General features: G+C 66.6%; 48 protein-coding genes and 1 pseudogene (1 of these 49 cut by a window edge). 27 read left to right on the plus strand and 22 right to left on the minus strand.

Annotation, left to right across the window (positions count from 1 at the left end):
- From IFT58_RS09315 to IFT58_RS09330, 4 genes are all read left to right on the plus strand, one after another.
- On the plus strand, window positions 1-982 hold the 3' portion of the coding sequence (locus IFT58_RS09315) for an N-acetylmuramoyl-L-alanine amidase (protein WP_192094540.1). The gene continues 644 nt to the left of window position 1, outside the view; only the last 982 of its 1626 coding nucleotides appear in the window; its start codon lies beyond the left edge, outside the window; its stop codon occupies window positions 980-982.
- A gap of 256 nt (window positions 983-1238) precedes the next feature.
- The gene (mutL, locus tag IFT58_RS09320; RefSeq protein ID WP_192094541.1) at window positions 1239-3128 is read left to right on the plus strand and encodes a DNA mismatch repair endonuclease MutL; all 1890 of its coding nucleotides are present in this window, start codon (window positions 1239-1241) and stop codon (window positions 3126-3128) included.
- Between the two features lie 53 nt (window positions 3129-3181).
- Window positions 3182-4102, plus strand: a complete 921-nt coding sequence (locus IFT58_RS09325) for a DUF1684 domain-containing protein (RefSeq protein WP_192094542.1) — start codon at window positions 3182-3184, stop codon at window positions 4100-4102.
- Between the two features lie 20 nt (window positions 4103-4122).
- Complete coding sequence (locus IFT58_RS09330; RefSeq protein ID WP_192082655.1) at window positions 4123-5049, plus strand: TraB/GumN family protein; 927 nt, start codon at window positions 4123-4125, stop codon at window positions 5047-5049.
- Window positions 5050-5166: 117 nt separating this feature from the next.
- On the opposite strand, the gene phaR is transcribed toward IFT58_RS09330, so the two are convergent.
- From phaR to gluQRS, 3 genes and pseudogenes are all read right to left on the minus strand, one after another.
- Entirely contained in the window at window positions 5167-5742 is a 576-nt protein-coding gene (gene phaR, locus IFT58_RS09335; protein WP_249405208.1) for a polyhydroxyalkanoate synthesis repressor PhaR, read from the minus strand.
- A 203-nt stretch (window positions 5743-5945) separates the two neighbouring features.
- Complete coding sequence (gene phbB / locus IFT58_RS09340; RefSeq protein ID WP_188326804.1) at window positions 5946-6686, minus strand: acetoacetyl-CoA reductase; 741 nt, start codon at window positions 6684-6686, stop codon at window positions 5946-5948.
- 19 nt (window positions 6687-6705) lie between these two features.
- Window positions 6706-7621, minus strand: a pseudogene (gene gluQRS / locus IFT58_RS09345) (tRNA glutamyl-Q(34) synthetase GluQRS); the annotation flags it as partial.
- 93 nt (window positions 7622-7714) lie between these two features.
- Here gluQRS and htpX point away from each other — a divergent pair.
- Window positions 7715-8590, plus strand: a complete 876-nt coding sequence (gene htpX / locus IFT58_RS09350) for a protease HtpX (protein ID WP_192082649.1) — start codon at window positions 7715-7717, stop codon at window positions 8588-8590.
- A 142-nt stretch (window positions 8591-8732) separates the two neighbouring features.
- Here htpX and IFT58_RS09355 read toward each other — a convergent pair whose 3' ends face one another.
- Both IFT58_RS09355 and IFT58_RS09360 read right to left on the minus strand, forming a co-directional pair.
- The gene (locus IFT58_RS09355; protein ID WP_192094544.1) at window positions 8733-9413 is read right to left on the minus strand and encodes a hypothetical protein; all 681 of its coding nucleotides are present in this window, start codon (window positions 9411-9413) and stop codon (window positions 8733-8735) included.
- An 84-nt stretch (window positions 9414-9497) separates the two neighbouring features.
- The gene (locus tag IFT58_RS09360; RefSeq protein WP_192081405.1) at window positions 9498-10325 is read right to left on the minus strand and encodes an inositol monophosphatase family protein; all 828 of its coding nucleotides are present in this window, start codon (window positions 10323-10325) and stop codon (window positions 9498-9500) included.
- Window positions 10326-10440: 115 nt separating this feature from the next.
- Here IFT58_RS09360 and IFT58_RS09365 point away from each other — a divergent pair, with 115 nt between their 5' ends.
- From IFT58_RS09365 to IFT58_RS09375, 3 genes are all read left to right on the plus strand, one after another.
- Window positions 10441-11205, plus strand: coding sequence for an RNA methyltransferase (locus tag IFT58_RS09365; protein WP_192081404.1), 765 nt, complete (start codon window positions 10441-10443; stop codon window positions 11203-11205).
- Window positions 11206-11282: 77 nt separating this feature from the next.
- Window positions 11283-12215, plus strand: a complete 933-nt coding sequence (locus IFT58_RS09370) for a phosphate/phosphite/phosphonate ABC transporter substrate-binding protein (RefSeq protein ID WP_192081583.1) — start codon at window positions 11283-11285, stop codon at window positions 12213-12215.
- Window positions 12212-14338: a GGDEF domain-containing phosphodiesterase gene (locus tag IFT58_RS09375; protein ID WP_192094545.1), complete on the plus strand. Its 2127-nt coding sequence runs from the start codon at window positions 12212-12214 to the stop codon at window positions 14336-14338. Before IFT58_RS09370 ends, IFT58_RS09375 begins: the two co-directional genes overlap by 4 nt.
- Before the next feature lie 79 nt (window positions 14339-14417).
- On the opposite strand, the gene epmB is transcribed toward IFT58_RS09375, so the two are convergent.
- The gene (epmB, locus tag IFT58_RS09380) at window positions 14418-15422 is read right to left on the minus strand and encodes an EF-P beta-lysylation protein EpmB (protein ID WP_192081403.1); all 1005 of its coding nucleotides are present in this window, start codon (window positions 15420-15422) and stop codon (window positions 14418-14420) included.
- A gap of 120 nt (window positions 15423-15542) precedes the next feature.
- Here epmB and efp point away from each other — a divergent pair, with 120 nt between their 5' ends.
- From efp to IFT58_RS09405, 5 genes are all read left to right on the plus strand, one after another.
- Window positions 15543-16109, plus strand: a complete 567-nt coding sequence (gene efp / locus IFT58_RS09385; RefSeq protein WP_188326812.1) for an elongation factor P — start codon at window positions 15543-15545, stop codon at window positions 16107-16109.
- Between the two features lie 156 nt (window positions 16110-16265).
- Window positions 16266-17609: a TRZ/ATZ family hydrolase gene (locus tag IFT58_RS09390; RefSeq protein ID WP_192094546.1), complete on the plus strand. Its 1344-nt coding sequence runs from the start codon at window positions 16266-16268 to the stop codon at window positions 17607-17609.
- Between the two features lie 42 nt (window positions 17610-17651).
- Window positions 17652-18368, plus strand: coding sequence for a bifunctional 2-polyprenyl-6-hydroxyphenol methylase/3-demethylubiquinol 3-O-methyltransferase UbiG (gene ubiG, locus IFT58_RS09395; protein ID WP_192094547.1), 717 nt, complete (start codon window positions 17652-17654; stop codon window positions 18366-18368).
- Window positions 18365-19060: a phosphoglycolate phosphatase gene (locus IFT58_RS09400; RefSeq protein ID WP_192094548.1), complete on the plus strand. Its 696-nt coding sequence runs from the start codon at window positions 18365-18367 to the stop codon at window positions 19058-19060. Before ubiG ends, IFT58_RS09400 begins: the two co-directional genes overlap by 4 nt.
- Before the next feature lie 10 nt (window positions 19061-19070).
- Window positions 19071-19775, plus strand: a complete 705-nt coding sequence (locus IFT58_RS09405; protein ID WP_192094549.1) for a squalene/phytoene synthase family protein — start codon at window positions 19071-19073, stop codon at window positions 19773-19775.
- A gap of 821 nt (window positions 19776-20596) precedes the next feature.
- Here IFT58_RS09405 and IFT58_RS09410 read toward each other — a convergent pair.
- The 4 genes from IFT58_RS09410 to IFT58_RS18800 all read right to left on the minus strand — a co-directional run bounded on the left by IFT58_RS09410 (window position 20597) and on the right by IFT58_RS18800 (window position 24170).
- Window positions 20597-21439: a M23 family metallopeptidase gene (locus IFT58_RS09410; RefSeq protein ID WP_192094550.1), complete on the minus strand. Its 843-nt coding sequence runs from the start codon at window positions 21437-21439 to the stop codon at window positions 20597-20599.
- Entirely contained in the window at window positions 21439-22785 is a 1347-nt protein-coding gene (locus IFT58_RS09415; RefSeq protein ID WP_188326818.1) for a dihydroorotase, read from the minus strand. Before IFT58_RS09415 ends, IFT58_RS09410 begins: the two co-directional genes overlap by 1 nt.
- Before the next feature lies 1 nt (window position 22786).
- Window positions 22787-23041 (minus strand): membrane protein insertion efficiency factor YidD, encoded by a 255-nt coding sequence (yidD, locus tag IFT58_RS18795; protein WP_223203044.1) that lies wholly within the window; start codon window positions 23039-23041, stop codon window positions 22787-22789.
- 244 nt (window positions 23042-23285) lie between these two features.
- Window positions 23286-24170: a hypothetical protein gene (locus IFT58_RS18800; protein ID WP_249405658.1), complete on the minus strand. Its 885-nt coding sequence runs from the start codon at window positions 24168-24170 to the stop codon at window positions 23286-23288.
- Window positions 24171-24309: 139 nt separating this feature from the next.
- Between IFT58_RS18800 and dksA the strand changes: the two genes are divergently transcribed.
- Window positions 24310-24672, plus strand: coding sequence for an RNA polymerase-binding protein DksA (gene dksA, locus IFT58_RS18805; RefSeq protein WP_245625236.1), 363 nt, complete (start codon window positions 24310-24312; stop codon window positions 24670-24672).
- Between the two features lie 252 nt (window positions 24673-24924).
- Here the strand turns inward: dksA and IFT58_RS09430 are convergent, their stop codons facing one another.
- The 9 genes from IFT58_RS09430 to ccmA are packed head-to-tail and all read right to left on the minus strand — an operon-like array spanning window position 24925 to window position 31703.
- A complete protein-coding gene (locus IFT58_RS09430) occupies window positions 24925-25929 on the minus strand; it encodes a cytochrome C biogenesis protein (RefSeq protein ID WP_342029548.1) in 1005 nt (334 codons plus the stop codon).
- Window positions 25926-26357 carry a cytochrome c-type biogenesis protein gene (locus IFT58_RS09435; protein ID WP_249405659.1) on the minus strand — a complete coding sequence of 144 codons (432 nt, stop codon included), beginning with the start codon at window positions 26355-26357 and terminating at the stop codon, window positions 25926-25928. The genes IFT58_RS09430 and IFT58_RS09435 overlap by 4 nt, the downstream gene beginning before the upstream one ends.
- Window positions 26358-26394: 37 nt before the next feature.
- A complete protein-coding gene (locus IFT58_RS09440; protein WP_192081393.1) occupies window positions 26395-27012 on the minus strand; it encodes a DsbE family thiol:disulfide interchange protein in 618 nt (205 codons plus the stop codon).
- Window positions 27013-27026: 14 nt separating this feature from the next.
- The gene (locus tag IFT58_RS09445) at window positions 27027-28946 is read right to left on the minus strand and encodes a heme lyase CcmF/NrfE family subunit (protein WP_188326823.1); all 1920 of its coding nucleotides are present in this window, start codon (window positions 28944-28946) and stop codon (window positions 27027-27029) included.
- Entirely contained in the window at window positions 28947-29408 is a 462-nt protein-coding gene (ccmE, locus tag IFT58_RS09450; protein ID WP_192081392.1) for a cytochrome c maturation protein CcmE, read from the minus strand. It abuts the gene before it with no gap.
- Complete coding sequence (gene ccmD, locus IFT58_RS09455; RefSeq protein ID WP_188326825.1) at window positions 29405-29581, minus strand: heme exporter protein CcmD; 177 nt, start codon at window positions 29579-29581, stop codon at window positions 29405-29407. Before ccmD ends, ccmE begins: the two co-directional genes overlap by 4 nt.
- Window positions 29578-30327, minus strand: a complete 750-nt coding sequence (locus tag IFT58_RS09460) for a heme ABC transporter permease (protein ID WP_192081391.1) — start codon at window positions 30325-30327, stop codon at window positions 29578-29580. Before IFT58_RS09460 ends, ccmD begins: the two co-directional genes overlap by 4 nt.
- A 48-nt stretch (window positions 30328-30375) precedes the next feature.
- Window positions 30376-31071, minus strand: coding sequence for a heme exporter protein CcmB (gene ccmB, locus IFT58_RS09465; protein ID WP_188326827.1), 696 nt, complete (start codon window positions 31069-31071; stop codon window positions 30376-30378).
- Complete coding sequence (ccmA, locus tag IFT58_RS09470) at window positions 31068-31703, minus strand: heme ABC exporter ATP-binding protein CcmA (RefSeq protein ID WP_192094554.1); 636 nt, start codon at window positions 31701-31703, stop codon at window positions 31068-31070. Before ccmA ends, ccmB begins: the two co-directional genes overlap by 4 nt.
- A 129-nt stretch (window positions 31704-31832) precedes the next feature.
- On the opposite strand from ccmA, the gene IFT58_RS09475 reads away from it, so the two are divergent.
- The 3 genes from IFT58_RS09475 to IFT58_RS09485 all read left to right on the plus strand — a co-directional run bounded on the left by IFT58_RS09475 (window position 31833) and on the right by IFT58_RS09485 (window position 34352).
- Complete coding sequence (locus tag IFT58_RS09475; RefSeq protein ID WP_188326829.1) at window positions 31833-32981, plus strand: pyridoxal phosphate-dependent aminotransferase; 1149 nt, start codon at window positions 31833-31835, stop codon at window positions 32979-32981.
- Window positions 32982-33010: 29 nt separating this feature from the next.
- On the plus strand, window positions 33011-33823 hold the full coding sequence (locus tag IFT58_RS09480) for an amidohydrolase (RefSeq protein WP_188327234.1): 813 nt from the start codon (window positions 33011-33013) through the stop codon (window positions 33821-33823).
- Window positions 33824-33914: 91 nt separating this feature from the next.
- Window positions 33915-34352, plus strand: coding sequence for a hypothetical protein (locus IFT58_RS09485; protein WP_188326830.1), 438 nt, complete (start codon window positions 33915-33917; stop codon window positions 34350-34352).
- Between the two features lie 56 nt (window positions 34353-34408).
- On the opposite strand, the gene IFT58_RS09490 is transcribed toward IFT58_RS09485, so the two are convergent.
- The 3 genes from IFT58_RS09490 to IFT58_RS09500 are packed head-to-tail and all read right to left on the minus strand — an operon-like array spanning window position 34409 to window position 37935.
- Entirely contained in the window at window positions 34409-36133 is a 1725-nt protein-coding gene (locus IFT58_RS09490; RefSeq protein WP_188326831.1) for a pseudouridine synthase, read from the minus strand.
- A complete protein-coding gene (scpB, locus tag IFT58_RS09495; protein ID WP_188326832.1) occupies window positions 36126-37028 on the minus strand; it encodes an SMC-Scp complex subunit ScpB in 903 nt (300 codons plus the stop codon). Before scpB ends, IFT58_RS09490 begins: the two co-directional genes overlap by 8 nt.
- 13 nt (window positions 37029-37041) lie before the next feature.
- Window positions 37042-37935, minus strand: a complete 894-nt coding sequence (locus tag IFT58_RS09500) for a ScpA family protein (RefSeq protein ID WP_188326833.1) — start codon at window positions 37933-37935, stop codon at window positions 37042-37044.
- 642 nt (window positions 37936-38577) lie between these two features.
- On the opposite strand from IFT58_RS09500, the gene IFT58_RS09505 reads away from it, so the two are divergent.
- The 10 genes from IFT58_RS09505 to IFT58_RS09550 all read left to right on the plus strand — a co-directional run bounded on the left by IFT58_RS09505 (window position 38578) and on the right by IFT58_RS09550 (window position 52478).
- Window positions 38578-38877, plus strand: coding sequence for a YciI family protein (locus IFT58_RS09505; RefSeq protein ID WP_188326834.1), 300 nt, complete (start codon window positions 38578-38580; stop codon window positions 38875-38877).
- A complete protein-coding gene (locus IFT58_RS09510) occupies window positions 38874-39152 on the plus strand; it encodes a BolA/IbaG family iron-sulfur metabolism protein (RefSeq protein WP_192094555.1) in 279 nt (92 codons plus the stop codon). Before IFT58_RS09505 ends, IFT58_RS09510 begins: the two co-directional genes overlap by 4 nt.
- A 145-nt stretch (window positions 39153-39297) precedes the next feature.
- On the plus strand, window positions 39298-40353 hold the full coding sequence (locus IFT58_RS09515) for a LacI family DNA-binding transcriptional regulator (protein WP_188326836.1): 1056 nt from the start codon (window positions 39298-39300) through the stop codon (window positions 40351-40353).
- Window positions 40354-40427: 74 nt separating this feature from the next.
- The gene (locus tag IFT58_RS09520) at window positions 40428-43490 is read left to right on the plus strand and encodes a TonB-dependent receptor (protein WP_192094556.1); all 3063 of its coding nucleotides are present in this window, start codon (window positions 40428-40430) and stop codon (window positions 43488-43490) included.
- A 238-nt stretch (window positions 43491-43728) separates the two neighbouring features.
- Window positions 43729-45333 (plus strand): glucoamylase family protein, encoded by a 1605-nt coding sequence (locus tag IFT58_RS09525; RefSeq protein ID WP_188326838.1) that lies wholly within the window; start codon window positions 43729-43731, stop codon window positions 45331-45333.
- 61 nt (window positions 45334-45394) lie between these two features.
- Window positions 45395-46672 (plus strand): sugar ABC transporter substrate-binding protein, encoded by a 1278-nt coding sequence (locus IFT58_RS09530; RefSeq protein WP_188327235.1) that lies wholly within the window; start codon window positions 45395-45397, stop codon window positions 46670-46672.
- A complete protein-coding gene (locus IFT58_RS09535) occupies window positions 46669-47550 on the plus strand; it encodes a sugar ABC transporter permease (RefSeq protein ID WP_188326839.1) in 882 nt (293 codons plus the stop codon). The genes IFT58_RS09530 and IFT58_RS09535 overlap by 4 nt, the downstream gene beginning before the upstream one ends.
- On the plus strand, window positions 47547-48383 hold the full coding sequence (locus IFT58_RS09540) for a carbohydrate ABC transporter permease (protein ID WP_188326840.1): 837 nt from the start codon (window positions 47547-47549) through the stop codon (window positions 48381-48383). Before IFT58_RS09535 ends, IFT58_RS09540 begins: the two co-directional genes overlap by 4 nt.
- A gap of 41 nt (window positions 48384-48424) precedes the next feature.
- Entirely contained in the window at window positions 48425-51547 is a 3123-nt protein-coding gene (locus tag IFT58_RS09545; protein WP_342029551.1) for a discoidin domain-containing protein, read from the plus strand.
- A 4-nt stretch (window positions 51548-51551) separates the two neighbouring features.
- A complete protein-coding gene (locus IFT58_RS09550) occupies window positions 51552-52478 on the plus strand; it encodes an endonuclease/exonuclease/phosphatase family protein (RefSeq protein WP_192081387.1) in 927 nt (308 codons plus the stop codon).
- Window positions 52479-52645 lie beyond the last annotated feature (167 nt).

A 52645-nucleotide genomic window follows, 5' to 3' on the forward strand; every position in this document is an offset into this window, starting at 1 on the left:
CAGCAGCGGCACCGCCGCCGCATCGCCGGCTGCCATTCTCGCCGGCCAGCCCACCGGCCAGCGACCGCCCAATACCACCATCGCCGGTACGATGCCGACCCGCACCGGCGCGGCCGCGGCCGCCGTGGCCACTGCACCGCCTGCACCCACCCCGGAAGCCGCACCACCGCCGCGCCCGGCGATGCCGAGCGAGGCATCGCGTGTGCGCATGCAGGCGGGCATGCGCCCGCTGGTAGTGGCGATCGATCCGGGCCACGGTGGCCAGGATCCGGGTGCGGTCGGACCCAGTGGCAAGCGTGAGAAGGACATTACCCTGGCGGTGGGCCGTGAACTGGCGCGCCAGGTCAACGCCATGCCGGGGCTGAAGGCCTACATGACCCGCGACAGCGACGTCTTCATCCCGCTGCCGATGCGCGCGCAGAAAGCACGCGCTGCGAAAGCGGACATCTTCATTTCGATCCACGCCGATGCCGCGGAGAACCGCGCAGCACGCGGTTCGTCGGTGTACGTGCTGTCGACCAAGGGCGCGTCCTCGCAACGCGCTCGTTGGCTGGCCGACAAGGAGAACGCGGCGGATCTGATCGGTGGCGTCAGCCTGCAGCGTACCGAAGGCACGCTCGCGAACGTGCTGCTCGACCTGGCACAGAGCGGCTACATGAAGGCATCCGAAGATGCGGCCAGCCACGTACTGGGTGGTCTGAAGCGCATCGGCAACAACCACAAGCCGAACATCGAGCGCGCGAACTTCGCGGTGCTGCGCACCTCGGACATGCCGGCGATGCTGGTGGAAACCGCGTTCATCTCCAACCCGGACGAAGAGCGTCGGCTGATGGACCCGGCCTACCAGCGCAAGATCGCCGCAGCGGTGCTGGACGGTGTCAATGTGTTCTTTACCCGCCAGCCGCCTCCGGGCACGCTGTACGCCGCGCGCGCACAGGCGGAAATGGAAGCAGCCAGCACCGTCGCCGGCGGCAGCAAGTAACGCCCGACAACGCCGGTAGCGCCGAGCCACGCTCGGCGAGCGCGCAGCGCGGCCCGCGACAGGCATCCGCATCCCCCAGGTAGCGCCGAGCCACGCTCGGCGACCGCGCAGCGCGGCCCGCGTCAGGCATCCGCACCCCCCGGTAGCGCCGAGCCACGCTCGGCGAGCGCGTAGCGCGGCCTGCGTCAGGCATCCGCTATCATCAGCAGATGAAGTCAGATCTCCGTTTCCCCTCTTTTTCGTTCCCGCCCGCATCATGCCGCCGGGGGCCTGCGTGAGCGCCACCATCCGGCCCTTGCCGGACATCCTGATCAACCAGATCGCCGCCGGCGAAGTCGTCGAGCGGCCGGCATCGGTGGTCAAGGAACTGGTCGAAAACGCGATCGATGCCGGTGCGACCCGGGTGGACATCGACCTCGAAGAAGGCGGTGTGCGGCTGATCCGCATCCGCGACAACGGCAGCGGTATCGCGGCCGATCAGTTGGCGTTGGCCGTGTCGCGCCACGCCACCAGCAAGATATTCAGCCTCGACGACCTGGAAGCCGTGGCCACGCTTGGTTTCCGGGGGGAAGCCCTGCCGTCGATCGCCTCGGTCAGTCGCTTCACCCTGTCCTCGCGTCGCGCCGATGACGAACACGGTGCCGCGCTGCAGATCGAAGGCGGCAAGCTGGGCGAAGTAATGCCGCGCTCGCACGCACCGGGCACCACGGTCGAGGTACGCGAGCTGTTCTACAACGTGCCGGCGCGGCGCAAGTTCCTGCGCGCTGAGCGCACCGAGCTGGGCCACATCGAAGAATGGCTGCGTTCGCTGGCGCTCGCCCGCCCCGATGTGGAACTGCGCGTGTCGCACAACGGCAAGGCCTCGCGCCGGTACAAACCGGGTGATCTGTATTCCGATGCGCGCATCGGCGAAACACTGGGCGAGGACTTCGCCAATCAGGCGGTGCGTGTCGATCACAGTGGCGCCGGCCTGCGCCTGCACGGTTGGATCGCCCAGCCGCATTACTCGCGCGCCAGCACGGATCAGCAGTACCTCTATGTCAACGGCCGCTCGGTGCGCGACCGCAGCGTCGCCCATGCGGTGAAGATGGCCTATGGCGATGTGCTTTTCCACGGCCGGCAGCCGGCGTACGTGCTGTTCCTGGAGCTGGATCCCACCCGGGTGGACGTCAATGTGCATCCCGCCAAGCATGAGGTGCGTTTCCGTGATGCGCGCCTGATCCACGACTTCGTCTACCGCACGTTGAAGGACGCGTTGGCCGACACCCGCGCTGGCATGTCGGTGCAGGAGATCGGTGCTGGCGGAGGTGCGGCCATCGCATCAGGTGCGCCGCTGCAGCAAGGCGCAGGGTGGGGCCTGACGCGGAGTGGATCGGGCGCTGGCGGCGGCTCCTGGGGGGCGCAGCAATCACCGCTCGGCCTGCAGGTCGCTGATGCGCCGGCCGCCTACGCTGCCTTGTATGGCGGGCCTGCGGAGCGGGGGATGGGCCAGCAGGGCGACACGATGCTGCAGACCCGTTCCGGCGAGTACGGTCTGCCGGTGACCAGCGCCGACGCGGGCGTGCCGCCGCTGGGGTACGCGATCGCGCAGTTGCACGGTATCTACATCCTGGCGGAGAACGCCGAAGGCCTGATCGTGGTGGACATGCATGCCGCCCACGAGCGCATCGGCTACGAGCGGTTGAAGACCGCGCACGATGGGATCGGCCTGCACGCGCAGCCGCTGCTGGTGCCGATCACCTTGGCCGTAGGAGAGCGCGAAGCGGACACCGCCGAACGCGAAGTCGATACGCTGGTCGCGCTGGGCTTCGACATCACCCGCGCCGGTCCCGGCGCGCTGCATGTGCGCAGCATTCCCGCGCTGCTGGCCAACGCCGAGCCGGAAGGACTGCTGCGCGATGTGCTGGGCGACCTGCGTGAGCACGGGCAGTCGCGCCGCATCGCCACGGCCCGTGATGAGCTGCTGTCCACGATGGCCTGCCACGGCGCGGTACGTGCCAATCGGCGGTTGACGGTGCCGGAAATGAACGCCCTGCTGCGCGACATGGAGATCACCGAGCGCTCGGGGCAGTGCAACCATGGACGCCCGACCTGGGCGCGTTTTTCACTGGCAGAAATCGACCGCTGGTTCCTGCGCGGTCGTTGAAGGGGGCGGCAATGGGGATGCAGCACAAGAGGAGGCCGCGGGGAGTGGCGTCCATGGCGGTCATCGCGATGGCGATGCTTCTGGCGGGGTGCGGCGGCAAGGCACCGGAGCCGGCTGCCGCAGTGCCGGACGATCCCGCGTTCGCCGCACAGCAACAGCAATGGCGCATGCAGCGCTACACCGAGCTCACCGCCGCTGACGGCTGGACCGCCCTGGCCGGACTGCATTGGCTGGAACATAAAGCGCACTACATCGGTCGCGGGCCCGGCAGCGGCATTCGCCTCGCCGTCGGTCCAGACAAGCTGGGAATGGTCAGCCGGCAGGGCGATCGCTGGTCATTCACACCCGAGCGCGGGGTGGCGCTGAGCGTGGACGGCAAGCCCCTGACGGGGCGCATCGCCTTCAACAGTGACCACGACGCGCAGCCCACGCGCATCGCCTTCGACCAGGGTAAAGGCCAGCTCAGCCTCATCCATCGCGGTGAACGCTTCGCGCTGCGCATCAAGCACGCCGAGGCGGCATCGCGCACGGGCTTCACCGGACTGGAGTACTGGCCGGGGGGCACCGACTGGCAGGTGCGTGCCCGGTTCCTGCCGCACCCCCCCGGCCGCACCCTGCCGATCGTGGACATCACCGGCCTGACCACCGCCATGCCCAACGCCGGCACGGTGACCTTCGAGCGCGACGGGCAGGCCTATCGGCTGGAGGCGATCGCCGAACCCGGCGCGCCGTTGTTCCTGATCTTCGCCGACCGGACCAGTGGCCACGGCAGCTATCCCGCCGGACGCTACCTGGATACCGACGCGCCGGGGGCGGACGGCCGTGTCCTGGTGGATTTCAACCACGCCTACAATCCCCCCTGTGCGTTCACCCCTTTCGCGACCTGTCCGCTGGCGCCACCGGAGAACCGGCTGGACCTGCGTGTCGAGGCGGGCGAGCGCGCTTACCACCTGCCCAAGGAGAGTGCTGAGTGAAGCGACCTGTTTCCCGCTGGATGAGTGCATCGCTGCTGATGTTGGCTGCCTGCTGCAGCATAGGCGCGGTAGCGGCCCCGGCAACAGCAGCAAAGCCTGCCGGCACCACCCGGCCAGCCCCGCCCGTGCCGTTGCTGTGGAAGGTGACCGGCGCAGGCGATGCGCGGCTCTACCTGCTGGGTTCGTTTCACCTGTTGCGCGCTGACGACTACCCGCTGGCGGCGGAGGCGGACAACGCGTTCGACGCCGCGAACCGCGTGGTCTTCGAGCTGTCGGCGGCGGATATCGAGTCGCCCGATCTGGCGAAGAAGATGGTGCAGGCCGCGGTGCGTACCGACGGCACGGAGCTGCGCAGTGACCTGGGCGATGCGACCTGGGCGAAGCTGCAGGACTATGCGACCAAGCACCCGCTGCCGCTTGCGCAGATGCAGGGCATGAAGCCCTGGTTCGTGGGCGTGAGCATCAGCATCGGGCAGATGCAGGCGATGGGCCTGGATCCTGCGCTTGGGCTGGACAAGCACTTCATGGAGCGCGCGGCAAAGGCCGGAAAGCCGATTTCCGGCCTGGAGAGCATCGACACGCAGATCGCGGTGCTCGCCGGCATGAGCATCACCGAGCAGCGGCAGATGGTGGAAGAAGCGCTTGAACTGTCGGACAAGGGCAATGCGGAGATCCGCGCGCTGCACGACGCGTGGCGGCGCGGTGACGATGCCCTGATGTGGAACCGCATGGCGGTGGACATGAAGCGCCAGTACCCGCAGCTCTACCAACGCATCAACACCGATCGCAACGACGCTTGGCTGCCCAAGCTGCAGCCATACCTGCAGGCGGGGCAGGGCGGTACCCTGGTGGTGGTGGGCACCCTGCATCTGTTGGGCAGTGATGGCGTGGTCGAGAAGCTGCGTGCCAAGGGCTACAAGGTGGAGCGGGTGCGCGCCAAGCGCTGAGCTGCTGGCGTGTAACCCGCAGCGCCGACGTCAGTCGACGTCGCCTGCTGCGTGATGGCCCCACGAAAAACGGCGCGCCTGCCAGGGCGCGCCGTTCGTATCTGCGCAGCGGAGTTGTCAGCGACCGCGCGGCTTGCTGCCCGTCGGGCCAGGCGCTTCACCGGGCTTGTGCGCGGTGGGGCCGGAGGACTGGCCCGGACGCGGGCCCAGGCCGGGGCCTGGATTCGGTGCGGTGCCGCCCGGACGCGGGCCACCAAAGCCGGTGCCCATGCTGCGCTGGAACTCCTGCCAGAGTTCCAGGTTGCGCTCGGTCAGCTGGTTCATCATGGCCCAGGGCGTCTGGCCCAGCAGGTTGCCCATCTGCTGGCGGAACTGCTGCTGCTGGTCGAGGAACACCTGCATGCTGCGCTCCAGGTAATTGCCCATGAAGCCCTGCAGGGAATCGCCGTAGAAACGGATCAGCTGGCTGAGCAGCTGGGTGGAGAGCATCGGCTCACCGTCCTGCTCCTGGTCGGCGATGATCTGCAGCAGGACCGAACGGGTCAGGTCGTTGCCGGTCTTGGCATCGCGGACTTCAAAGTCCTCGCCATCCAGGATCAGCTGGCGCACATCCTCTATGGTGATGTAGCTGGAAATCTCGGTGTCGTAGAGACGGCGATTGGGATACTTCTTGATGATGCGTGTAGCAGCCATGAAGCAAGCACTCGTCACAATAGATGCGCAGCATGGCGCAGCGCAGCAGCTGTTGCAACGGCCGAATGCCCCTCAAACGTGCCGGATGCGTCTAACAATGTTGCGCAACAAGGGTTTTCATGTTGCGCAACATTTCATGCCCGTTGCCACGGCGGCCGGCCCCATGGCGGGCCACCTGCCGCTGCGCGGCGGGCATCCCCGTGTCACCAGCCCATGTGATGGCCGCCGTTGATGTCCAGGTTGCTGCCGGTGATCCATGCCGCCTCTTCGGCTACCAGGAAGGACACGCCGTACGCGATCTCCCCGGGCTTGCCCAGCCGCCCCGTGGGGATGTCGGCAATGATCTTTGCCCGCACTTCCTCGGGTACGGCCATCACCATGTCGGTGGCCACGTAACCGGGCGAAATCGTGTTGACAGTGATGCCGAACCCAGCATTCTCGCGCGCAAGCGAGATGGTGAAGCCGTGCATCCCGGCCTTGGCAGCTGCATAGTTGGCCTGGCCGTACTGGCCCTTCAGTCCGTTGATGGAGCTGATCTGGATGACCCGGCCCCAGCCGCGGCGGCGCATGCCCTCGATGACCGGGCGGGTGACATTGAAGACCGAGTTGAGGTTGGTGTTGATGACCTCGTGCCACTGCTCGGCGCGCATGCGGTGGAAGGTGGTGTCGCGGGTGATGCCTGCGTTGTTGACCAGGATCTCCACCGGGCCCAGTTCGGCCTCGACCGCCCGCACCATGGCCTCTGCGCTGTCCGGGGTGGAAACATCACCGGGAAAGATGCCGATCGACAACCCGCGCGCTGCCATGGCGGATTGCCAGGCCAAGGCTTTTTCATGGTCACGGTAATTGGTGGCGACCCGGTGGCCCTGGTCGGCCAGGCGTTGGCAGATGGCCGTGCCGATGCCGCCGGTACCACCGGTGACCAGTGCGACGCGTGGAGTCATGCTGCGCTTCCGATTCAGGAGGGGAAAGGGGATTCTGCATGATCAGCGCACCGCGTGCGCCTTCAGGTCAGCAGAATATCGTGATCGTGAATCCGCCCGGCATCGAACGCCGATGCTGCGCGCCGCAGCAGATCATCCCGATCAGTTGCATCGAAAAGGGCCTCGGGTGCCTGGCCGAGCAGATGCCATAGCTGCCTCAGTACAGGGACAGGGTCGCCTGCGTCCACCGGCAGTGCGGCATCTGATTTGGACAGCTTGCGGCCGTCTGTACCCAGCAGCAGCGGCAGGTGCGCATAGCGCGGGGTGTGCAGTCCCAGCGCGCGCTGCAGGAGCACCTGCCTTGCCGTCGACTCGAGCAGGTCGGCACCACGGACTACGTCGGTGATGCCCTGCGCCGCATCGTCCACCACGACGGCCAGTTGATACGCCCAGCAGCCATCTGCCCGGCGCAGCACGAAATCGCCCACCTGCGCATGGACGTCCTGCTGCTGCGGTCCACGCACGGCGTCGTTGAACGTCACCACGCTGCCAGGCGGCACGCGCAGGCGCACGGCGGGGTCCGGTCGCGGTCGGCGGCTGATGCAGCGATGGTGGATGCCGCCGTTGGCGGCCAGCTCGGAGCGGCTGCAGTGACAGATGAACGCCTCGCCGCGGGTCAGCAAGGCATCCAGGGCCTGCTGATAGGCCAGGGCGCGCTGGCTTTGCCAGAGCACGGGGCCATCGCTGCCCAGGCCGAAATGATCCAGCACGCGCAGCTGCGCCTGGGCTGCTCCGACGACGGTACGAGGGGGATCCACATCCTCGATGCGCACCAGCCAACGGCCCCCGGCGTGGCGAACGGACAGCCAGCCAGCGAACGCCGCCAGCAGCGATCCGGTGTGCAGGGGGCCGGTAGGCGAGGGCGCGAAGCGGCCGCAGTGAATAGGGGGCGTCATGGAGGCTGAATCGTCGGTCAGGTTGGCGCTTGAATTCAAGCTGAAGTCACCGCAGATTGAGCGTCGACATCCTCATCAGAGCTTACCTTCCCCATGTTCAGTCGTATTGGCTTGTTCCTTCTGACCAACCTCGCAGTGCTGGTGCTGGCCGGTATCGTGATGTCGGTGCTGGGGGTCAACCCCAACCAGATGAGCGGCCTGCTGGTGATGGCCGCGATCTTTGGCTTTGGTGGTTCCTTCATCTCTTTGCTGTTGTCCAAGTGGATGGCCAAGCGCTCCACCGGCGCAGTGGTGATCACCGAGCCGCGCAACGAAACCGAGCGCTGGCTGCTGAAGACTGTGGAGCGCCAGGCGCGCGAAGCCGGCATCGGCATGCCGGAGGTGGCGGTGTACGACGGTCCGGAAATCAACGCGTTCGCCACCGGTGCCAATCGCAACAAGGCGCTGGTCGCCGTGTCCACCGGCCTGCTGCACAACATGAGCGAGGACGAGGCCGAAGCGGTACTGGGCCATGAAATCGCCCACGTGGCCAACGGTGACATGATCACCATGGCCCTGCTGCAGGGGGTGTTGAACACCTTCGTGATCGTGCTGGCCCGCGTGGTCGGTGGCGTGATCGACAGTGCGATGTCGGGCAACCGCGAAGGCGGTGGGCGGGGCATCGGGTATTACGTCATCGTGTTCGTGCTGGAAATGGTCTTCGGCATCTTCGCCACGATGATCGCGATGTGGTTCTCGCGTCACCGCGAGTTCCGTGCGGACGCGGGCGGTGCGCAGTTGGCCGGTCGCCAGAAGATGATCGCGGCGCTGGAGCGTCTGAAGGCCAATCATGGCCAGAGCACGCTGCCCACGCAGGTGGCGGCCTTCGGCATTGCCGGCGGCATCGGCCAGGGCATGCGCAAGCTGATGCTGAGCCATCCGCCGCTGGATGAGCGCATTGCCGCACTGCGTGCTTCTACCGCCGTCTGAGGTGGGTTGGTCGAACGGGTGAGCCCCCCTCGCGGGTGGCTGCTGCGAAAAGCGGATTACGTGTTAGGGGCCGGGCGGTGGGGCTGGGCGGGGGACGGCAAAAGCCGCTCCTGCGTGCCTCGTTTCGCGCCATCCATGGCGCTCAACGCCCCCGACCAGCCCCACCGCCCGGCCCCCTGACAGGTTCCGTGGCCGCCAGCCGCGTGATGAAGAAAAAGGAAAAGCGGTAGCGCCGACCCATGGTCGGCGGGCGCAGCGGGCCGTTGGCGGAAACATTCCGCCGAGCACGGCTCGGCGCTACCCATGTCGGTATGCCCGACGGCTCCTTGTCCACCATGGACGTGTCGATCCTGCTGTTGCACCGGACGACCAGCCAGATGTTGAAGCGGTAGCGCCGACCCATGGTCGGCGGGCGCAGCGGGCCGTTGGCGGGAACATTCCGCCGAGCACGGCTCGGCGCTACCCATGTCGGTATGCCCGACGGCTCCTTGTCCACCATGGACGTGTCGATCCTGCTGTTGCACCGGACGACCAGCCAGATGTTGAAGCGGTAGCGCCGACCCATGGTCGGCGGGCGCAGCGGGCCCTTGCCGGCAACATTCCGCCGAGCACGGCTCGGCGCTACCCATGTCGGTATGCCCGACGGCTCCTTGTCCACCATGGACGTGTCGATCCTGCTGTTGCACCGGACGACCAGCCAGATGTTGAAGCGGTAGCGCCGACCCATGGTCGGCGAGCGCAGCGGGCCGTTGGCGGGAACATTCCGCCGAGCACGGCTCGGCGCTACCCATGTCGGCATGCCCGACGGCTCCTTGGCCAGCATGGACCTGCCGATCCTACCGTTGCACCAGACAGTAGAACGGCGCCCGCAGGCGCCGTTCGACCAGCCGGATGTTGAAGCGAAGCGTCAGAACTTCGCGTCGAACTCGGCGGCATAGCCGGTGTTGACCAGCACCTTCTGCAGCGCCTCGGCTACCTTCAGGTTGCCGGCGACCACCTGGTGGTTTTCCGGGCCGCGGTTGTCCATGCGGCCCAGGGGGGCGCCCTTGTAATCGCAGACCTTGCCGCCCGCCTCGCGCACCAGCAGCACACCCGCCGCGATGTCCCACGACTTCACGCCGGCTTCGAAGTAGGCATCGGCGCGACCACAGGCCACGTAGGCCAGGTCGAGTGCCGCCGAGCCGGTACGGCGCATGTCTTCGGCCTGGACCAGCAGCGTATCGACCGTCTTCAGCTGGGCGCTGGCGCGGGCGCGCTCGCGCGGCGCGAAGCCGGTGTGGATCATCGTGCCTTCCAGGTCCTTGCGGTCCGATACGCGGATGCGGCGATCGTTGAACACCGCGCCGGCGCCACGGCTGGCCGTGAACAGCTCATTGCGCAGCGGGTCGAAGATGACCGCATCGATCGGCTCGCCGTTCTCGACCAGTGCAATGGACACGCAGTAGTGCGGAAAACCGCGCAGGTAGTTGCTGGTTCCGTCCAGCGGATCGATCACCCACATGTAGCGGTTGGCGCCCTGGATGCCGCCCTCTTCGCCGATCACGCCGTACTCGGGGTAGGCGCGCTTGAGTTCCTTGATGATGACCTTTTCCGCATCGCCATCCACCTCGCTCGCATAGTCCATGCGGCCCTTCTGAACGACGTTCAGCGTCTCGAGCTTGTTGATGTTGCGCAGCAATACATTGCCGGCGAGGCGGGCGGCCTTGACCATGACGGTGACGGCGGGTTTCTGCATGGTAATAGCTCCCGGGAGGGCAGAGGGGGGATTGGCGGGGGAAAAGAGCAGGTCCGGCGCAGTGGCCGGCCGCACAGTTTACCATTGCAGGCCGTCCAGCTCGACTACTGCGTTCATGTCCGATCCATCCCTAGCTCCCCGTATCCGTTTTGTCCTGGTGGGCACCCAGCATCCCGGCAACATGGGTGCCGCCGCACGTGCCATGAAGACCATGGGCCTGAGCCGGCTGGTCCTGGTCGCCCCGGAAAAGCCGCTTGATGAAGAAGCCTTCCGCCGCTCGGCCGGGGCCGAGGACGTGCTGGGCGACGCGCCGGTGGTGGCCACCCTGGCAGACGCCGTTGCGGACTGCACCCTGGTGCTGGGCTGCACGGCCCGCGCCCGTCGGGTGCAGCTGGAAGAGCTGCTGCCCACCTTGGCTGCCGAACGGGTGGCTGGCAAGGCGGCCGAAGGCGCCGAGGTGGCGGTGGTGTTCGGCCGGGAGCGCACCGGCCTGACCAACGAAGAACTGCAGCTGTGCCACGTCGCGGTGCACATTCCGTCCGATCCGGCCTTCAGTTCGCTCAATCTGGCTGCCGCGGTGCAGGTGCTGGCCTACGAAGTGCGCATGCGCTTGTTGGGCGATGCCGCCGTGCCGGTGGTCGAGCCCGGCCTGCGCGAGCAGCCGGCCAGCCACGAGCAGATGGAGAGCTTCTTCGGTCAGCTGGGTGAGACGCTGGAAGAGATCGAGTTCCACAAGGGCAGGGCGCCGGAATCGGCGATGCGCAAGCTGCGTCGCCTGTTCCTGCGCAGTGCGCCGAGCGAACAGGAAGTCCGCCTGCTGCGCGGCATTCTGGCCGACGCCCAGCGGATGGCCCGGATTGCCCACGAGGGCGACAAATAGCCTGACGCAGTTCTCACTTTTTCGGGTAGTCTTTCCCCTACACCAAGGGGGTCATCGTGATCGGTTGGCTGGGACGCATGCAGTGGGGACTGCTGGGCCTGGCGTGTCTGCTGTCGGCAGGCACGTGCTTTGCTGCGTCCGCACCCGTACCCACGAACCGCCAGGGCGACAGCCATGTCCTGGTGCTGGGGCGCATCACCGATGACCCGCAGGCGCATTACCCGCAGCTGCAGCCGTTGCTGGACTACGTGGTAGCGCACATGCACGACCTTGGCATCCGCGAGGGCCGCGTGCTGATGGCACGCGATGCCCAGCAGATGGCCAGCTATCTGCGCCGGGGTCGGGTCGACTGGGTCACAGAAACCGCCGGCACTGCCGTCGCGCTCGGGCAGCGTGCCGACGCGCGCCCGCTGCTGCTCACCGAGCGCAGTGGCGTGCGCGATTACCACAGCGTGTTTTTCGTGCGGAAGGAAAGCCCGGTGCGCCAGCTCGCCGATCTGCGCGGGCACACGGTGGCCTTGCAGAACGTGGCCTCCACCAGCGCGTACCTCGTGCCGGCGATGACCCTGCTCGAGCACGGGATGGTGCCGCAGATCCTGCAGTCGCCCGACGATGTACCGACCGCTGACGCGGTGGGGTATGTGTTCGCCCGTACCGAATTGAACATCGCCACCTTCGTGCAGAAGGGCATGGTGGACGGCGGCGTGGTCAGCAGCGTGGACTGGGACGACGAGCGGCGCGTGCCGCCGGCGTTCAAGCACGACCTGCGGGTGATCTTCCGCACCGCGCCGTATCCGCGCGCGGTGGAAGTGGTGCGCGCCGACCTGGACGTGCGCGTGCGCGACCGGCTGCAGCAGGTGCTGCTGGATGCGGCGAACGATCCCGCTGCGCGCGGTGCGCTTGAACGGTTTTTTGGTACATCCGGCTTCCACCGCGTCGATGCGCGGATGCAGCAGCGCCTGGATGATTTGAAACAAGGCTTGGTACGCGTGCGGATGGAAGTGGAATGAGGCGGCTAGGGTCTGGGATGCAGGCGCGCTTCGTGCTCGCGATGGGCGGGGCGATGCTGGTGGTGGTGGCGATCCTCGGTGTGTTGCTGGGGCGGCAGGCGGCGTCGCAGCGGGAGGTAACGCGGCTGAGCGGCACGGTGATCCATGAGCTGTTCGATCGCAGCACGCGCAGCCGTGGCGAGATCATGGCGCGCGAGCTGGCGGATGCGCTGGCCAATCCGATCTACTACAACGACCTGGAGCAGGTCGGCGCGTTGGTGCGCAACATCGCCCGCCAGCGCGCGGTGGGGTATGTGCTGGTGTTCGATGGCAAGGGCCGTCTGCTGCACGACGGCACCGTCGCGGTGCCCGGCTACGGGCGGGCGATGTCCGATCCGCTGGCGGCCGGCGCGATCGCGGCCACCGGGCCGCTGGTGCAGGAGTCGCCGAAAGTGCTGGAAAACAGCATGCCCATCATGATCGGCAACCAGCGCCTTGGGGGCGTGCGCGTCGGCATGGCCTTGCAGGAGATCCAGGCACTTGAGGCGCAGGCCAGCCAGACTCTGGCCGAGCGCCTGCAGCAGGTAGGCACGCGCCACCTCGGCTGGCTGCTGCTGATGCTGGGGCTGCTGCTGGCGATCGGCGTGGCCGTGGTGATGTATGTACAGCGCACGCTGGTCGCCCCGATACGAGGGCTGGCGCTGGCCGCACGGCAGATCGAAGCCGGCGATTACCAGGTGCCACTGCGCGAGAATCATCGCGATGACGAGGTAGGTGAACTGGTGCGCGCTTTTGCCCGCATGCGGGATGCGATTGCGCGGCACGACCGCGAAGTCCGCCACATGGCCTACACCGATGCCCTGACCGGCCTGACCAACCGGCTCGCCTTCCGCGAAGCGCTGGACCATCGCCTGATGGCCGCACGTGCGTCGGGCCAGCGCTTGGCGTTGCTGTTCGCCGACATGGATGATTTCAAGCGGGTCAACGACACGCTGGGTCACGATGCCGGTGACGAGGCCCTGTTGCAGTTCGTGCAGCGTATCGGCGATGCCGTGTCAGAGGCGGGGGGCGACGATGCGCTGCTTGCCCGCTTCGGCGGCGACGAATTCGTGATCCTGCTCGGCGAGGGCGACGTGGCGGCACGTGCGCGCGAGCTGGCCGACCGTCTGGTGCACGAGCTGGGCAAGCCGCTCCGGGTGCACGGCAAGGAACTGTTTCTGGGCGCCTCCATCGGCGTCACCTTGTTCCCCGATGATGCAGCCGATGCCACCGCGCTGCTGAAGAACGGGGACGTGGCGATGTACCAGGCCAAGATGGCGGGAAAGAACTGCCACCGGTACTACAGCCGGGCGATGGACCATGCAGTGGAGCGTCGCGTGCACATGGAGCAGGAGCTGCGTGGTGCATGGGAGCGCGGTGAACTGCGGCTGGCCTACCAACCGATCTTCCGCACGCGGGATCGCCGCATGGTCGGCGTGGAAGTGCTGCTGCGCTGGCAGCACCCGACGATGGGCACGATTCCGCCTTCGGTGTTCATCGAAGTGGCCGAGCAGAGTGGGTTGATTGAAGTCATCGGGCCGAAAGTCCTGCGTGCGGCCTGCATGGAAGCGGCGCAGTGGCCCCGCAACGTGGATGACGAAGGTCTCTTCGTGTCGGTCAACGTGTCGCCGCGGCAGCTGCGCGGGGGCGAGTTGCCGGATCTGGTCGCGCAGTGCCTGCATGAATCCGGTCTGCCCGCCTCGCGCCTGCACCTGGAGCTGACCGAAACCGCGGTCATCGGCGATGAAATGCTCGCCGCACAACTGTTGGACAAGCTGCACCGGACAGGCGTCAAAGTCTGGCTGGACGATTTCGGTACGGGGTTCTCCGGCCTGAGTCATCTTCGCCAAGTGCCGGTGGACGGGGTGAAGATCGACAAGAGCTTCGTGGCCGACATGCAGCGCGACCCGGACGACTTGGCCCTGACTACTGCGATCATCGCCATGGCCCATGCGCTGGGCATCACCGTGGTCGCCGAAGGCATCGAACAGGAAGTGCAGTTCGAGCTGTTGAGCCAGCGCGGCTGCGACCTCGCCCAAGGCTACTGGCTGAGCCACCCGGTCACCGCCACGGCGATCGTGCAGATGATCGAATCCGGCGCCTGAAAAAAGGGGACGGAGGGGATTAAGTCGCATCTGGCCCGCGTGGGCCAGATGCGACTTAATCCCCTCCGTCCCCTTTTTTCTACAGCGGGCGCTTGCTGGGGTCGCCGGGGAGTTCGCGTACCAGCTTGGGCACGAGGTAGCCGGACAGGCGGGCGGTCAGCGCGGCCAGCAGCGCCTTGGCGCGGGCGTCGTCGACTTCGAAGTGCGCTACGCCTTCCACCTTGTCCAGCTGGTGCAGGTAGTAGGGCAGCACGCCGGCGGCGAAGCTGCGTTCGCTCAGCGCGGCGAGGGCTTCGACGCTGTCGTTGACGCCGCGCAGCAGCACGGCCTGGTTGAGCAGCTGGACGCCGGCCGCGCGCAGTCGCGCCATCGCGGTGTCCACGCTGTCGTCGAACTCATTGGCATGGTTTGCATGCACCACGAAGGCCAGCGGCCAGGGAAGGCTGCCGAGCCAGGCGATGAGTTCGTCATCCACGCGCTCGGGCAGCACGATCGGCAGGCGGCTGTGGATGCGCAGGCGGCGGATGTGCGGGATGGCACGCAGGGCGTCGGTCAATTCGACCAGCTTGTGCGTGGCCAGCGACAGCGGGTCACCCCCGGACAGAATGACCTCATCGATGGACGGGTCTTCGGCGATTGCCTGCACCGCATCCTGCCATCCGCCCTTGGCCGCGTTTTCGGTGCCGTAGTCGAAGTGGCGACGGAAGCAGTAGCGGCAGTTGATCGCGCAGCTGCCGGTGGTGACCAGCAGCGCCCGCCCGCGGTACTTCTGGATGACGCCGGTGGCCTTCTTTGCGGCACCGTCGCCCACGGCATCGAAACTGAATCCCTCGACCTGCCGCATTTCCTCGTTGACCGGCAATACCTGGCGCAACAGGGGGTCGTGCGGATCGCCATGGCGCATGCGCCCGGCGAAGCCTTCCGGCACGCGCTGCGCGAACTGCTGCAGGGCGGCCTCGGATACGCCCAGTGCCACCGGATCCAACCCCAGCCGCGACAACAGCTCGGCCGGGTCGCGGATCGCCTGGCGCCAGAGCTGCTGCCAGCGGGCGGAGACGGGGCGGGGAGCGGCAGAGAGCTGCATGGACAGGGGGCCTGCGGTTATCATGGGGATATAAATCAGCGCCCACCGGCCTCCGGTGGGCGTTCCATTCTATCCGGCTCGCCGCACATGCGGCGGTTTCGCCATTTGAGGAGCTTGAGCATGGCCACTGCGGGCATGAACGATGTCAAGAACGGGATGAAGATCCTGGTCAACAATGAACCGGCGGTCATCTCGGAAACCGAGTTCATCAAGCCGGGCAAGGGCCAGGCCTTCACCCGCGTGCGCTACCGCTTCATCAAGTCCGGCCGTACGGTCGAACTGACCATGAAAGCCACCGACAACGTGGAAGTGGCCGACGTCGTCGACACCAACATGGACTTCATGTACAGCGACGGCGAGTACTGGCACTTCATGGATCCGGAATCCTTCGAGCAGGTCCAGGCCGACAAGGCCGGCATGGGCGGCGCGGAGAAGTGGCTGAAGGGCGAAGAGTCCTGCATCGTGACCCTGTGGAACGGTTCGCCGATCTTCGTGCAGCCGCCGAACTTCGTCGAGCTGAAGATCACCGAGACCGATCCCGGCGTGCGCGGCGACACCTCCGGCGGCGGCGGCAAGCCGGCCACGCTGGAAACCGGCGCAGTGGTGCGTGTGCCGCTGTTCGTCAACCAGGAAGAAATCATCAAGGTCGATACGCGTTCGGGCGAATACTCCGCACGCGTAAAGTAAACCGGCCAAGCCGGATTACGGCAGAGACGGCCGCTGGCCGTCTGCTGCTGCTCCACATGGCAGACGGCCGCCGGCAGTCTGCTACCTGCTCTACAGGGTGGACGGCCAACGGCCGCCCCCACGGCAGGCCCGCCGCCCCCAGCCAAGTGAGCCCGCATGACCGATACCCTGCGCACCCCCGAAGCCTGTGACCTGCTGATCGAAGCCGGCTACGTGGTCCCGATCGAGCCGCATGCGGTGGTGCTGGAAGACCACGCGGTGGCCATCCGCAACGGAGAGATCATCGCCGTCCTGCCGCGCGCCGATGCCCGCGAGCGCTTCAGCGCCGCCCAGGTGGTGAGCCGTCCGGACGCTGCATTGATGCCCGGGCTGGTCAATGCCCACACGCACAATCCGATGACGCTCCTGCGCGGGGTGGCCGACGACCTGCCGCTGATGACCTGGCTGCAACAGCACATCTGGCCGGTGGAAGCGGCGGTGATCGGGCCGGAATTCGTGGCCGACGGCACCACGCTGGCCATCGCCGAGATGCTACGCGGCGGCACCACGTGCGCCAACGAGAACTATTTCTTCGGTGACGTGCAGGCGGCTGTCTACAAGAAACATGGTTTCCGCGCGCTGGTCGGCGCAGTGATCATCGATTTCCCCACGGCGTGGGCGAAGTCCGATGACGAGTACTTCGCCAAGGCCGGCGACCTGCATGACCAGTGGCGCAACGATCCGCTGATCGGCACGTCGTTCGCCCCGCACGCGCCGTATACGGTCAACGATGCGAACTTCGAGCGCGTGCGCATGCTGTCCGACCAGCTGGACATGCAGGTGCACCTGCACACGCATGAAACCGCTCAGGAGATCACCGATTCGATCAAGCTGCATGGCCAGCGTCCGCTCGCGCGACTCGATCGCCTGGGCCTGGTCAACGACCGCCTGATCGCCGTGCACATGACCCAGCTGACCGAGGCGGAGATCCACCTGTGCGCCGAACGTGGCGTGAGCGTGGTGCACTGCCCCGAATCCAACCTCAAGCTGGCGTCCGGCTTCTGTCCGGCGTGCGCGCTTGAGCGGGCCGGCGTCAATCTCGCTATCGGCACCGATGGCTGCGCCAGCAACAATGACCTGGACATGTTCAGCGAGAACCGCACCGCGGCGATCCTGGCCAAGGCCGTCGCCAACGATGCCACCGCACTGGACGCGGCGACCACGCTGCGTGCCTCGACACTGGGCGGTGCCCGCGCGCTGGGCTTCGGCGAGCGCATCGGTTCGATCGAAGTCGGCAAGCAGGCCGACCTGGTCTGCGTGGACCTGTCCGCACTGGAAACCCAGCCGCTGCACAACGTGCTGTCCCAGCTGGTGTATGCCACCGGCCGACAGCAGGTGAGCGACGTCTGGATTGCCGGACAGCCCAAGCTGGTGCAGCGCGAGCTGGTCGGCATGGACCTGCCGGGCATCATCGCCAACGCACGCCAGTGGCGCGAGCGCATCCGCCACGTACGTGCCTGAACTGCCCATCCGCGTGCGTCTAGCGCCGCAAGGACTCCCGACATGAATGCCCCCAATCCTTCTTCCAATTTCGACCAGGCCGAGCTGGATAAATTCGCCGCGCTGGCGACCCGCTGGTGGGATGCCGACGGCCCACAGAAACCGCTGCACGCACTCAACCCGGTGCGCCTGCAGTACGTGGCCGAGCGCGCTCCGCTGCGCGGCCTGCGCGTGCTGGATATCGGCTGCGGTGGTGGCCTGTTGAGCGAAGCACTGGCCCAGGCCGGTGCGGAAGTCACCGCGATCGACCTTGCCCCGGAGCTGGTCAAGGTCGCCCGCCTGCATGCGTTGGAAAGTGGAGTGACCATCGACTACCGCGTACAGGCAGCCGAGGACCTGGCGGCCGAGCAGCCGGCAGGTTTCGACGTGGTCACCTGCATGGAAATGCTGGAGCACGTGCCGGATCCCGCCGCCATCATCGAGGCGTGCAAGCAGCTGCTGAAGCCGGGCGGGCAGCTGTTCCTGTCCACGATCAACCGCACCGCGGCAGCGTTCGCGGTGGCGATTGTCGGTGCCGAGTACGTGGCGCGCCTGCTGCCGAAGGGGACGCATCACTACCAGGAATTCATCAAGCCGGCCGAGCTCTCGCGCTGGCTGCGCGAAGCGGACCTGCAGTTGCAGGATGTCAGTGGCATGGCCTACGAGCCGTGGCGCAACCGTGCGCGCCTGAGCAGCCGTACCGACATCAATTACCTCGCCCACGCGGTCAAGCCCGCATGACCGCAGCGCGCTTCCCGCGCGCGGTGCTGTTCGATCTGGACGGCACCCTGCTGGACAGCGCGCCGGATTTCGTGGCCACCACCACGGCGATGCTGGCGGCACGCGGCCGCGCGGCGGTGTCGCTGGAGCAGCTTCGTCCCGTGGTGTCCAAGGGCGCGCGCGCGATGCTGGCCGTTGCGTTCCCCGAGCTGCCCGACACCGCACGCGATGGATTGGTGCCGGAGTTCCTGCAGCGCTATGAAGGCCTGATCGGCCAGCATGCCGCGCTGTTCGACGGAGTGGCGGACATGCTCGATGCGTTGGACGCCGATGGCGCGCGGTGGGGCATCGTCACCAACAAGCCGGAGTACCTGGCGCGGCTGATCCTGCCCCAGCAGCACTGGCAGGACCGGTGTGCGGTGTTGATCGGCGGCGACTCGCTGCCGCAGCGCAAGCCGCACCCCCTGCCGCTGCTCCACGCCGCGCAGCTGATGGGCGTCAGTGCCCCGCACTGCGTCTATGTCGGCGACGACGAGCGCGACATCATCGCGGCACGCGCGGCGGGCATGCGATCGATCGCCGCGCTCTGGGGCTACCGCCTCGCCGAGGACGATCCAGCGACCTGGCAGGCCGACACCAACGTTGAAGATGCGGTTTCCCTGCAACAGGCCTCGCAGTGGCCCACTTTCCCGGCCGTGCCGGGTTCTATTTGAAGGACGTGTAGTGAACAGCAGTGCGTTGGACAGTTTCCTCGACAAATGGCGAGCCCGCTGGCCGGAATGGTCGGTCGCCGAGCCATTCGTGGCGCCAGACCTCCGCGCGCGCACCGTGGCGTGGTTCGCGCTGCTGCAGGAATTCGACGACATGCTCAACACCAGTGGCGACCCGCTGCCGGCCGATGCCAAGCTGGCCTGGTGGGGCGAGGAGCTGCGCAGTTGGGCGTCACAGCGCTCGCGGCATCCGCTGGGGCGTGTGCTGGAGCCGGTGCGTGCGCCGTGGGCGCAGCTGGCTGATGCACTGCCGTCGCTGGTCGATGCGCGTGCCGTTGCGCCGGATGCGCCGGCCGCGGAACGCGCGCTGGGCGACTATGCCAACGCTGTGGCAGGCGTGGAGGCGGTGCTGTTCGAGGATCGATTGCGCAGTGGGGCAGGGCATGCGGTGCTGACGCAGACACTGGCGCAGCGGCTGTTCGATGCCGGTGTTGCCGGTATCCCGCGATCACTGCTGGAGCAGGACGCCACAGGGGCCGCCCAGCGCTGGGCCAGCATGCTGTTGAAGCCGTGGCGTCGCCGCGTTGCCGGCCCGCGGCCGCGTCGGATCTGGGCAGCATTGGCCCGTGCCCGGCTGCAGGCACAGGCCAACGGCAAGCCGATAGAAGCGACCCCGGTGCGCACGTTGTTGCGTGTGTGGTGGGCCGCGCGGGGCTGATGCCAGCGCGTCGACGGTAGCGCCGAGCCAGGGTCGGCGAGCGCAGCGGGCCGTTGCCTGAAAGATTCCACCGAGCGTGGCTCGGCGCTACCGATGCAGCATCCGCGACGCCCGGAATCCGTAGCGCCGCCCCATGGTCGGCGAGCGCAGCGGGCCGTTGCCTGAAAGATTCCGCCGAGCGTGACTCGGCGCAACCGATGCAGAATCCGCGACGCCCGGAATCCGTAGCGCCGACCCATGGTCGGCGAGCGCAGCGGGCCGTTGCCTGAAAGATTCCGCCGAGCGTGACTCGGCGCTACCGATGCAGCATCTGCGACGCCCGGAATCCGTAGCGCCGCCCCATGGTCGGCGAGCGCAGCGGGCCGTTGCCTGAAAGATTCCGCCGAGCGTGACTCGGCGCAACCGATGCAGAATCCGCGACGCCCGGAATCCGTAGCGCCGACCCATGGTCGGCGAGCGCAGCGGGCCGTTGCCTGAAAGATTCCGCCGAGCGTGACTCGGCGCTACCGATGCAGCATCCGCGACGTCTGGAATCCGTAGCGCCGACCCATGGTCGGCGAGCGCAGCGGGCCGTTGGCTGAAAGATTCCGCCGAGCGTGGCTCGGCGCAACCGATGCAGCATCCGCGACGCCCGTAATCCGTAGCGCCGCCCCATGGTCGGCGAGCGCAGCGGGCCGTTGCCTGAAAGATTCCGCCGAGCGTGACTCGGCGCAACCGATGCAGAATCCGCGACGCCCGGAATCCGTAGCGCCGACCCATGGTCGGCGAGCGCAGCGGGCCGTTGGCTGGACGATTCCGCCGAGCGTGGCTCGGCGCAACCGTTATTTCCGTTCGAGCACCAGCAGCGGATCCATGCGGGTGTCGAACCAGTTCATGCCCCAATGCAGGTGCGGGCCGGTCGCTCGCCCGGTCGCGCCGACGGCGGCGATCACCTGACCCTGCTCGACACGGTCCCCCACCTTTACGTCGATGCGCGACAGGTGCAGGAAATTCGAACTGACCCCGAAACCATGGTCCAGCAGCAAGGTGCCGCCGGTGAGATACAGGTCGGGCGCGGCAAAGGTGACCACACCTGCAGCCGGTGCCTTCACCGGGGTGCCGGTGGGCACCGCGATGTCCATGCCGGAGTGGCCCGAACCGGGCTGACCGTTGTACACGCGTGCATTGCCGAAGCGCCCGCTGATGCGCCCCTGCACCGGCCACGTGAACGGCTGCGCGAAGTCGGCGCGGTTGTCATCGCGGGCGCGGGCGGCAGTGACCTGCGCCTGCTCCCGCTTGATGCGCTCGGCAATGGCCGCGGGCGGATTGACCGTCTTCGGCGGGACGCCGTTGACGCGCTCCACCGGCCAGTCGCGGGCCGTGACGGCGATACGCACGGTCTCGCTGCCGCCGTCGGGGCGCTGCACGTCCACCTGCAGCGGTCCCTTCTCGTCACGCCCGATGCCGAACACCACGCTGCCATAACCGCTAACGCGCAGCGTGCGCCCGCCGAAACGCACGGTGCTGCCCGCGGGCACTTTCCCGATCACCATCGCGCCTTGCGATGCACTTGCCGGGAACACCACCCGGTCCTCGGCGGACTGCGCGGCGGCAGGCGAGATCGGAAATGCAAGCACGACCGGCAGGGCGCCGGCCAGGATCGACGCGAGCAACGTCCCGCGCATCAGCGGCTGAACGCCAGACGCTGGCCGTTGGCCGCACCGACAATCTGGCTACCGTCCCAGGCCAGCTGGCCGTTGATCCAGGTGGACGCGATGCGCGACTGGAACGTGGTGCCTTCGAAGGGCGACCAGCCGCACTTGGACAGCACGTCCTCGCGCTTCACGGTAAACGGCTTGTCTTCCACCAGCACCAGGTCGGCGAAATAGCCTTCGCGCAGGAACCCGCGCTCGGCCACGTCGAACAGCTGCGCCGGCGCATGCGCGAACTTCTGCACCACGCGCGTGATGTCGAGCTTGCCTTCGTGCACCAGTTCCAGCGCGGCCGTCAGGGCGTACTGCACCAGGGGCAGGCCGGACGGTGCCTGCGGGTAGGGCTTCTGCTTTTCTTCCCAGGTATGCGGGGCATGGTCGGTGGCCAGCACATCGATGATGTCCTCCACCAGAGCGCGGGTCAGTGCCTCGCGGTCGGCCACGTCCTTGATGGCCGGGTTGCACTTGATCAGGTTGCCCAGCCGCGCGTAATCGGTGCGGTCGAAGCGCAGGAAATGGATGCAGGTTTCCGCGGTGATCTGCTTGCGACTGCCATCGGCACGGATCATCGGTCCGCGCTCGAACAGCATCAATTCGTCGGCCGTGGAGATATGCAGCACGTGCAGGCGCGTGCCGTGTTTCTTCGCCAGCGCCACCGCCAGCTGCGATGACTTCAGGCAGGCTTCGCGCGAACGGATGTCCGGGTGCTGTTCAGCGCTCAGCGTATCGCCGTACTGCGCCTGGAACTGCTTGGCCAGCGCGTCGATCATCGGCGTGTCTTCGCAATGGGTGATGATCGGCGTCGGCGCATCGCGGAAGATCGCATCCAGTGTGTCCGGGTTGTCCACCAGCATGTTGCCGGTCGATGCGCCCATGAAGACCTTGATGCCCGGCGCGGTCTTCGGATCCAGCCGCTGGATGTGCTCCAGGTTGTCGTTGCTTGCACCCATGTAGAAGCCGTAATTGGCGCGCGCGCGGCCCGCGGCGGCATCGTACTTGGCCTGCAGTGCATCGGCGTTCAAGGTGGGCGGATTGGTGTTCGGCATGTCCATGAAGGTGGTCAGTCCACCGGCCACGGCCGCCGCCGATTCGGTCGCGATGTCGCCCTTGTGGGTCAGGCCGGGTTCGCGGAAATGCACCTGGTCATCGATCATCCCGGGCAGCAGCCAGCGGCCAGCGGCGTCGACGACCTGCTCGCCATCGCGGGCGGCCAGGCTGCCGTCAATGCGGGCGATGCGGCCGTTCTCGATGCGCAGATCGGCAGTGAAGACCCGGCCTTCGTTGACCAGGCGGGCATTGGTGATCAGGGTGGACGACATGTCAGTGGTTTCCTTTGCAGCGGCAGGCAGGGTCGTCGGTGCGCTCGGGCACCGGATCGAATCCGCCGGGATGGAAGGGATGGCAGCGGCCGATGCGGCGCACGGCAAGCCAGCTGCCGCGCAGCGGCCCGTGGCCGGCGATGGCCTGCATGGCATATTCGGAACAGCTGGGGAAAAAGCGGCAACGCGGCCCGAGCAACGGGCTGATGAAGCGCTTGTAGAAGCGCAGCACGGCGATGAGCAGGTGGGAGATCACCCGTTCATAGTAAAACGTGGTCCGTCCTTTGGGGTGAATCGCGGCGGCATGGCAGTCGGCGCCCTCGGGGCCCCCACAAGGACGATGTCGCCCATTCAGTAGAGGCGACGCAGCGGGCATGGTTGGCAGCGGCGCGTATTTGTCGCAGGATGGGCCGTTGGCTGCCGCGCGCGTCCTGCGCCGCAGCCATGCCGGTGGCATGATCCGCCGGCCACGTTCCGTGCCGCGCGGGTGGTGAAGCGGGTCAGGGACAGCATGGGGTCCTGCAGTGGGAGGGCCGTGTGTGCGTCCTGTCACGCGGTTGCTGCTGTCGGCCGGGTAGGCTATAAAGGCCCGCTTTCCCGGGCCCCGGGGAATCCAAGGAAGAGCGTTTCGTGGCTGCTAAAAAAACTGCAAAGAAGGCCGTCAAGGCCGCCAAGAAAACCGCCAGCCCTGTTGCGAAGAAAACGGCGGCCAAGTCTGTAGCGAAGAAGCCGGCCAAGCCGGTAGTGAAGACAGCGAGCAAGCAGGGAACAGCCAGGACGGCGGCAAAAAAGGCCCCGGCAGCGAAGGCGCCGGCAAAGAAGGCGGTGGCCAAGGCAGCACCCGTCAAGGCGGCACCCGCCAAGGCAGTCAAGACGGCCAGCACGCCGGCGAAGGCGGCCAAGGTGGCCTCCAAGCCTGCGAAGTCCACCGGCAGAACGACGGCCGGCAAGGGCGTCGTCAGCACGTCGGCGGCAAAGAAGACCGCGGCCAGTAAGGCCCCGGCAAAGAAGGTTTCCAAGGTCGCCACGGCGACCAAGGCCGCCAAGCCGGTTACCGGCAAGGCGTCCGTCAACAAGCCGTCGGCCCGTCCGGCGGTGAAGAAGTCCGCGCCGGCCTCGCCGGTGGTGGGCAAGGCCGCGAGCAAGCCGGCAGGCAAGCCAGCGGCGGCGCCCGCAGTGAAGTCCGTACCGAAGCCGGCCCCGCCGGCTCCGGCCAAGTCTGTCCCGGCCAGTAACGCGGTCGCTGCGGTACCTGCAAAGGCTGCCAACGCAACTGCCAAGAAGGCCCCGCAAATCAAGAATCCCGTGCCCGTTTCGAAATCGCCCGCGAAAACTCCAGTGAAATCCGATGCCGCCCCGAAGACCGCAACCCGCCCGGTGGGCAAGGTTGCCGTGGCAGTGACCGCCCGCTCGACCGCTCCGGCGCCGCGCAGCAAGTACAAGGTGGTCGAGTACAAGACCGACGAAGCCACCGGCCGTCCGATCCTGCCTACCGGTTACAAGCCGGGTGCGGAAGAGGAATACATGAGCCCGCTGCAGCAGGAGTACTTCCGCAAGCGCCTGCAGGACTGGCGCGCCGACCTGGTGGAAGAATCCAAGCAGACCATCGAGAACCTGCGCGAGGAAGTGCGTGACATCGGCGATGAAGCCGAGCGCGCGACCCGCGAGACCGAGAACTCGCTGGAACTGCGTACCCGAGACCGCTACCGCAAGCTCATCGGCAAGATCGACAGCACGCTCAAGCGCCTGGAAGCCGGTGACTACGGTTACTGCGTGGATACGGGTGAAGAAATCGGCCTGGATCGCCTTGAGGCGCGCCTGACCGCTGAGCGCACCATCGACGCCCAGGAGCGTTGGGAACACATGCAGAAGCAGCAGGGCGACTAAGCCCTGGCTGCGCAAGTGGAATCAAAAAGCCCGGCGCACGCCGGGCTTTTTCGTGGGCGGCAGGATTTTCCGCCGAGCACGGCTCGGCGCTACCAGGCGAGGGTCATGCGCGGTATCAGGCCAAGGTAGCGCCGACCCATGGTCGGCGAGCGCAGCGGGCCGTCGGCGCAGGCCGTTACCGCGCGTGCAGTATCAGGCGAGGGTAGCGCCGACCCACGGTCGGCGAGCGCAGCGGGCCTTCGGCGGACCGTGTCACCGCAGCTGCAGCTGCAGCTCGCCGGACTGCGGCAGCTGCACGGTCACCGGTTCGCTTTCCAGGTCACCCTCGGCGTGCGACGCCGTCCCTGTGCGCGACAGGCGGGCAAGTACCTCCACGCGTGCGTGGGCAGACAGCGGCTGGGTCGGCATCGGGCTGTCGGCGTCGCTGAGCGTGACGCTGGACGGCAAGGCGTCGAGGGGATAACGGCGCACCGCCACCGGCATCGGCGGGCCCCCCGGGGCACGCGCCAGCACGAACAGGGCCGTGCCCTGCGGCCACTGCGCGGGATCGAAGCCAGCGGGCAGCGCAATGCGCACGCTCAGCAGCGGATCGGCGTTTCGCTGTGCCGGGCCCGGGCCCGGCGCGGGTGCCTCGGCGCCGGCCGCGGCGCGTGCGATCGCCAGCTGCTGTTCCAGCGCCGTGGCCGCACCGGGCTGCAGCCGCGGCAACAAGGCCGACCACACCTCGACCGCTTCTGCATCGCGCCCGCGTTGGCGCAGCGCGATACCCAGCAGCCAGGCGGCGCGCTCGGCGTCGGGTTGCACCGTCAGTGCATGCTGCAGCCACTGCAGTGCCGTGTCATCGAACCGCTTCGCGGCGTCGGCCTGCGCGCGAGCCTGTGCCGCTTCGACCAGCAGACCGGCATCATCCGGGGCCAAGGCGGCCGCACGGGCGAACGCATCGGCCGCCGCCGCATTCTGGCCAAGCTCGCTGCGTGAGCGGCCCAGCAGTGCCCAGCCGTCGGCGCGCTGTGGCTCGCGCTGCAGCGATGCCTCCAACGCTTCCACGCCTTGTCGAAGATCGGCCATGGACGGTGCGGCGGGCTGCTGCGCCGCGCGTGGATCGCCGACCAGCAGGTACAGGCTGGCGCTGACGATACCCAGACTGAGGCACGCCGCCATGAAGCCGGTGCGCCCGCGCTGTCGCAGCGGCCACAGCACGCAGGCGGCCAGCGCAATGCCGGCCAGCCCTGACAGCAGGGCGAGCCAGAGCGTCACCAGCCGTCTCCGCCTGCGTCATCCACCACCACGGCGTTGCCGCGACGGCGCACCAGCCTCCACAACAACACGGCGCCGCCGAGCAGGAACAGCAGCGGCCCGCCCCACAGCAACCAGGTGCCCGGTTGCAGGGTGGGTTGATAGAGCACGAACTCGCCGTAGCGCTGCACCAGGAACTGCTTCACTTCGGCATCGTCATGGCCCTGGTGGATGAGCTCCAGCACTTCGCGGCGAAGATCCTGGGCGATCTGCGCGTTGGAATCGGCCAGCGACTGGTTCTGGCACTGCACGCAGCGCAGTTGCGCGGCCAAGGCATGGAAGCGCGCCTCTTCGGCGGCATCGGCGAACTGCAGCGGGCGCGCATCGTGCACCGGCTGCTGCGCACGCGTGGCGGTGCAGAACAGCGAGGCCACCAGCAGCACGGCCATCAGCAGGCCGTTGGCGAGCAGGCCCAGGCCGCGGCGGTCAGGGCGTGGCGCGCAGCGCATTGCCGGCATCGGCCTGGGCCTTTTCGATCTGTTCCAGCGCCGGGATCAGCTTCTGGTCGACGACGGCCTGGGTCATCGCGCCACTGTATTTCCAGCGCACCACGCCACTGCCGTCCACCAGGAAGGTCTCCGGTGCGGCGGTGATGCCCCAGTCGATCGCGGTGCGGCCTTCGATATCGCTCAGCACCACCATGAACGGGTTGCCCAGCTGCTCCAGCCAATGCAGTGCATCGGTGGGCTCGTCCTTCCAGTTGTAGCCGATCACGCGCACGCGCTTGCTTTCGGCAAAGCGGGTCAGCACCGGATGTTCTTCGCGGCAGGCCGCACACCAGCTCCCCCATACGTTCAACAGGTACGGTGCGCCGCGCAGTTCTTCGCTGCGCACCATGATGTCCGGGTCATGCAGCACCGGCAGGCTGAACGCCGGTGCCTGCTTGCCGATCAGCGGCGAGGGCAGCACATCACGTTGTGGATCGTCGCTCTTCATCACCCCGTACACCATCAGCCCGAGCAGGCCGAAGAAGAACAGCACGCCGATCACGATGGCTACCGGCGGCAGCGGGCGGGAGGGGCGGGGGGCAGGGGATTCGGACATGGACAACGCAACTCCTAACGACGACGGAAACGACGATCAGCCGCAGCAACCAGGCCACCGAGCGCCATCAACAGCGCCCCGAGCCAGATCCAGCGTACGAACGGCTTGATATGCACGCGTACGGCCCATGCATTGTTGCCCAGTGGTTCGCCCATTGCTACGTACACGTCACCGGACAGCCGTGCATCGATGCCGGCTTCGGTCATCACCTGCCCGCCGCTGGCGTACAGGCGTTTTTCCGGGTGCAGCAGGGCCAGCTCACGCCCATCGCGGAACACGCGCAGGTGGCCGCGGTCCGCGCTGAAGTTCGGCCCCTCGCGGTGGTCCACGCCTTCGAAGCGGATTTCGTGGTCACCCACCACTACGGTCTGTCCCGGTGCGAGCGCCACCTCGCGTTGCACGTTCAGCGCCTCCACCAGCAACGCGCCGGCCAGGAACACCGCGACCCCGGCGTGGCCCAGCAGCATGCCGACCATCTCGGCGGTGAAGCGGCCGTTGCCGCGCAGCCGCTGCCAGATGAAGCGTGCAGTGCCGAGTCCCACCCAGGCGGCCGCGCCCACGCCCAGCCCGACCTTCCAGCCATTCTGCGGTGCGTGCCACCAGGCGACGGCCGCCAGCAGCACGGCCAGCAGCAGCCACGGGGCCAGCAGCGCAAGTGCGCGCGACGGCTGGTCGCGCTGCCAGTTGACCAGCGGTCCGAACGGCAGCAACAGCACCAGCGGCGCCATCAACAGCAGGAACAGACTGCCGAAGTAGGGGGGACCCACGGAAATCTTGCCCATGCCCAAGGCATCGGCCAGCAGCGGATACAGCGTGCCCAGCAGCACCATGGCGCAGGCACAGGCCAGCAGCAGGTTGTTGGCCATCAACAGGGTTTCGCGCGAGGTCGCGGTGAAGCCTCTGCGTGGATCGGCACTGTCCACGCCCATGCGGCCGGCGCGCAGCACGTACAGCAGCAGCGCACCGCCGACCAGGATGGCCAGGAACAGCAGGATGAACATGCCGCGCGACGGATCGGCAGCAAACGAGTGCACGCTGGTCAGCACGCCGGAGCGCACCAGGAACGTACCCAGCAAGGAGAGCGCAAAGGCGGTGATGGCCAGCAGCAGCGTCCAGCTGGCGAACGTTCCGCGCTTCTCGGTGACCGCCTGCGAATGGATCAGCGCCGCGCCGGCAAGCCACGGCATGAAGCTGGCGTTCTCCACCGGGTCCCAGAACCACCAGCCGCCCCAGCCGAGTTCGTAGTAGGCCCACCAGCTGCCCAGTGCGATACCCAGGGTCAGGAACGCCCAAGCGACGTTGGTCCACGGCCGCGTCCAACGCACCCAGCGCGTGTCCACGCGACCGTCCAGCAGCGCCGCGACCGCGAAGGCGAACGGTACCGAGAATCCGACGTAGCCCAGATACAACATCGGCGGATGGATGATCAATCCGGGGTCCTGCAGCAGCGGATTGAGGTCGCGGCCTTCCAGCGGCGCCGGAATCAACCGGGTGAACGGATTGGAGGTGAAGATCAGGAAGGCGAGGAAGCCGACGCTGACCAGGCCCATCACCGCCAGCACGCGCGCCTGCACATCGTCGGGCAGCTGCCGCGAGCCCAGCGCCACCGCACCGGTCCATGCCGCCAGCACCAGCGCCCATAGCAGCAGCGAGCCCTCATGGGCGCCCCACACTGCGGACCAGCGGTACACCATGGGCAGCAGGCTGTTGGAGTTCTCCGCGACGTAGCGGACGGAAAAATCCTGCTGTACGAAGGCGGCCGTCAGCACCGCGAACGCCGCGAGCACCAGCACCAGCTGTGCGAACGCGGCAGGCCGGGCGACCTGCATCCAGCTCCCGATGCGGCGATGCGCACCCACCAGCGGCAGGCTGGACTGCAGCAGCGCGGCCAGCAGGGCCAGCAGCATCAGGATCTGTCCGAGTTCGGGCAGCACTCAGCGCACCTCGGGCACGGGCACGGGCACATCGTGCTTCACGTGCGCCTCGCCCATCTTGTCGGCCAGTTCCTTCGGCATGTAGGTTTCATCGTGCTTGGCCAGTACTTCTTCGGCGACGAACTGGCCGCCCTGCAGACGTCCGGTGACCACCACGGCCTGGCCTTCGCGGAACAGATCGGGCAGGATCTGGTCGCTGCGCACGACGAGGTCCGCATCGCCATCGGTCACGGTGAAATGGGCGACCAGCGAGCCAGGCTCCCGGGTCAGGGAACCCTTGGCGACCATGCCACCCAGTCTGAAACGCTCGGCATTGCCGTTCTCGCCACGCAGCACTTCGGCCGGCGTATACAGATAGGCCACGTTGCGCTGCAGGGCCATCGCCACCAGCGCGGTGGCCAGCCCCGAAGCGGCCAGCAACAGCACTACCCACAGCAGGCGACGGCGGCGCTGCGGGTTCATCGCTCCAGCTCCAGCGGCCCGGTCGCGGCACTGCGCCGCGCGTCCTGGCGTTGCTGGCGCTGCCGTGCGACCTGCAGGGCCCGGCGCAGGCGCAGGCGCGAGCCGATGGCATCGACGACCAGCAGGCCGACGAATACCGCGTAGGCGCCGACGACGTAACCGAGATAGCTCATGGCGCGCCTCCCAGCTGGCGTTGTACCCAGTCCTTGCCGGCCTCGCGCTGCAGGTTGTCCGCACGCGCCTTGGCCAGCAGCGAGCCGACGAACCACAGCTTGGTGCCGATGACCATCAGCCACAGCGGCAACTGCATGCTCGCATCCAGCGTGGTCGGCCCGAACAGGCGGATCGTCTGGCCCTGGTGCAGGCTGCCCCACCAGTCCACCGAATAGCGGATGACCGGTAACAGGGCAACGCCAACGATGGCCAGCAGCCCCGCGGCGCGCGCGGCATTGCGCCGGTCTTCGATGGCCATGTACAGGCCGATCACCCCGAAATACAGGAACAACAGGATGAGTTCGGTGGTCAGCCGCGGATCCCAGTCCCACCACGTGCCCCACATCGGCCGGCCCCAGATGCTGCCGGTGAGCAGGGTGACGGCGGTGAAACCGGCGCCGATCGGCGCGCAGGCCATGGCCAGCACTTCGCAGATCTTGATCTTCCAGATGAGCGCGATGGCGGCATACAGGGCCATCAGCGCGAACACAAACAGGCTCATCCACGCGCTGGGCACGTGCACGAACAGGATGCGGAAGCTGTCGCCCTGCTGGTAATCGGCGGGCACCACGAACAGCGCCTGCCACAGGCCCAGGGCCAGCACCGGCAACGAGGCGACGAGGAAGAGACGGGACCAGCGACGAGCGAAGCGGTCGAAGGTGGGCGGCGAGCCGAGTTGGTGGAACCAGCGGACGATCGGTTGCATGCGGTAGCGGCTATCCCGGGTGGTCGGTGTGGCTCGGCTCAAGAACAATCAGCTCAACGAGATGCGGATCGCCGCTGCCGTGGCCAGGGGCGCCAGCACCAGCGCGACCACCAGGCCGGCGGCGAGCATCAGCAGCGCACCCAGTGGATCCTGGCCGCGTGCGGCGGCGGCGACACTGCCTGCACCGAACACCAGCACCGGTACGTACAGCGGCAACGACAACAGTGCAACGAGGATACCAGAGCGTCGGATGCCCACCGTCAGTGCGGCGACCATGCCACCGATCAGGCTCAGCAGGGGGGTTCCCAGCAGCAACGATGCCAGCAGCATCGGCCATTGGTCATGTGGCAGATGCAGCATTTCCGCCAGCAGCGGACTGATCACGATCAACGGCAGGGCGGTGGTCAGCCAGTGCATCAGCACGCGGACCAGCACCAGCCAGGACAGCGGTACCGGGGCCAGCAGCCATTGCTCCAGCGAGCCGTCTTCGGCATCGGAACGGAACAGCGAATCCAGCGCCAACTGGCCTGCCAGCAGCACCGCCAGCCACAACACGGCCACCGCATTGGCCGCCAGCACCTGCGGATCGCGGCCCAGCGCCAACGCGAACAGCACGACGACCAGCAGGGCGAACAGCACCGGTTGCAGCGCATCCCCCCGCCGCCGCCAGACCAGACGCAGGTCGCGGCTGGCAAGGGCGCGCGCGGTCTGCCACAGGCCCGGCTCGGTGCCCGGGGCGATCATGCGATCACCTGCAGCGGCAACTGCAGTTGGCGCGTCCGCACCGGCGGCGCAGCGTAGGCACCGTGGGTGGTGACCAGCGCCGCGCCACCGCCGCGCAGGTGGGCGGAAATCATCCGGTTCACCAGGTTGATGCCCTCCAGATCAAGGTTGGCGTAGGGCTCGTCCATCAGCCACAACGGTGCCGGCGACAGCCACATGCGGGCCAGCGCCAGCCTGCGCTTCTGCCCAGCGGAAAGATGCCGCACCAGGGTGTTTTCATATCCGGCAAGGCCCACCACGGCCAGCGCACTGCCCGGCATCTGCCGCGCGCGCCGCCCATGCAGCCCGCACAGGAAGTGCAGATTTTCCAGGGTATCCAGATCCGCCTTCAGCGCGGGCAGGTGGCCCAGGTAGGCGACGAAGTGCGCACGTTCGGCGATGCCTGCGGCGCGTCCATCGATCTCGACCGTGCCTGCCGCCGGGCGCAGCAGCCCGGCCAGCACACGCAGCAGGGTAGTCTTGCCGGCGCCGTTGTCGCCCTGCACCAGCAGGGCCTCGCCTGCATCGACATGGAAGTCGAGCGGACCAAACACCGTTTCTTCGTCGCGGGAAAAACACAGGCCACGGGCGGCCAGCAGCGCAGGGGTATCCAAGGGGCGATTCTCTGCGCCGAACACGGGCCCCGATTGTAAAGGGTAGTGACGGCCGCGCGTCGGTAGTGACGGCCGCTGGCCGTCAAGGCGCTACACTCACATGCCTGTCTTCCAACCCCGCACAGGCCGATGCAACCGCAGACCAAGCTGCCCAAGGTGGGCACCACCATCTTCACCGTGATGTCCCAGCTGGCAGCCGAACACGGCGCCGTGAACCTCGGCCAGGGTTTTCCCGACTTCAGCGCGCCGCAGCGGCTGATCGATGCCACCACGGCGGCCATGGCCGACGGTCTCAACCAGTATCCGCCGATGACCGGCGTGGCGCCGCTGCGCCAGGCCATCGCGCAGAAATCGCTGGACCTGTACGGCGCAGAGGTGGACCCGGATACGGAAATCACCGTCACCAGCGGTGCCACCGAAGCGATCTTCAACGCCATCCACGCCGTGGTGCGTGCCGGCGAAGAAGTGATCGTGCTCGACCCGGCGTATGACTGCTACGAGCCGGCGATCGATCTTGCCGGCGCGCGCGCGGTGCACGTGCCGCTGGATCCGCATACCTTCGCCGTCGACTGGGATCGCGTGCGTGCGGCGATCACCCCGCGTACGCGGATGCTGATGGTCAACACACCGCACAATCCGTCCGGCGCGATGCTCGATGCGGCGGACATGCAGGCCCTGGCCGATCTGCTGCGCGGCACGGACATCTATCTGATTTCCGATGAAGTGTACGAGCACATCATCTACGACGGCCGCCGCCACGAGTCCGCCCTGCGGCATCCGGAGCTGCGCGAGCGCGCGTTCGTGATCTCCAGCTTCGGCAAGACCTACCACTGCACCGGCTGGAAGATCGGCTACGCCATCGCCCCGCCCGCGATGAGCGCGGAATTCCGCAAGGTGCACCAGTACAACACCTTCACCAGTTTCGGCCCGGCACAATATGGATTCGCGGCGATGATCCGTGATGAGCCGGAACACCACCTGCAGTTGGGGGCGTTCTACCAGGCCAAGCGTGACCGCTTCCGTGAGCAGCTGGCGCAGACGCGCCTGCAGGCGCTGCCGGTGCCCGGCGGTTACTTCCAACTGGTGGATTACTCGGCGATCAGCGACTTGCCGGACCATGAATTCGTGAAGTGGCTGACGATCGAGAAAGGCGTGGCGGCGATTCCGCTGTCACCGTTCTACGAAACGCCGCCGGCCGGCCAGCGCATCGTGCGCTTGTGCTTCGCCAAGAACGAAACGACGCTGGATGCGGCCATCGAACGGTTGGCACGGCTGTGAGCGCGGTCCCGACGAACGCACAGGGTGCTGTGCAGGACCTGCGTATCAGCCTGGTGCAGGGCGACACGCGTTGGCACGATCCGGCCGGCAACCGCACGTATTACGGTGACCTGCTGTCGCCGCTGGCGGGCCGCACCGACCTGGTGGTGCTGCCGGAAACCTTCACCAGCGGCTTCTCCAACGAGGCGATTGCCCAGGCCGAAGACATGCAGGGGCCGACCGTCGCCTGGATGCGCCAGCAGGCCGCGCAGCTGGATGCGGCGGTGACCGGCAGCGTGCAGCTGCGCGAAGGCGAGGCGGTCTACAACCGGTTGTTGTTCGCCACGCCCGATGGCGAGGTGCAGCAGTACGACAAGCGCCACCTGTTCCGTTACGGCGGTGAGCATGAGCGCTACGCCGCCGGCCGCGAGCGCCTGAGCGTGCAGTGGAAGGGCTGGCGGATCAATCCGCAGGTCTGCTACGACCTGCGCTTCCCCGTGTTCTGCCGCAACCGGTACGACGTGGAGCGGGCAGGGCAGTTGGACTTCGACCTGCAGCTGTTCGTGGCCAACTGGCCCTCGGCGCGTGCCTATGCCTGGAAGACCCTGCTGCGTGCGCGTGCGATCGAAAACCTCTGCTTCGTCGCCGCGGTCAACCGGGTGGGTGTGGACGGCAACGATCTGCACTATGCCGGCGACAGCGCGGTGATCGATTTCCTGGGCCAGGCTCAGGTGGAGGTGCGTGAGGTCGAACAGGTCGTGACGACCACGCTGTCGGCCGGTGCGCTGGCGGCACACCGCGCCCGTTTCCCGGCGATGCTCGATGCCGATGCCTTCGTGCTGGAGCAGCCGACGGCTGACTGAACCACAGGACGCGGATGGCGCAGCTGCCCCTGTCCGGAGGAGGGGGCCACTGCTAGATTTCGCGCATTCCACAACGCGGAGCACCCCTATCATGAAGTCCACCGTTTCCCTGCTGCTCGTGCTCGCTGCCTCTGCTTTCGTCGCGCCCGCCGCGCAGGCAGCGGGCAACATCGAATGCAACCTGCGCTACGACATGTCCGGTTGGTCGGTGTTCTACAAGACGGCCTCCGGTACCGGCACGATCACCTGCGACAACGGCATGACGATGCCGGTCAAGCTCAAGGTCAAGGGCGGCGGGCTGACGATCGGCAAATCGAAGATCGTCGATGGGACCGGCCGCTTCAGCGGCGCGTACTCGCCCAATGATCTGTTCGGCACCTATGCCGCCGTTGGCGCACATGCGGGCGTGATCCGCTCCAGCGGTGCAGCGGCGATGACCAAGGGCGACATCTCGCTTGCCTTGGCCGGCACCGGCAAGGGCTGGGACCTGGGTATCGACGGGACCGCGTTCACCATCGAGCGCCGCTGAAAGCCGCCACTACCCGACACAAAAAAACCCGGCCGCGAGGCCGGGTTTTTTATTGATCAGCCGCCGCGCGGGCCGCCGCCACGTCCGCGGTTGCCACCGGGGCCACCCGGACCGCGATTGCCGCCACCGGGGCCGCCGGGACCACGATTGCCGCCACCGGGACCACCCGGTCCGCGGTTGCCACCGGGACCACCCGGCCCCCGGTTGCCGCCGGGGCCACCCGCCGAGCGGTTACCGCCCGGGCCACGGTTGCCGCTGGCCGGACGGGCACTACCGTACGGGCTGAAACCCGGGTTGGCATGATCGGACGGGAATGACGGGGCGTTGCCCGGATGCCCGTAGGGATGCTTGTTGCCCTGGCCACCCTGGCCCTGGCCGCCGCGGTTGCCACCGGCGCCGGCACCCGGCGACTTCGGCTTGGCATAACCGCCACGAGCGCCTTCACCCTGGCCCTGGCCGTAGCCGCCACCCTGGCCTGGACCGCGTGCACCCGGACCCCGGGCACCCGGACCACCGGGACCGCGCGCGCCGGGGCCACCGGGACCACGGGCACCCGGACCGCGGGCAGCGCCCGGGCCGGCATTGCGGTGTCCACTCGGGCCGGTGCTGACGCCGTCCGGCACGTACCAGCTGCGGAACGCAGCCGGGTTGCCTTCCGGCAGGCCACGATCGTTCTTCTGCGGGCGGGCCTTGAACGGGCGCTGCGACTGCTTGGCAGCCGCTTCACCGCTGACCGTCAGGCCGCCCTTGAAGCCGCCACCCGGCTTGCCGCCGCGACCGCGGCCGCGGTCTTCGCGCACGTTGTCGAAGCGGCGCAGTTCGCGGCCTTCATCGGCGGTGTTGTGGCCATTGACGTAGGCCGTACCCCGACCCCCGTCACGGCCGATGCGCACCGTGGTCTTGGCAGCGCGACGCTGACCGATCACCGGCTGCAGCGTCAGCGCCGAGGGTGCGCCTTCTTCCAGCTTGAGGTCGGCGCGCAGGGCGTCGACCTGTGCGGTCGTCAGCTCCACGGAATGACCACGGACCAGTTCGCGGGGCAGGCTGACCTTGCCGTAGCGCGTGCGCTTCAGCCGGCTCACCTGGCAGCCCTGGGATTCCCACAGGCGACGGACTTCGCGGTTGCGGCCTTCCTTCACCACCACGCGGAACCAGTCGTGGGAATCGGTGCCGCCGATGCGTTCGACTTCGTCGAACTTGGCCGGGCCATCTTCCAGTGCCACGCCGCGCTGCAGGCGCAGGATGGTGTTGTCGTCGACCTTGTCCTGGCCTTCCGGGGCACGCACGCGCACCACGTACTCGCGCTCGACTTCGAAGGACGGGTGCATCATGGCGTTGGCCAGCTCACCGTCGGTGGTCGCCAGCAGCAGGCCGGTGGTGTTGATGTCCAGGCGGCCGACGGCGATCCAGCGTGCGCCCTTCAGTGCCGGCAGCGACTCGAACACGGTCGGGCGGCCTTCGGGATCTTCGCGGGTGGTCACTTCGCCTTCCGGCTTGTTGTAGACCAGCACGCGCGACGGCTCGGCCAGGGCGGTGGCGACGAAGCCGCGGCCATCCAGCTCGATACGGTCGCCGCTGCGCACGGACATGCCGGTCTGCGCGACTTCGCCATTGACCTTGACCAGGCCCTCGGCGATGCGCTGTTCCAGCGCGCGGCGCGAGCCCAGGCCGGCCTGCGCCAGCACCTTGTGCAGGCGCTCTTCCAGCTTGAACTGTTCGGAGGTGGCTTCCCGCTTCAGCGAGAGCTTGTTCAACGAAGGCTTACGGGGGGTGTCACTCATTAACTTTGGCTCCAGCCGACGTTTCGTCATCGGCCTCTGGTTCGGAATCGGCTAGGTCAACAGCCACGGTCGTCATCGCGACGGCGTTGTCTTCGCTTTCGTTCACTGGCGCCGCGCGCGTTCCCGGCGCGGTTTCGGGGTGCCCGTTTTCGGTGGGCGAAGGTGCTTGCTCATCAGGGTCCGCCGCCACGGGGGCGTCGGATGAATCGGGTGCGGCATCGGCGCCATCGGCGGCCAGGGTGCCTTGGTCGTCACTGCCATCGGCGGCGGTGTCATCGTTTGCGGCCAGGTCCGGGCTGCCTGCACTGGCCGTCAGGGGCGCGTCGGGCTGCCCATCCGCGCCAAGCGGCAACTGCGGTTCCAGGTCGGCCAGGTCGCGCAGCTCGGAAAGCGGCGGCAGCTCGTCCAGCCGCTTCAGGCCGAAGTAATCCAGGAATCCCTTGGTCGTGCCGAACAGGGCCGGCCTGCCGGGCACGTCGCGGTGGCCGACCACGCGGATCCATTCGCGCTCTTCCAGGGCCTGGATGATATTGCTGCTGACCGCTACGCCGCGCACCTGCTCGATCTCGCCGCGGGTGATCGGCTGCCGGTAAGCGATCAACGCCAGGGTTTCCAGCGTGGCACGCGTGTAACGGGTCTTGCGTTCGGTCCACAGCCGGCTGATATGGCTGTGGACTTCAGCGGTGACCTGGTAACGGAAGCCGGAGGCAACCTCCACCAGTTCCACGCCGCGTTCCGCACAGGCTTCACGCAGGTATTCCAGCGCGCGCTCGACACTGCCGGCCGGTGCCGGCTCGTCTTCCGGGAACAGCTCCTTGAGCTGCACCAGGGTCAGCGGCTGCGCAGATGCCAGCAGGGCGCCTTCGACGATACGGTTGATCAGCGGTTGATCCATCGGCAGTTCGGGCTCACTCAGCGTCGTTGTCGTCGAATTCGCTGCTGAAGGACAGCGGCTCATTGGTGTTTCCCGCCGCCAGCGACTTGACGTAGATCGTCGCCAGCGGGGCTTCCTGCACGATATCCAGCAGTTGTTCCTTGGCCAGTTCCAGCATCGCCAGGAAGGTGACCAGCACGCCGAGTTTTCCTTCCTCGGCGCCGAACAACGACTCGAACCGGTAAAACACGCCTTCGTCCATGCGGCCCAGCAGGTCGCCCATCCGCTGGCGCACACTCAGCGCCTCGCGTTTGATCGCGTGGCCGCTGAACAGCTCGGCGCGCTTGAGCACGTCATGCAGCGCCATCAGCATTTCCTTCAGGTCCACCGGCGGCGGCAGCTTTATCGCTGCACGATCGGGGACGAAGGCATGCACCACGGTGGTGTCGCGGTCCTGCCGGGGCAGGCTGTCGATATCCTCGGCCGCCTGCTTGAAACGTTCGTACTCCTGCAGCCGACGCACCAGCTCCGCGCGCGGATCGGCCTCGTCGCCGTCCTCGCTGATCGGCCGCGGCAACAGCATCCGCGACTTCACTTCGGCCAGTATCGCCGCCATCACCAGGTATTCCGCGGCCAGCTCGAAACGCAGCTCGCGCATCACGGTGATGTATTCCACGTACTGCCGGGTGATCTCGGCGACGGGGATGTCCAGCACGTCAAGGTTCTGGCGGCGGATCAGGTACAGCAGCAGGTCCAGTGGTCCCTCGAACGCGTCGAGGATGACTTCCAGTGCATCCGGCGGGATGTACAGGTCCTGCGGTATCTGCAGGACCGGCTGCCCATGCACCACGGCCAGCGGCATTTCCTGCTGCTGTGGATGGGGCGGCCGGGTTGACGGATTCGCGCTGGGCGCGGTTTCAGAGGTCATCTAGGGACATCAGGATTGCAACGGACCGGTCGCGGCACCGCGCAGCGCCGACAGGAGATGACCTGACAGGCGATCGCGGGAACCAGGACACGCCGGAGTCGGCGCGATTCCACACATCAATGAAGCAGGACGCACCGCATCTGCGGAAGCGACGAAACTACGGGGAGGTCGTCTACATGGTCTGGTCGGGGGCAGCGGATCGATCATCGGGGGCTTGTAGGGCCACTGATCCGACGGGACGCTGCGTCCAGCCACGTGCAACACGTGCAATGGAAGTAGGTTACGGCTTTGCCTAGCTGCTGTCCAGCCTGCGCGGGGCAGGGGGGCGAACGGGCTGAGCCCCCTCGCGACTGGCTGGAGCAGAAGCGGGTTATGGGGGCGGGCCGGGCGGGTGGGGGCAGGGGGACCCGGCGCAAGTACATCCATGTAGCCTTGTTTCCGCCCATCCATGGGCTCCAACAGTCCCCCTGCCCCCACCCGCCCGGCCCCCTGACCGGCTACGGGCGCTGCCGGTCGCGGATGAAGAATAAAAAAAAGCGATGGAGCGATAAGGCGGTGGCGCCGCGCCGTGGTCGGCGGCGCTGTTGCCGCTGGGGCTAGAATCACCGGCGATTCCCGTCCCGGGACAGTGAGGAGACAACCATGTGGTACGTGATCGAAGGCTATGACGCTCCGGATGTCCTGCCAGCGCGTCTGGAGGCGCGGCCTGCGCATCTTGCGCGGCTGCAGGCCCTGGTGGAGCAGGGGCGCTTGTTGGTGGCCGGCCCGTGCCCGGCGATCGACAGCGAAGATCCCGGCCCGGCGGGATTCAGCGGCAGCGTGGTGATCGCTCAGTTCGATTCGCTGCCGCAGGCGCGCGCGTGGGCCGATGCCGATCCTTACGTGGCCGCTGGCGTGTATGCGCGGACCGATGTCCGCCCGTTCCGGAAGGTGCTGCCGTGAGCAATGCGGAACGGGTCGAGCGTATTCGTGCGGCACTGCAGCAATCGCTGGCCCCTGTGCACCTCGATGTTGAGGATGACAGCCACCGTCATGCGGGCCATGCAGGGGCCCGCGACGGGCGCGGTCACTTCAACGTGCATGTGGTCAGTACCGCCTTCGAAGGCATGGGCGCACTTGCGCGGCATCGGGCCGTGTACGCTGCCGTTGGCAGCATGATGGATACCGATATCCATGCGTTGTCGATCAACGCACAGACCCCGGCCGAGGCTGGCTGATCCCTGTCCGCTCTTGTCCCGTGGCGTCGTGGTGACGTCCCGCCAGGACAGCGGGCGGACGTCGAATGACAATCAGGACTAACGGAGTGTTTACATTGGACATTGGAAACGCTTACATTCCGCGCCAAGCCGAATGGCTCAAGTCGTGGAGGGCGACTTCGTGAACAAGGCAGCGATCACCATCAAGGATGTCGCACGGGAAGCCAAGGTCTCAGTGGCCACGGTTTCGCGCGCGCTCAACGGACACGAAAATGTCGCCGAGCCGGTTCGCCAGCTGGTGCTGGAGGTGGCTGCGCGCCTGCGCTACACCCCGCATGCCGCGGCGCGCAGTCTCAGCAGCCGCCGCACCAATACGGTGGGCGTGGTGCTGCCTGATCTTTACGGCGAGTTCTTCTCCGAACTGATGCGTGGCATCGACCAGATCGCCCGTGTGCGCCGCCAGCATCTGCTGGTGTCCAGTTACCACGGTGACCAGGAACAGCAGGGTGCGGCGCTGCGCGCGATGCGCGGCCGCGTGGATGGCCTGCTGGTGCTGTCGCCGTATGCCGAAAGCCCGGGTTTCCTGACCGACAACCTGCCGCAGTCGTTGCCCACCGTTCTGATCAACACCTATCTGCCCGACCAGGACCATCCTGTGTTGAGCATCGATGACCATGCCGGTGCGGTGGCGATGACCCGCCATCTGCTGGACGTCGGTCACCGACGCATTGCATTCATTTCAGGCCCGGACTCCAACTACGATGCGCGCGAACGCCTGCGAGGCTTCCGTGACGCGCTCACTGCCTTCGGCGCGCAGGCGCAGGGGATCGAGTTGCCCGGTGATTTCGACGAAGCTTCCGGCCATCGTGCCGGTCAGGAGTTGCTGGCAGCGGGGACGCTGCCCGACGCGGTGTTCGCAGCCAACGACATGATGGCGCTGGGGTGTCTGTATGCGTTCGCGCAGGCAGGACTGAAGGTGCCGGACGATGTGGCGTTGGCCGGATTCGATGACATTCCGCTGGCCCGTTTCGTTCACCCGTCTTTGACGACGATGCAGGTGAGTATCGCCGAGCTTGGTGACATGGCGATGACGCGCCTGATGCAGTTGATGGATTCAAAAACCACGGAAGGAGCGGGCGACAAGCAGACGCTGGTGCCGCGACTGATCGTGCGTGATTCAAGTAAGTGCAAGCCCAGGAACGAGACGCCATCCGGCCGCTGAAGCCGGAGGCATTACCTTTTTGTTTGACATGAAAGGGGCGGCCATGACGGTCGCCACCACCCCCGGAGATTTTCATGATGCATCTCAATAACCATCGTCGGATGCCGGCTCGCCGCCTGCTGACCTGTGCCCTGGCCAGTTGCCTGGTGTTCGCCGCTGCGCCGGACGTGATGGCCCAGTCGGCCAACGCGAGCCTGCGTGGCCAGGTCGCTTCGGCCCAGGCCGGCAGCGAAGTGGTCGCCACCAACGTGGCCACCGGCACCGTGCGTCGCGGCACTGTCCGCGCCGACGGCAGCTACTCGCTGATGGGCCTGGACCCGGGCACCTATGACGTGGTGGCCAACGGCCAGACGCAGAAGGTCACCGTGACCGTGGCCTCGACCGCGACGCTGAACTTCAGCGGCGCCCAGGCGGCTGCGCCGGCCGATGGCAGCGCGACCAACCTCGATGCGATCACCGTCGTGGCACCGACCCTGTTGCAGGAAGTGCGCACCTCTGAAGTCGGCAAGACCGTCAGCCTGCAGCAGATCCAGACCACCCCGCAGGTGTCGCGCAACTTCCTGGAATTCGCCGACGCGGTTCCGGGCCTGATCTTCACCCGTGATGCGAAGGGCAACACCTCGCTGCGCGGCGGTGCCACCAACTCCGACGGCACCAACGTGTACATCGACGGCGTGGGCCAGAAGAGCTACGTCAAGGGCGGCGGCGTGGCCGGCCAGTCCGGCAGCGCCGGTAACCCGTTCCCGCAGCTGGCGATCGGTGAATACAAGGTCATCAGCGGCAACTACAAGGCCGAATACGGTCAGGTCTCCAGCGCGGCCGTGACCGCGGCGACCAAGTCCGGTACCAACGAGTTCAAGGGTGAAACCTTCTACCGTTACACCAACGAAGACATGCGCGCCAAGACCCCGGCGGAGCGTCAGCCGGGCCAGAGCAAGGAAGCGTCGGCCGAGAAGGAATACGGTTTTGCATTGGGTGGCCCGATCATCCAGGACAAGGCCCACTTCTTCGTGACCTATGAAGCCAAGCGCTTCGACCTGCCGGTCACCATCGCCCCGGAAGGTTCGGTCACCAACCGCGTCGGCCTGCTGCCGGCAGACGCCGCCGCCGGCCTCGGCCCGGCCAGCCAGCCGTTCCAGCAGGACCTGATCTTCGCCAAGATCGACTTCGAGCCGACCGATAACGATCGCATCGAACTGAGCTTCCAGGATCGCGACGAGACCCAGCAGCAGTTCAGTGGTCAGACCGCGCCGGAAGCCGGCCGTGAAGTGGTCAACACCGACCGTCGTTACGCGCTGCGCTGGAACCACAGCGGTGAGCGTTTCTACAACGAAATGATGCTCACCCACGAAGATTCGTTCAACAATCCGACCCCGCTGACGCTGGCCAACGGCTTCACCTACACCGCACCGGACGGCACCGAAGACCGCACCCTGGTGAAGATCGGTGGCGCATCGGCGCTGGATTCGCAGGTGAAGGGCCAGAAGGGCTGGGCGATTGAAGACAACCTGACCCTGGATGGCATCACCTGGAATGGTGACCACACCATCAAGATGGGCGCCAAGTACAAGGAAATCGACCTGTACGCATCGGATGCGGCACAGATCAACCCGGCGTTCACCTATACGCTGGGCGATCCGGACTTCCCGTCCGACATTCCGTACAAGGCGCAGTTCGTCAAGCCGGTGACCGGCGTGTCGGGCGTGTCCGGCGAAGTGCGTTCGAAGTCCAAGCAGATCGGCCTGTTCATCCAGGACGACTGGCAGGTCAACGACCACCTGCAGCTGAACCTCGGCCTGCGCTGGGACTACGAAAAGACCCCGGCCTACCTGGACTTCGTGACCCCGCAGGCAGTGGTCGACGCGATCTACTCGCAGGATCCGCGCGCTGCTGCTGGCCAGACCTACGCCGATTCGCTGGCGCTGGGTGGCCTGGACATCAGCCAGTACATCAGCACCGGCAAGAACCGCAAGGCGTTCAAGGATGCCTGGCAGCCGCGCATCGGCTTCTCGTATGACATCAACGCCGACGAGCAGCACGTGTTCCACGGCGGTGCCGGTCGTTCGTACGATCGCGACCTGTTCGACAACCTGCAGCTGGAAACCACCAAGCTGGCCCTGCCGCAGCCGACCATCTACTTCCGCAATCCGAACACCGGCACCTGCCTCAATGGCCAGGCTGCCTGCTATGACTGGAACCCGAACCTGCTCAACGGCATCGGCAACCTGCAGTCGCTGGTCGGTTCGACCAGCAATGCCGGCCTGGAAGTGGACCTGCTGAACAACAACCTGAAGGTGCCGTACTCCGATCAGTTCAGCTTCGGCATGAGCAACCAGGTCGGTGACTGGCTGACCGATGCGACCATCTCCCGCACCCTGAGCTACGACGGCTTCGCCTTCACGCTGGGCAACCGTTACCCGACCGGTCAGTTCTTCGATGACCCGCGTCTGTGCGGTGGCTCCGACCCGGGCCTGAGCCAGGCCTGGAGCTGCAACGTGCCGGGCTTCGGCAGCCTGATCATCGGCCAGCAGGGCATCAAGACCCGCGCGACCCAGCTGCTGCTGTCGGCGCAGAAGCCGTTCACCCAGGAAAGCGGCTGGGGTTCCTCGATCGCTTACACCTGGACCACCGCGCGCCACAACCGCGACATCAATGAGAAGTACGCGTTCGACCGTGGCCTGATCGGGGACTACCCGACCATCCGCTCCAACGGCGCTCCGCGTCACCGCCTGGTGGTCACCGGTTCGTATGCCGGCTTCTGGGGCATCACCTTCGGCGGCAAGGTCACCCTGGCCACGCCGACCGCGGTGAACGACTGGTACCCGGTCACCCAGTCGACCGGCTTCGACCTGCCGACCCCGGGTGCCGCAGTGCCCAACGGCAACGGCAAGTTCCTGCTCGGTGGCAAGATCTTCGGCTACCGTTCGGTCGACCTGCAGGCGACGAAGACGTTCAAGATGGCGCACGAGACCGAGCTGTACGCTCGTATCGACATCATTAACGTGTTCAACTTCGACAACTTCTCGAACTACAACTACACCAAGACCAACGGCAAGTTGCTGGCCAGCTACAACGAGACCGGCGACATCGTCGGTACCCCGCGTCAGGTGAAGGCCGAAGTCGGCTTCCGCTTCTGATCCAGGGTGGTTGAGAGGAACCGCGGTGCCGCCTTCGGGCGGTACCGTGGGCAGGCAATGGCGGATCTTCGGATCCGTCCATTGTCCAGCCCGCTGCCAGTGAGGGGGCAGCGGGCTGGGCAATGATCCATCGGTCCCGACCACCGCAGGTGGTTTTTTTCGGGGCAGATATGTAAACGATTTCAAGTCATGGGACGTTATGCTCTGTACTCTTGAACAGCAAAAAAGGAAGGGGCCGATGCGGGTACGCCACGTGTTGACTGTCGCGTTGTTCGGCCTGGCCACCGTCGGCTGCAAGCCACAAGCGGCGCCGGAGCCGGTCAAGCCAGCCCCCCAGGTGATCCTGGTCGAGGCGGACCTGCCGCCGCGGCCGATGAAGCCGGAACTGCCGCCGCTGTTCGATGACATCGAGCGCCGCACGTTCCAGTTCTTCTGGGATACCACCAACGAGATCAACGGGCTCACCCCGGACCGGTATCCTTCGCGTCCGTTCGCCAGCATCGCCTCGGTTGGTTTCGCGCTGACGGCGTACCCGATCGGCATCGAAAATGGCTGGGTCAGCCGCAACCAGGCGGTCGAGCGCACGCTGACCACCCTGCGATTCCTGCGCGACGTGCCGATGGGCCCGCAGCGCACCGGCAAGGGCGGTTACAAGGGCTTCTATTACCACTTCCTGGACATGCAGCAGGGTCAGCGTTACGACAGCTGGGTCGAGCTGTCCTCGGTGGATACCGCGCTGCTGATGATGGGCGTGCTGTTCGCGCAGTCGTATTACGACGGTGGCGACAGCCGCGAGAAGGAAATCCGTGACATCGCCGACACCCTGTACAAGCGGGTGGACTGGCCGTGGCTGCAGGAACGCGCCCCGCTGATCTCGATGGGCTGGTTCCCGGAAAGCGGCACCATCGAACACGACTGGATGGGCTACAACGAGGCGATGATCGTCTACATCCTGGCCTTGGGGTCGCCCACCCATCCGGTCAGCCCGGACGCGTGGACGGTGTGGACACGGACCTATGACAACGACTGGGGCGTGTACCAGGGCCAGGAATACCTGTCCTTCGGCCCGCTGTTCGGTCATCAGTACAGCCACGTCTGGATCGACTTCCGTGATATCCAGGATGCGTACATGCGCGAGCGTGGCAGCACCTATTTCCTCAACAGCCGTTCGGCGGCGCTGGCACAGCGCGAGTACGCCATCAGCAACCCGATGAACTGGAAGGAATACGGCCAGAACGTGTGGGGCCTGACGGCCAGCGACGGGCCGCAGAACACCACGCAGGAGTATCGCGGTGAGCAGCGCCAGTTCCGCCATTACTCTTCGCGTGGCGCGGGCCTGCGCGAGAATTTCGACGACGGTACGATCGCGCCGACTGCGGCGATCTCGTCGATCGTGTTCGCCCCGGAAGAGGTGATCCCGGCCACCCAGGAAATGCACAAGCGCTTCGGTGACTACATCTATTCCAGCTACGGGTTCCTGGATTCGTTCAACCCCAGCTTCAACTACGACATCCCGATCAAGACCGGGCGGATGGTGCCTGATCGTGGTTGGGTGGCCAGTGATTACATCGGCATCGACCAGGGCCCGATCCTGACCATGATCGCCAACTACCGTAATGATTTCGTGTGGGAGGTGATGAAGAAGAACCCCCACATCCGCAAGGGGCTGGAGCGCGCTGGATTCAGCGGCGGCTGGCTGACCCCCGAAGGCGAGCAGCAACCGCTGCAGCTGGAGAAGGACGAACAGGCCGCCGGCGCACGCGCTGTTGGTATTGCAGAATCGCGCGCTGCCGCGGCACAGGAACAGAAGAATGCATCCCGCAACAACAACCCCGGCAAGTAAGCCGGTGGCCGCAGTGAAATCCGTCGCCCGGCGTTGGCGCCGTGCCGCCGTGCTGGTGGCCATGCTGGCGCTGGCCGGCTGCGGTCGGCAGGACGAGGGCACCACGGTGCGCTTCTGGGCCATGGGACGCGAAGCCGAAGTAGTGGCTGAGCTGATCCATGAGTTCGAAGCGGAAAACCCGGGTATCAAGGTGGATGTGCAGAACATCCCGTGGACGGCGGCGCATGAAAAGCTGCTGACCGCGTTCGCCGCCGATGGGCTGCCCGACGTCTGCCAGCTGGGGAACACCTGGATCCCCGAGTTCGCCGAACTCAATACGCTGGTGCCGCTGCAGCCCTACATCGACCGCTCCAGCGTGGTGAAGCCGGACGACTATTTCCCCGGCATCTGGGACACCAACGTCATCCACGACGAAGTGGTCGGCGTGCCGTGGTACGTGGACACGCGCCTGCTGTATTACCGCAAGGACCTGCTGGCCAAGGCCGGCCACGATGCGCCGCCGCGTACCTGGGCCGAGTTCGAGCAGCAGATGGCCGACATCAAGAAGATGCAGGGCGCGAACCGCTATGCGGTGCTGATGCCGATCAACGAGTTCGAGCAGCAGCTGTCCTTCGCCCTGCAGCAGCCCGATCCGTTGCTGCGCGACGACGATACCCGTGGCAATTTCCGCAGCCCGGGCTTCCGTCGCACGCTGGGCTTCTACGCCAACATGTTCGAGAAGGGCTGGGCGCCGAAGATGTCCGAAACCCAGATCTCCAATGTCTGGGATGAGTTCTTCCGCGGCTTCAACGTGTTCTACATCTCTGGTCCCTGGAACATCCGTGAGTTCAAGAAGCTCGAGCCCAAGGAGCTGGCGGGCCAGTGGGGCACGGCCGCGCTGCCGGGTCCGGATGGCCTGGGTGCTGGCATCGCCGGGGGCACCAGCCTGGTGATCTTCCGCAAGTCGCAGCAGAAGGAAGCGTCATGGAAGCTGATCGAGTTCCTGTCGCGTCCGGAAATCCAGGCCCGCTTCCATTCCATCATCGGTGACCTGCCGCCGCGTCGCAGCACCTGGGAAGCGCCCTCGCTGGCCAATGACCCGCTGGCGGCTGCGTTCCGTGACCAGCTCGAGCGCGTGAAGCCTACGCCGAAGGTGCTGGAGTGGGAGCGCATCGTGCAGGAAATGCGCATCGTGACCGAGAAGGTCGTCCGCGGTGGACAGGCGCAGGATGCAGCCGTGACCGAACTGGATGACCGCGTGGACAAGGTGTTGGCCAAGCGTCGCTGGATGCATGAGCAATCGTTGCAGGAGGCACCGCCGCAGGGCGATGCATCGGCGGTCGAAGGAGGCCTGCCATGAACCGTTCTTCCCTTGCCGGCTGGATCTTCGCCGCACCGGCGGTGATCGTGCTGGGCGTGTTCTTCGGCCTGCCGGTGGCTTCGGCGCTGGCGCTGAGTGTCACCGATTTCGACCTGTATTCGCTGGCCGACAGCAGCAACCTGCGCTTTGTCGGGCTGGGCAACTACATCGACCTGCTGCAGACGCCGATGTTCTGGAAGTCGCTGTGGAATACCACCTACTTCGTGGTGATCGGCGTGCCGCTGTCCATCGCGGTGTCGCTGGGTGCGGCCATCCTGCTCAATGCACCGGCCGCCCGCTTCAAGGCGCTGTTCCGCACCGCGCTGTTCGCCCCGGTGGTGACCACCCTGGTGGCGGTGGCGGTGATCTGGCGTTATCTGTTCCATACCAGCTACGGGCTGGTGAACTACGGCCTGGGCCACATCGGCATCAGCCCGATCGACTGGCTGGGCGACCCGAACTGGGCCATGCCGACCATCATGCTGTTCGCGGTGTGGAAGAACTTCGGCTACAACATGGTGATCTTCCTGGCCGGCCTGCAGGCGATCCCGCATGACCTGTACGAGGCGGCGCGCATCGATGGCGCATCGCGCTGGAAGCAGTTCCTGCACATCACCCTGCCGATGCTCGGCCCGGTGCTGCTGGTGGTGGGGGTGATCACGGTGTCCGGCTACTTCCAGCTGTTCGCCGAACCCTACGTCATGACCCGCGGCGACCCATTGCAGAGCACCGTCAGCGTGCTGTATTTCATGTTCGAAGAAGGCTTCAAGTGGTGGAACCTCGGCCGCGCGTCGGCGGTAGCGTTCCTGTTGTTCCTGATCATCCTGGCGGTGACGTCGGTGATGCTGCGCTTCGGGCGCAAAAGGCAGATGGTATGAGTCGCGAAATCGGCCAGTCACGCTGGCACGGATGGTGGATCAACGGCGGGCTGCTGGTGCTGGCGCTGGTCAGCCTGGCGCCGCTGTTGTGGATGGTCTCGGTGTCGGTGATGCCGGCTGGCGAGGCCACCACATTCCCGCCGCCGCTGACCCCGTCCCACATCACCTTCGCCAACTACCACGAGCTGTTCGCGCGGACCGGCATGGGCGTCAACTTCGCCAACAGCCTGCTGGTTTCGGTATCCATCACCCTCGGTTCGCTGCTGATGAACACGATGGCCGGGTATGCCTTCGCCAAGTTGCGGTTCGTTGGCCGTGAGCGTCTGTTCCAGGTGCTGATGGCGGCCCTGGTGATCCCGGCACAGGTGGCGATGCTGCCGCTGTTCCTGCTGATGAAGCAGCTGGGCCTGGTCAACAGCTTCGGCGGGGTGATCGTGCCGGCACTGGCCACGGTGTTCGGCATCTTCTTGGTGCGCCAGTACGCGCGCTCCATTCCGGATGAGCTGCTGGAAGCAGCGCGCATGGACGGGGCAGGGGAGCTGCGGATCTTCTTCCAGATCGTATTGCCGATGCTCAAGCCGGTGCTGGTGACACTGTCGATCTTCACCTTCATGGGCGCCTGGAACGACTTCATGTGGCCGCTGATCGTGCTGACCGACCAGGAGCACTACACGCTGCCGGTGGCGCTGGCGACATTGTCACGCGAACACATCATGGATGTTGAGATGATGATGGCCGGCGCGGTGGTCACCGTGATTCCGGTGCTGGCGTTGTTCCTGCTGCTGCAGCGCTATTACATTCAAGGTCTGATGTTGGGGAGTGTCAAAGGGTGAACCGGAAAATCATCGCTGGCCTGGCGTTGTTGTGGTCCTGCGTGGCAGTTGCTGCCCCGCCTCCTGCCGCACCTGCACCGAAGGTCATCGATGATTTCGACGACATGGGCCAGTGGAAACTGGTGCTGTCCGACCAGGTCAGTGGTTCCCTGCGCAACGTCGCCGGTGCGGGCGGCGGGCGTGCGATGTGCCTGGATTATGATTTTCACGACGTGTCCGGCTACGTCGGCGTGCGCCGCGCGCTGAACATCGAGTACCCGGCCAACTACCGGTTCGGTTTCCAGCTGCGCGGTGATTCGCCGTCCAACGACCTGCAGTTCAAGCTGATCGACGCCAGCGGCGACAACGTCTGGTGGGTCAGCCGCCCGGCCTACCGCTTCCCCAAGGCGTGGACGCCGGTGGAATTCCGCAAACGGCACATCGACAAGGCATGGGGCCCTTCGCCGGAGAAAGAGCTCAAGCGCAGCGCGGCGATGGAGTTCACCGTCTACAGCAAGGTCGGCGGTCGGGGCTCGGTCTGTTTCGACAAGCTGACCCTGCAGGGCTTGCCCGCGCAGGATGATTCGCCGCTGCATCCGCAGGTGTTGACTGATACGGCGACCGCGCTGCAGGACCGGATGATCGACGGTAAATCCGATACCTTCTGGGTCAGTGGCGGGGTCAAGGAGCAGACCATCAGCCTGGACCTGGGCAAGCCGCGCGAAGTCGGCGGGGCGGTGATCGACTGGCTGCCCGGCCTGGAGGCCACGCGCTACACCGTGCGCGCATCGCAGGATGGACGTGACTGGCACACCGTGCGCGAAGTCACTGCCGGGAGTGGTGGCCGCGACTGGCTGGCCCTGCCGGAAACCGATGCCCGCTACCTGCGTTTCGACCTGCAGGGCGGCCCGAACTGGCGCTACGGCATCCGCGATATCGCGCTGAAGCCGCTGGCGTTCGCCGCCACGCCCAACGCGTTCCTGTCCTCGGTGGCGGCTGATCTGCCGCGCGGTTCACTGCCGCGTGCCTATGTGGGCGAGCAGCCGACGTGGACCCTGCTGGGCCTGGACGGCGGCCGCGAACAGGCGCTGATCAGCGAAGACGGCGCGCTCGAAATGGCACGCGGCAGCTTCAGTGTCGAGCCCTTCCTCAAGCTCGACGGCAAGCTGATCAGCTGGGCCGACACCACGCCGATCCAGTCGCTGCAGGACGGTTATCTGCCCGTGGCCAGCGTGGACTGGCAGCATGACAAGGCATCGCTGGCGGTCACCGGCTTCGTGCAGGGCACGCCGGATGCTTCGCAGCTGGTAGCGCGTTACTCGCTGAAGAATCCCGACAAGGTGGCCCACGAGTACACGCTCGCGCTGGCGATCCGTCCGTGGCAGGTCAACCCGCCCACCCAGTTCCTCAATACGGTGGGTGGCTTCAGCCGGATCGACAGTCTGGACGTGGAAGAGGGCCTGGTGAAGGTCAACGGCGAGCCGCGGCTGTACCCGCTGCAGGTGCCGGACGCACGCTTCGCCACCCCGTTCGACGGCAAGCTGGAGGTGATGCACCTGGCCGACGGCAAGCTGCCGACGACCACCTCGGTCAAGGACCCGACGGGCATGGCGTCCGGCGCGCTGTTGTACACGATCAAGCTCGAGCCGGGCCAGAGCCGCGAGATCGCGCTGGTGTTGCCGCAGGTCGGCAACTTCAATCCGCGCGGCTTCGATGCCGGCAAGGCGCAGGCGCAGGTGGCGACGATGTGGCGGCAGAAGCTGGACGGCCTGCAGTTGCAGCTGCCCCGCGAAGGCCAGCCGTTGGCCGATACCCTGCGCACAGCGCTGGCCCACATGCTGATATCGCGCGTCGGTCCGCGCCTGCAGCCCGGCACGCGTTCCTACGGACGCAGCTGGATCCGCGACGGCGCGATGATTTCCGAAGGCCTGTTGCGCATGGGCCGCAGCGATGCGGTGCGCGATTACGTGCAGTGGTATGCCCCGTTCCAGTTCGACAACGGCAAGGTGCCGTGCTGCGTGGACGACCGCGGCAGCGATCCGGTACCGGAAAACGACAGCCATGGCGAGCTGATCTACAACATCGCCGAGTACTGGCGTTACACCGGCGATGACGCGTTCCTCGAGGCCATGTGGCCGCACGTGGCCGGCGCCTTCCATTACATGGAGCGTCTGCGCGCCAGCGAACGCACGGAAGAAAACCGCGCAGTCAATCCGGCGTTCTACGGCATGATGCCGGCGTCCATCAGCCACGAAGGGTATTCGGCCAAGCCGATGCACTCGTACTGGGACAACTTCTGGGCGCTGCGTGGCTACAAGGACGCGGCGATCATCGCCGAGCATCTGCAGAAGATGGAAGTGCTGGCGATCACCGGCGCGCGCGATGAGTTCCGCGCCGACCTGCAGGCGTCGCTGTATTCGGCGATGGAGCAGCATCACATCGAGTACCTGCCCGGCTCGGCCGAGCTGGGCGACTTCGACGCCACCTCGACCACGATCGCGCTGGCGCCGGGCGGCGAGCAGGGTCGCTTGCCGCAACCGCAGCTGGACAACACCTTCCAGCGCTACTGGACCGAGTTCGTCGCGCGTCGCGACGGCACGCGCGAGTGGAAGGATTACACCCCCTACGAATGGCGCAACGTGGCGGCCTTCGTGCGGCTGGGCTGGCGCGACCGCGCCTGGCAGGCCACCGAATTCTTCTTCAAGGATCGCTCGCCGCAGGCCTGGAACCAGTGGGCCGAAGTCGTCTCGCGCACCCCGCGCAAGCCGTTCTTTGTCGGCGACCTGCCGCATGCCTGGGTGGCATCGGACTTCGTCCGCTCCGCGCTGGACATGTTCGCCTACAACCGTGACATCGATCAGTCGCTGGTGCTGGCTGCCGGCGTCCCGGTGCGCTGGTTCGAAGGGCAGGGCATCGCGGTGAAGGGCCTGCGCACGCCGCAGGGCCAGCTGGACTACCGCCTGCAGCGCAGCGACAAGCAACTGGTGCTGGAGGTGCGTGCCGGCATCGTGCCGCCCGCCGGCGGTCTGGTACTGCCCTGGCCGTATGCCGGTGAGCCCGGTGCGGCCACCCTCAATGGCGAGCCGGTGCACTGGGTTGACGGCGAACTGCACGTGCACCAGGTGCCGGCGAAGATCGAGATCGAGGTCCCGGCGGCCGTTCGCCGGGCCGAGCGCAAGGGGTAACAGCATGCGGGTGAGGGAAATGAAGGTCGCGCACCCGCTCGTCGGACGCGCGCTGGGCGGTGTGGTGGGGCTGGCGTTGCTGCTGCCCTGTGCTGCAGGAGCGGCAGATCCGCCCTCGCGCGCCCTCGCTGCAGCCAACCCCACCGTCGCGGGCGACGCCATGCGCGATGCGGGCATGAGCATGGTGACCTTCAACCTGCATCATGATCGCGAGGATTGGCCGGAACGCCGGAAGACCATCCTCGCCGAACTGAAGCGCCTGCAGCCCGATGCGATCGCACTGCAGGAGGTCATCCAGAAGCGCGACGTACGCAACCAGGCCGAATGGCTGGCGGCGAAACTCGGTTACAGCTACCAGTTTGTTTCCACTGATCCGGTCGGGTCGGTGAAGCGCTATGGCAATGCCTTGCTGACGCGGCGTCCGGTACTGGCGCGTGGCGAGCACCTGTTGGCGCCGCTGGGTGACTACCGCACGGTGGCTCATATCCGCATCGATGTGGACGGACGGCCGGTAAACGTCTACGCCACGCACCTCAACGAACGGGCGGACGACGCAGGCAAGCGGATCCGTCGCGAGCAGGTGGAAGACCTGCTGCGTTTCATCAGCGCCACCTCGGCCGGTGCGCCGGTGGTGATCGCCGGTGACTTCAATGCACTGGTGGACGCGGGCGATCTCAGCGAGCTGCGCAGCCACTACGGCGACAGCTACGGCAGCGTGCACGTCAACAATGACCTGAGCACGGTCAGCACGCTCAACCGCCACTACTTCCAATCGCCGTCGCGGATCGACCATATCTTCTTCCAGCAGGACGTGATGCTGGCGCGCGAGGCGCGGATCCTGTTCGACACGCCCGACGAAGGCGGCCGCTGGGCATCGGATCACTATGGCGTGTGGACGCGCCTCCAGTTCGCGCCGGATCCCCCGCGCTGAGCGACGGGTAGAGCCGCGGGTAGAGCCGCGGGTAGAGCCGACTTCAGTCGGCTGATCTTTTGGTAGAGCCGACTTCAGTCGGCTTGCGGCATGAGCCGACTGAAGTCGGCTCTTATCTCTTCGAGATCTGGCACTTTAGGTGCCGAGAGCCCGGCGCGGGCGACCGT

This window comes from Stenotrophomonas sp. CFBP 13718 (assembly GCF_014842145.1).
In the GTDB taxonomy this organism is placed as follows: Bacteria; Pseudomonadota; Gammaproteobacteria; order Xanthomonadales; family Xanthomonadaceae; genus Stenotrophomonas.

Excerpts from the sequence above, each read along its gene's own strand:
- phbB (WP_188326804.1), bottom strand. The coding sequence starts at position 6,686 with ATGACTCCACGCGTCGCACTGGTCACCGGTGGTACCGGCGGCATCGGC.
- phaR (WP_249405208.1), bottom strand. The coding sequence starts at position 5,742 with ATGGCTGCTACACGCATCATCAAGAAGTATCCCAATCGCCGTCTCTAC.
- epmB (WP_192081403.1), bottom strand. The coding sequence starts at position 15,422 with ATGCAGCTCTCTGCCGCTCCCCGCCCCGTCTCCGCCCGCTGGCAGCAG.
- IFT58_RS09440 (WP_192081393.1), bottom strand. The coding sequence starts at position 27,012 with ATGTCCGAATCCCCTGCCCCCCGCCCCTCCCGCCCGCTGCCGCCGGTA.
- IFT58_RS09460 (WP_192081391.1), bottom strand. The coding sequence starts at position 30,327 with ATGCAACCGATCGTCCGCTGGTTCCACCAACTCGGCTCGCCGCCCACC.
- ccmB (WP_188326827.1), bottom strand. The coding sequence starts at position 31,071 with ATGATCGCCCCGGGCACCGAGCCGGGCCTGTGGCAGACCGCGCGCGCC.
- IFT58_RS09355 (WP_192094544.1), bottom strand. The coding sequence starts at position 9,413 with ATGCTGGCCAAGGAGCCGTCGGGCATGCCGACATGGGTAGCGCCGAGC.
- IFT58_RS09520 (WP_192094556.1), top strand. The coding sequence starts at position 40,428 with ATGATGCATCTCAATAACCATCGTCGGATGCCGGCTCGCCGCCTGCTG.
- IFT58_RS09550 (WP_192081387.1), top strand. The coding sequence starts at position 51,552 with ATGCGGGTGAGGGAAATGAAGGTCGCGCACCCGCTCGTCGGACGCGCG.
- IFT58_RS09370 (WP_192081583.1), top strand. The coding sequence starts at position 11,283 with ATGCAGTGGGGACTGCTGGGCCTGGCGTGTCTGCTGTCGGCAGGCACG.
- IFT58_RS09475 (WP_188326829.1), top strand. The coding sequence starts at position 31,833 with ATGCAACCGCAGACCAAGCTGCCCAAGGTGGGCACCACCATCTTCACC.
- IFT58_RS09435 (WP_249405659.1), bottom strand. The coding sequence starts at position 26,357 with ATGGCCGTGCTGCTGGTGGCCTCGCTGTTCTGCACCGCCACGCGTGCG.
- IFT58_RS09330 (WP_192082655.1), top strand. The coding sequence starts at position 4,123 with ATGAGTGCATCGCTGCTGATGTTGGCTGCCTGCTGCAGCATAGGCGCG.
- IFT58_RS09375 (WP_192094545.1), top strand. The coding sequence starts at position 12,212 with ATGAGGCGGCTAGGGTCTGGGATGCAGGCGCGCTTCGTGCTCGCGATG.
- IFT58_RS09530 (WP_188327235.1), top strand. The coding sequence starts at position 45,395 with ATGCTGGCGCTGGCCGGCTGCGGTCGGCAGGACGAGGGCACCACGGTG.
- IFT58_RS09540 (WP_188326840.1), top strand. The coding sequence starts at position 47,547 with ATGAGTCGCGAAATCGGCCAGTCACGCTGGCACGGATGGTGGATCAAC.
- IFT58_RS09410 (WP_192094550.1), bottom strand. The coding sequence starts at position 21,439 with ATGCGCGGGACGTTGCTCGCGTCGATCCTGGCCGGCGCCCTGCCGGTC.
- htpX (WP_192082649.1), top strand. The coding sequence starts at position 7,715 with ATGTTCAGTCGTATTGGCTTGTTCCTTCTGACCAACCTCGCAGTGCTG.
- IFT58_RS09485 (WP_188326830.1), top strand. The coding sequence starts at position 33,915 with ATGAAGTCCACCGTTTCCCTGCTGCTCGTGCTCGCTGCCTCTGCTTTC.
- IFT58_RS09535 (WP_188326839.1), top strand. The coding sequence starts at position 46,669 with ATGAACCGTTCTTCCCTTGCCGGCTGGATCTTCGCCGCACCGGCGGTG.
- mutL (WP_192094541.1), top strand. The coding sequence starts at position 1,239 with ATGCCGCCGGGGGCCTGCGTGAGCGCCACCATCCGGCCCTTGCCGGAC.
- IFT58_RS09390 (WP_192094546.1), top strand. The coding sequence starts at position 16,266 with ATGACCGATACCCTGCGCACCCCCGAAGCCTGTGACCTGCTGATCGAA.
- IFT58_RS09400 (WP_192094548.1), top strand. The coding sequence starts at position 18,365 with ATGACCGCAGCGCGCTTCCCGCGCGCGGTGCTGTTCGATCTGGACGGC.
- ubiG (WP_192094547.1), top strand. The coding sequence starts at position 17,652 with ATGAATGCCCCCAATCCTTCTTCCAATTTCGACCAGGCCGAGCTGGAT.
- IFT58_RS09325 (WP_192094542.1), top strand. The coding sequence starts at position 3,182 with ATGGCGGTCATCGCGATGGCGATGCTTCTGGCGGGGTGCGGCGGCAAG.
- IFT58_RS09500 (WP_188326833.1), bottom strand. The coding sequence starts at position 37,935 with ATGACCTCTGAAACCGCGCCCAGCGCGAATCCGTCAACCCGGCCGCCC.
- scpB (WP_188326832.1), bottom strand. The coding sequence starts at position 37,028 with ATGGATCAACCGCTGATCAACCGTATCGTCGAAGGCGCCCTGCTGGCA.
- IFT58_RS09365 (WP_192081404.1), top strand. The coding sequence starts at position 10,441 with ATGTCCGATCCATCCCTAGCTCCCCGTATCCGTTTTGTCCTGGTGGGC.
- IFT58_RS09490 (WP_188326831.1), bottom strand. The coding sequence starts at position 36,133 with ATGAGTGACACCCCCCGTAAGCCTTCGTTGAACAAGCTCTCGCTGAAG.
- efp (WP_188326812.1), top strand. The coding sequence starts at position 15,543 with ATGGCCACTGCGGGCATGAACGATGTCAAGAACGGGATGAAGATCCTG.
- IFT58_RS09505 (WP_188326834.1), top strand. The coding sequence starts at position 38,578 with ATGTGGTACGTGATCGAAGGCTATGACGCTCCGGATGTCCTGCCAGCG.
- dksA (WP_245625236.1), top strand. The coding sequence starts at position 24,310 with ATGAGCCCGCTGCAGCAGGAGTACTTCCGCAAGCGCCTGCAGGACTGG.
- ccmE (WP_192081392.1), bottom strand. The coding sequence starts at position 29,408 with ATGAACCCGCAGCGCCGCCGTCGCCTGCTGTGGGTAGTGCTGTTGCTG.
- ccmD (WP_188326825.1), bottom strand. The coding sequence starts at position 29,581 with ATGAGCTATCTCGGTTACGTCGTCGGCGCCTACGCGGTATTCGTCGGC.
- IFT58_RS09525 (WP_188326838.1), top strand. The coding sequence starts at position 43,729 with ATGCGGGTACGCCACGTGTTGACTGTCGCGTTGTTCGGCCTGGCCACC.
- IFT58_RS09360 (WP_192081405.1), bottom strand. The coding sequence starts at position 10,325 with ATGCAGAAACCCGCCGTCACCGTCATGGTCAAGGCCGCCCGCCTCGCC.
- IFT58_RS09415 (WP_188326818.1), bottom strand. The coding sequence starts at position 22,785 with ATGTCGTCCACCCTGATCACCAATGCCCGCCTGGTCAACGAAGGCCGG.